Source organism: Jatrophihabitans sp. sgz311053 (assembly GCF_056135305.1).
Genome location: NZ_JBWAXP010000003.1, coordinates 168,913 through 223,915, shown reverse-complemented (window position 1 = coordinate 223,915; position 55,003 = coordinate 168,913). Strand labels below are relative to the sequence as shown.

Genomic DNA, 55,003 nt, shown 5'->3' with positions numbered 1-55,003 from the left:
AGCGGCTGGCCGTTGGCCGTCGTCTTGGTCGCGGCCTGGAATGCCTTCGCGTCGGTGATCTTCTTGGAGAAGTAGACGATGACCGGCATGCCGACGCCGTAGGTCACCCCGTCGCTGTTGATCGTGGTGATCTTCACGGCCTGCTTCGGTGCGGCGGTCGGCGAGGCCGAGGTCGACGCGGCACCTGCGGAGGTGGACTCCGAGGCGGCAGGAGCGGACCCGGTCTTGGTCACCGTCTTGTCCGGGCTGCTGCTACTGCCGGACGAGCAGGCGGTCACGGCGAGCGCGAGCACGGCCAGCAGCAGCACGACGAGGCGGCTCTTGCGCAGGGATATCAGCTTCGACACGCCGACCACGGTAGGTGACGACGGCAAACCTGCACCAATGGGCCGCTTCTTTTCACAGTTAGGCAACCCCGGCGGGATCTTCGGTCAGCCGGCGTCGCGAAGCCGCTGGCTGATGACCTGGGTCACACCGTCACCGCGCATCGTCACGCCGTAGAGCGCGTCGGCGATCTCCATCGTCCGCTTCTGGTGGGTGATCTGGATGATCTGGCTGGACTCCCGCAGCTGCGCGATGAGCTCGAGCAGGCGGCCCAGGTTGACGTCGTCGAGCGCCGCCTCGATCTCGTCCATGACGTAGAACGGGCTGGGGCGGGCGCGGAAGATCGCCACCAGCAGCGCCACCGCCACCAGCGAGCGCTCCCCGCCGGAGAGCAGCGAGAGTCGCTTCACCTTCTTGCCCGGCGGCCGGGCCTCGACATCGATGCCGGTGAGCAGCATGTCGTCGGGCTCGGTGAGCACGAGCCGCCCCTCCCCGCCGGGGAAGAGCGTGCCGAAGACGACCTGGAACTCGCGAGCGACATCGTGGTAAGCGGCCGTGAAGACCTCGAGGATGCGGTCGTCGACCTCCTTGACCACCGTCAGCAAGTCACGCCGCGTCGCCTTGAGGTCCTCCAGCTGGGTGGAGAGAAACTGGTGCCGTTCCTCCAGGGCGGCGAACTCCTCCAGCGCGAGCGGGTTCACCTTGCCCAGGAGCGCGAGATCCCGCTCGGCGCGGGCGGCCCGCTTCTCCTGCACCGCGCGGTCGTACGGGCCGGGCTGCGGGGCGGTGACCTGCTCGCCGCGCTCCTTGGCCTGCTCGTACTCGGCGACCTCGATCGCGCTCGGCGGGGCGGGCTGGTCGGGGCCGTACTCGGCGGCGAGCGTGTCGAGCTCGACGCCGTACTCGTCGGCCGCGCGCTGCTCCAGCTGCTCGACGCGCAGCCGCTGCTCGGCTCGCATGACCTCGTCGCGGTGGACGGCATCGGTGAGCCGCCCCAGCTCCTCGGCCAGCCGACGGACCGTGCCCCGGACCTCGGCGGCCTCGGCCTCCCGGGCGGCGCGGGACTGCTGGACGGCGTCCCGCTCGGCCGCGGCGGCGGTCACCGAGTCGGCGATCCTGGTCACGGCGGCCCGGGCGGCGTCGCGGACCTCACCGGCGATGACGGCACCCCGGGCCCGAGCCTCGCGGGCCTGCTGCCGGCGCTTGCGGGCGGCGCGCTCGATCTCGGCGGCACGGTGGAGCTGGTCGGCGCGGCCCTTCAGCGAGCGCACCCGCTCCTCGCCGGTGCGGACCTGCAGCCGCGCCTCCATCTCGCCCTGCCGCGCCTCGGTCACCTGTTCCTGCAGACCGTCGCGCTCGGCGGTGTCGGGCTCGGCCGGCTCGTCGGAGGCGGTCTCGGCGAGGCTGAGCCGCTCCTCCAGCTCGGCCAAGCCGCTGAGGTCCTTCTCCCGCCCCGCGTCCACCTTGGCGCGCGCCTCGTCCAAACGGGCCGCCTCGGCAGCGGCGGAACGGGCGACCTGCCCCAGCTGGGCGAGCCGCTCCGCGACCGCCGACAGCGCCGCGTCGGACTGGTGCAGCGCCTCCAGGGCCGCCTCGACCGCAGCCTTCTTCTCGGCCGCGTCGGCGCGCGCGGTGGCCAGCTCGGCGGAGAGCCGCTCGTGGCGGGTGGCGGCCTCGTCAGCCTTCTGCTTGGCCTCGTCGATGGCGGCGTTGATCTCGATCGTCGACGGACCGGAGGCCGAGCCACCCTGGACGAGCGCCCGCGAGTAGACGTCGCCCTCGCGCGTGACCACCGTGCGGATGGCGTCCGTCTCCAGGCAGGCGGCCACGAGACCGGGATCGTCGACGACGACGGCAGTGCCGAGCAGCCTCGTGATTGCGACGTCCAGGTCGGCCGGCACCTCGACCAGTGACAGGGCCAGGTGCGCGCCGTCGGGGCAGCGCAGGTCGGGGGCCGCCGCGCCCACGGCACCGGCGACCACGAAGCTCGCCCGCCCCGCGTCCTCGGCCTTGAGATGGGCCAGGCCGGCGTCCGCGTCGGCCAGGGTGCCCACCGTGACCGCGTCCGCCGCAGGCCCCAGGGCAGCCGCGATCGCGGCCTCGTAACCCGGCCGGACGGTCAAGGCATCGGCGAGCGTGCCGCGCACGCCGGGCAGCCGCTCCCCCGCCGTCAGCAGGACCTCGGTGCCGTCCTTGCGGGAGAGCCCGACCGCGAGGGCGTCGGCCCGTGCGGTCCACGTGGAGCGGTCCCGCTCGGCCTCCCGCTCAGCCGCGGCCAGCTCCCGGACCACCGCCTCGGCGGCATCGAGGGCGGCCACGGCGTCCTCGTGGCGCGCGTCCAGACCCAGTTCGCCGGCGTCCATCGCCCCGACCTCGTTCTGGACCGCCGCCAGCTGGACCTCGGCCTCGGCCGCACGGGTACGGGCGTCGGCGGCTGCAGCGGCGAGGCGTTCGCTCTCCTCACGCGCCGAGGTGACCCGGGTGCGCACGGCATTCACCTGCCCGGCGAGCCGGGCCAGGCCTTCCCGGCGATCGGCCACGGCGCGCACCGCCGCCACGACCGCCCGTTCGGCCTCGGTCAGCCGGCGCTCCAGGTCCTGCCGGTAGCCGACGACCTCGCTCAGCTCGGCGTGGGCGGCGTCGAGCTGCTGCTGAAGTTCGGACTCCTGCTCCCGCACCTTGGCCGCCTCGGCGTCCATGGCCTCCGGATCGCGCCCGGTGCGGCTGTCGTCCTCGGGCGCGGTGGCCAGATGCCGGGCTCGCTCGGTGGCCAGCGACGCCGTGCCGCGCAGCCGCTCGTCGAGGGTGGAGAGGCGATGGAAGGTCTCCTGCGCCCGCGCCAGCAGCGGCGCGTCGGCGGCCATGGCGGCGTCCAGCTCGGCCTCGCGGGCGCGCGCCTGCTGCAGCGCCGCCTCGACCTCGCTGCGCCGGGTGCGGATCGCCTCCTCGTCGGCGACCTCCCGCTCGATCGCGTCGCGCAGCGTCAGCAGGTCGTCGGCGAGCAGCCGCAGTCGCGAATCACGCAGCTCGGCCTGCACGCCCTGGGCCCGGCGGGCGATCTCGGCCTGCCGACCCAGCGGCTTGAGCTGCCGGCGCAGCTCGGTGGTGAGGTCGGTGATGCGGGTGAGGTTCGCCTGCATCGCGTCCAGCTTGCGGAGCGCCTTCTCCTTGCGCTTGCGGTGCTTGAGGACGCCGGCGGCCTCCTCGATGAAGCCGCGGCGATCCTCGGGACGGGCCTGCAGCACGGCGTCGAGCTGACCCTGGCCGACGATGACGTGCATCTCGCGGCCGATGCCGGAGTCCGAGAGCAGCTCCTGGATGTCGAGCAGCCGGGCGCTCTCACCGTTGATCTCGTACTCGCTGCTGCCCTCGCGGAACATCCGGCGGGTGATCGACACCTCGCTGAACTCGATGGGCAGCGCGCCGTCGTTGTTGTCGATGGTGAGGGTGACCTCGGCCCGGCCGAGCGGCGGCCGGCCGGAGGTCCCGGCGAAGATGACGTCCTCCATCTTGCCGCCGCGCAGCGCCTTGGCGCCCTGCTCGCCGAGGACCCAGGCGATGGCGTCGACGACGTTGCTCTTGCCCGAGCCGTTGGGGCCGACGACGGCGGTGATGCCGGGTTCGAAACGCAGCGTGGTCGCCGAGGCGAAGGACTTGAAGCCCCGCAGCGTCAGCGATTTCAGGTGCACTGCGTACTCAACACTCCCGGCTCGGGCAGGTCGGCGGCGTCGGCGGTGTCACCCGGAACGCGTGCCGCGGCGAAGGTCGGCGACGAACCTACCCTGTGCTCCCGCGAGGCGGGAGCCTGACGCCGAGGTTCGGGTGCTGCTCAGGCCAGGGCGGGCTCGGCCGTCTCGGCCAGGCGGTGCAGCTCGAGCTCGAGGGTCTCCTCGGAGCGGGCGCGGACAGTGTCCAGTTCGGCCTCGAGCTCGGCGACGCGACGGCGCAGCCGGGCCACCTCGTAGGCGAGGAGGTTCTCGTGCGATGGTCCGACGTGACCCAGGAGGGCGCGTGCCATGATGCGACCTTTCGATGTTCCCGCGTGGTGTCCGCCCGGATCCGGGCCGGGATTGCCGGCGCCGGACGGCCCGTGCGGACGTGGCCGATGGTGTGTGGACGCGGCGGGGGTGCGATCACTGCCGTGCAACACCGACTGGAAGAGCCGCGGCGGACTCTGCGATCAGTGGGCAGCACAGGGCACTGTCCCGTCTTGTCACTGAATGGTGACACCGGGCGGGTGGACGGGTCAACCTGACCGGCGCGCCGTCGTCAGCTGGTGCTGGTCAGTTCCGCGGCGGTCGCTGGCAGCGCGGGCACCAGAAGCTCGACCGGTTGGTGAAGACACTGCGCCGGATCGCGGTCCCACAGCGCGGACACGGCCTGCCCTCCCGCCCGTAGACGGCGAGCGACCGGTCGAAGTAGCCGCTCTGGCCGTTGACGTTGACGTAGAGGGCATCGAAGGAGGTCCCCCCGGCGCGGAGCGCGTCCGTCAGCACGGCGCGGACGTGTGCGAGCAGCTCGGTCACGACGGGGCGGGTCAGCGCCGACGAGCGTCGCTCGCCGTGCAGTCGGGCCCGCCACAGCGACTCGTCGGCGTAGATGTTGCCGATTCCCGAGATGAGCGTCTGGTCCAGCAGGGACCGCTTCAGGGCCGACTGCTTGCGGCGCAGCCGTGAGAAGAAGAGGTCGTCGTCGAACGCGGGATCCAACGGGTCGCGGGCGATGTGGACGATCTCGCCGGGCACCTGCTCGTCGGGACGGTCCGGCGCCGGGACGAGACGGTCCAGCATCACGCCGCCGAAGGTGCGCTGGTCGACGAAGCGCAGCTCCCGACCGCCGTCACTGAAGCTCAACCGGACGTGGAGGTGCTTCTCCTCCGGAGCGTCCGGGGGCTGGACGAGCAGCTGTCCGGACATGCCGAGGTGGGCGACGAGCGTCTCGTCGGTCGTCCCGGCCGGCGACTCCAGCGGCAGCCAGAGGTACTTGCCGCGCCGCGAGACGGCGGCGACCCGCATCCCCCGCAGCCGGGCGACGAGGTCGTCGGCACCGGGGAGGTGTCGCCGGACCGAGCGCGGATGGCGCACCTCGGCGGCAGCGATGGTCCGGCCGGCGACCCAGCGCTGCAGGCCGTCGCGGACCGTCTCGACCTCGGGCAGTTCGGGCACGCAATTACTCCGACGGGGACGGGCGGTGCTCAGGCGGAGGTGCGGGCGGAGAGGGCGCGCCAGGCCGTCTCGGCGGCGAGCTGCTCGGCTTCCTTCTTGCTGCGGCCGGTGGAGGCGTCGAAGAGCTCGCCGGCGACGTTGGCGCGCGCGGTGAAGACCTTCTCGTGGTCCGGGCCGGTCGAGCTCATGACGTACTCGGGGACGCCGAGGCCCTGCTCGGCGGTGAGCTCTTGCAGGCTGGTCTTCCAGTCCAGACCGGCGCCGGCGGCGGCCGCGGCCGCCATGACGGAGTCGAAGAGCTCGTGGATCACGCGGTCGGCCACCGCGAGGCCGAGGTCGACGTAGATCGCGCCGAAGACCGCCTCGAGGGTGTCGGCGAGGATGCTGGCCTTGTCCCGGCCGCCGGTCGACTCCTCGCCGCGGCCGAGCAGGATGTAGGCGCCCAGACCGCCGGCCTCGGAGCCGATGTCACGGGCGATGGCGGCCAGCGCCCGCATGTTCACGACCGAGGCGCGCAACTTGGCGAGCTTTCCCTCGGCCAGGTCGGGGTGCGCACGATAGAGCGTGTCGGTCACGACGATGCCGAGGACGGCGTCACCCAGGAACTCGAGCCGCTCGTTGTGCGGCAGCCCGCCGTTCTCGTAGGCGTAGGACCGGTGCGTCAGCGCGCGCCGAAGCAGCTCGGGGTCGAGATCGACCCCGAGCGCCGCCGCGAGTCCGGCCTGGTCGGCGGGCTCGCGACGCAACTCCGCTGCGCTGCTGCTCATCGCCGGCCCTGTCGGATCAGACCGACAGAACCTGCTTGCCCGCGTACTGGCCGCAGTTGGCGCACGCGGTGTGGGGCAGCTTGAGCTCGCCACACGCCCGGTTCGGGCACGGGACGAGCGTCGTGGCGGTGGTCTTCCACTGCGAACGGCGCGCCCGGGTGTTGCTGCGCGACATCTTCCGCTTCGGAACGGCCATGATCGTTACTCCTGATCCTCGGTGGTGCTGTCGGTCGTGCTGTCAGCGCTGGCGCTGGCCGAGCTGAAGGCGGTCAGGGCCGCCCACCTCGGGTCGATCGTGTCGTGCGTGTGCCCGGCGGGCAGATCGTCCAGGCGGCGTCCGCAGTCGGGGCACAACCCGGCACAGTCCGGCCGGCACAACGGCGTCCACGGCAAGGCGAGCACCACTGTGTCACGCACTACCGGTTCGACGTCGAGCAGCTCGCCGTCGGTCCGGTAGACCTCGTCCTCCTCGGTGGTGGAGTCAGTGGCGCTGTTCGTGTAGGCGAACAGCTCGCAGACATCCACCTCGAGCTCATCGGTGACCGGGTCGAGGCACCGCCCGCACTGGCCGGTGAGAGGCGCCGCGACCGTGCCCGTGACGAGCACGCCCTCGGTCACCGACTCGAGCCGGAGGTCCAGGTCGAGCGGAGCGCCTTGCGGCACCCCGATGACGTCCAGTCCGATCGCCGTAGGCGCGGGAACAGCACGCCGGTACTCGCGCAGGCTGCCGGGTCGGCGGCCCAACTCACGCAGGTCGAAGACGAACGGGCTGCGTGGGTTCGGGTGCGGTGTGATGTTCTCGGGCATACGACTTCGGTCTGGACGGGTTGAGGCCGTCGTCCAGACTAGCCGACGCGGCCCCGCAACTCGTAATCGTCAGGCAGAGCGCGCCGCGCGGCCCTGCTCGGGCGGGGTGACGGCCTCCGGCTCGCCGGCGGCGGACTCGGCGAAGACCCCGGCCCGGCGCTGCGCCAGCGCCACCCGCCCCTGCTCCGCGGTCTGCGCCGAGCGGTGCAGGACCGCCGACAGCTCGTCGAGCGTGCGCTCGGCGTAGTCCTCGGCGTCGGCGGTGAGCTTGGTGGCGTAGCGCTCCGCCTCGCTGCGGGCGCGGTGGGCGTAGCGGTCGGCGTCGGCGCAGACCTTGGCCTCGTACTGCTTCGCGTCGGCGGTGAGCTGCGCCTGGTAGCGCTCGGCGTCCTCCCGCAGGGCGGCGGCCGCCTGCGCGGCGGCCTGGTGCACGGTGGTGGAGGCGACGAGACGGGCGTGCTCCTCACGGCCGGCCCGGATCTCCTCGGCCGCCTTGCGGGCGGCCTCCTCGGTGACCTGCTCGGCCCGGTGAGCGGCGTCGGCCAGCACGGCATCGGCCTCGCGGACCGCCTGCTCGCGGGTGGCGGCGGCGCTCTCGTGGGCGTCCTGCAGCACCTTGTCGCGGCGGGCGATGACGGTCCGGGCCTCGTCCATCTCCGGCGGCATGACCTCGCGCAGCTCGTCGAGCATGTCGAGCAGGTGCTCGCGCGGCACGACGCACGACGACGACATCGGCAGGGCCCTGGCGGTTTCGACGACCTCGATCAGGTCGCTGAGCAGCGCGTCCGCTCGGCGCAGCGCTTCGTCGGTCATGACCGGGGCCTCCTGGTCGCCGTCGCGCTACCCCGTGGCTTGGGTGCGCTCCTTGAGTCGGTGCAGAACGCTGGCAGGCACGAGCGAGCTGACGTCGCCGCCCCACTTCGCGATCTCCTTCACCAGGCTAGAGGCCAGGAAGCTGTATTCCGGGTTGGTCGGCATGAACAGCGTGTCGACCCCCGCCAGACCGCGGTTCATCTGCGCCATCTGCAGCTCGTAGTCGAAGTCGCTGACCGCCCGCAGGCCCTTCACGATCACCGGGATGTCGTGGCCGCGGCAGTAGTCCACCACCAGCCCCTCGAAGGTGTCGATGGTGACGTTGCCGAACTCGGCCGTCACCTCCTCGAGCATCTCGCGGCGCTCGTCCACGTCGAAGAGCCCGGTCTTGGACTGGTTGACGAAGACGGCGACGACGACCTCGTCGTAGAGGCTGGCCGCCCGGCCGATGATGTCGATGTGACCGTTGGTGACCGGGTCGAACGAGCCCGGACACAGGGCGCGCCGCACGATGCCGGGACCGCCGTTCTCCTTGGGGTTCATCGGCGGCGACCGTACCAAAGCAGGGCCTCGCCGTAGCGCTTCTGCTGCCACCACGTGATGGATGTCAAGCCGCTCAGGGCGTCGCCGGCCGCACGTGACGACATCTCGAGGACGACGATGCCGTCCTGCGCCAGCCAACCGTCGGCGGCCCGCTCGGCGACAGCAGGCAGCTCGGCGTCCGCCTTGTCGTAGGGCGGGTCGGCGAAGATCAGGTCGAAGGGCTCCGCCGGCTCGCCGGTCAGGTAGCGGGTCACGGGCGAGACGACCACCTCGGCCCCCGGCAGGTCGACCGCGGCGACGTTGCTGCGCAGCACCCCGGCCGCCTTGCCGTGGGACTCGACGAGGACCGCTGTCGACGCTCCCCGCGACAGGGCCTCCAACCCCACCGCGCCGGTCCCGGCGTAGAGGTCGAGCACGCGGGCGTCGTCGAGCGGCAGCGTCGCGGCGAGCGTGTTGAAGAGCCCCTCCCGCGCCCGGTCCGATGTCGGCCGGGTACCGGCGTGCGGGACGGCCAGCCGCCGACCCTTGGCCACCCCGGCGATGATCCGGGTCATCCCTTCTCCAGGAACTGCGCCTGCTCGTCGTCGACCAGGACGGCAACGCGCGCGGCGAGCAGCGGATGCGCGGCCAGCGTGGGGTCGCCGGCGACGATCTCGGCGGCCTCGGCGCGGGCCTGCACGATCGTCTCCTCGTCCCGCAGCAGCGACAGCAGCCGCAGCTGGCGCCGCCGACCGGACTGCGCCGCGCCGAGGACGTCGCCCTCGCGGCGCTGCTCAACATCGAGGCGGGCGAGCTCGAAGCCGTCGGTGGTGCCGGCGACGGCGTCCAGCCGCTCACGGGCCGGGGTGCCGGCCGGCGAGTCGGTGACGAGCAGGCAGAGCCCCGCGTGTCCGCCACGCCCGACCCGGCCGCGCAGCTGGTGCAGCTGCGAGACACCGAAGCGGTCGGCGTCCAGGATCGCCATCACGGTGGCGTTGGGGACGTCGACACCGACCTCGATCACGGTCGTGGCCACCAGAACGTCGAGCTCCCCGGCGGCGAACCTCCGCATGACGCGGTCCTTCTCGTCGGGGTGCAGCTTGCCGTGCAGGACGCCCAGGCGCAGCCCGGACAGCGGACCCTCGGCCAGCATCGGGGCGACGTCGGCGACGGCGAGCGGGGGGCGGCGGCCGTCGGCGTGCTCGCCGTCGTCGGGTGCGTCGAGCTCGTCCTCGAACTCGGCCATGTCGGTGCCGATACGCGGACAGACGATGTAGGCCTGCCGGCCTTCGGCGACCTCCTCGCGGATGCGCTGCCAGCCCCGCTCGAGCCAGGCGGGCTTCTCCCCGGCGGGCACCACGGAGGTGGCGATGGGCGAGCGCCCGGCCGGCAGCTCCGACAGCGTCGAGGTCTCGAGGTCGCCGAAGACGGTCATGGCGACGGTGCGCGGAATGGGCGTGGCGGTCATGACGAGCACGTGCGGCGGGGTGGCGGCCTTCTCCCGCAGCGCGTCTCGCTGCTCGACGCCGAAGCGGTGCTGCTCGTCGACGACCACCAGCGCCAGGTCGGCGAACTGGACATGCTTCTGGATCAGGGCGTGGGTGCCGACGACGATGCCCGCGGCACCCGAGGCGGCCTCCAGCAGCGCGGCCTTGCGGGCCGGGGCGGAGAGCGACCCGGTGAGCAGCGTGACCCGCGTGGCCTCGTCGGCGCCGCCGAGCTGGCCGCCGCGGGCGAGTGGGCCGAGCATCGCCTCGATGGAGCGGGCGTGCTGCGCCGCGAGGACCTCGGTGGGGGCGAGCAGCGCCGCCTGTCCCCCGGTGTCCACGGCCTGCAGCATCGCCCGCAGGGCCACGATCGTCTTGCCGGAGCCGACCTCGCCCTGCAGCAGCCGGTGCATCGCACGGGTGCCGCCCAGTTCGGCGGCGAGCTCCTCGCCCACCTGCCGCTGGCCGGCCGTCAGCTCGAAGGGCAACCGGGCGTCGAAGGCAGCCAGCAGGCCGTCGTCGCGCCGCGGCCTCGGCGTCGCCGGATGCGCACCGGCCAGCCACCGGCGCTGCGCCAGCGCGAGCTGGACGCCGAGCGCCTCGTCCCAGACCAGCCGCTTCTTCGCCGCGCCCCAGTGGGCGTAGTCGTCCGGCTCGTGGATGGCCCGCAGCGCGGCGTCCAGCGAGAGCAGCCCGCGGCGCCGGCGGACCTCCGCGTCGACCGGGTCAGGGACGGGGTCGAGCACGAGCAGTGCCTGGTGCACCGCGTTGCTGATCACCCAGGTCCGGACGTGGTTGGTGGCCGGGTACACGGGGATCAGGCGGCCGGCGTAGACGTCCGCGGCGGTGTCGTCGAGCTCGTCGCCGGCCAGCAGCATGTACTCGGGGTGCACGAGCTGCCGGGTGCCGCGGAACTCGCCCACCTTCCCCGAGAAGAGCCCGCGCTTGCCCGGCACCAGCGACTTCGCGCGGAACTGCGCCTTGCCGAAGTAGACGAGCTGCAGCGAGCTCTTGCCGTCGCTGACGACGACCTCCAGGCGCTGCCCCCGCCCGGGCGCCCCCCGGACCGTCGCGCTGCGCACCTCGGCGACCACGGTGACCTCGTCGTCCACGCGCAGGGCGCCGATGTCGGTGAGCTCGCCGCGCTCGGCCAGCCGCCGGGGATAGTGCGCGAGCAGATCGCCGACGGTGGCCATGTCGAAGGCCTTGGCCAGCGCGTCGGCGGTGCGCCCGCCGACGACCTCACCCAGCCGGCTGTCCAGGGTCACCATCACTCGGCTCCGATGATGACCGGGTGGTCGGGCTGGCCCCCGGCGTAGACGGTGACGTCGGTGAGCGGCGCCCGGCCGCGGATGTGGGCCTCGAGCAGCTCGCCGGCCCGGCGGGGCGCACCGCCGCCGACGACGATGGTCATGAGCTCGGCGCCGACACCGAGCAGCCGGTCCACCAGACCGAAGGCCACCGCCAGCATCCCGCGCCCGATCTCGACGACCTCGCCGTCGATGAGCCCCAGGACGTCGCCGGGCTGGCAGACGCCGACGGCGGTGAGCGCCCGCTCGGCCGCGACGGTCAGCTCGGCGACCCGGGTTGCGGCGGCAGCCTCGGCCATGGCGACCACGTCGTCGTCGAAGGGGCGGCCAGCGTCGTGGACGGCGATGGCGGCCAGCCCCTGCACCGGCGACCGGGTGGCGACGACGGCGATGCGGAGCCCCTCTGCGCGGGCTCGTCGCGCGGCCGTCTCGGCCACGCCGGTGACCAGCGAGGCGTTCGGCAGCAGCACGATCTCGCGCGCGCCGGTCGCCCGGATCGCCGCCAGCACGTCCTCGGCCGTGAGGGTCGCCCCGTCGGCCGGGGTGGGGGCGTGGACGCCCTCGGCCTGGAAGAGGTGCGCCAGCCCCGCGCCGGGGGCCACCGCCACCACTGCCGTCCCCTCCGGCCGGTCTGCCGCGGCACGCTCGGCGGCCCGTTGCTGCTCGGCGAAGCTCACGACCTCGATCTCGTGCACCCGGCCGCGGACAATGCCGGCCTCGATGGCGGCGCCGACGTCGTCGACATGCACGTGCACCTTGCAGGTGTCGGCGGTCACCGGCACCACGGCGACCGAGTCGCCGAGCAGGGCCAGCGCGTGGCGCAGCCCCGCCACGTCGACCGGCTGTTCGCCGCGCGCGGCGGCGAGCAGGTACTGCACCTCGTAGGCGAAGGTGGCGTCCGCCCCGTCGTGCCGGGCGCCCGGGGCCGGCGAGGCGGGCCCGGCCGCGGTCCCGGCCCCGGTCTCGGGGACGGCCTCGGCCTCGGTCTCGGTCTCGGTCTCGGGGACGGTCGGGGGGATGCCGTCCGAGTCGGACGCGCCGCTCACCACCGCCGAGAGCGCCTCGAGGAGCACGACCAGTCCCCGTCCGCCGGCGTCGACGACGCCGTGACGAGCGAGCTCCGGCAGCTGCGCGGTCGTCCCGCGCAGCGCGGCACGGGCAGCGTCGACCACGGCCGCCGCCAGCCGGGCCAGCGACTCCCCGGCCTCGCGAGCGGCCAGCGCCGCGTCGGCGGCCGCGTCGGCGACGGTGAGCAGGGTCCCCTCCACCGGGCTGACCACGGCCTCGCGGGCGAGGTCGGCACCCGCCCGGAGACCGGCGGCGAGCTGGGTCGATCCGACGGCCACGGCGCCGGCGGCAGCCTGCGCCAGGCCGCGCAGCAGCTGGGAGGCCAGGAAGCCGGAGTTGCCCACCGCGGCGCGCGCGGCGCCGCCGGCGAGCGCGGCGAGGGCGTCGGCCGCGGTGGCCGAGTCGGGGAGCCCGCGCAGCTCGTCGTCCGCGGCGCGGACGGTGGCGAGCAGGTTGCTGCCGGTATCACCGTCCGGGACCGGGAAGACGTTGAGGGCGTCGATCTCCGGCCGGTGATCGGCCAGGCGCCTCACGGCGACGGCGCTCCAGCGACGCACGGCAGCGGTGTCGAGCGCATCGAGCACCGTCACTGCCGTCGTCACCCCGCTACCGCCCCGAGAAGTCCGCGCTCTGCGCTGCAGAGACCGCCCGGCCGCACGATACTGGTCGGGGCCGACGCCGGTTTGGTCCCGCCGTCGCGCACCCGTTAGACTCGCACGGTTGCCTCGCGCCGGTCGTGCTGTTCCGACCGCCGGGCAGTCGTCCGGGAGCACCCGGACACCATCAGGTCCGTTCTGTTCAGAGGAGTTCCACGTGGCCAGCGTCTGCGATGTCTGCGGCAAGGGTCCGGGTTTCGGCATGTCCGTGTCCCACTCGCACCGCCGCACCCCCCGCCGGTGGAACCCGAACGTGCAGACCGTGCGCGCCCAGGTCGCGCCCGGCACCGTTCGCCGTGTCAACGTCTGCACCTCCTGCCTCAAGGCCGGCAAGGTCACCCGCGGCTGATCGCCGCCCCACCTGCTTCACCGCTTCGAGCCCGTCTCGCCGTCGCGAGGCGGGCTCGTCGTCTTCGCTGCCGACTCGTCTTCCCTGCCGACCGCCTGGTCAGGTAGCGAGGGTCTTGGCGTAGAAGAGCGCGTCGCCGTGGCAGGCGTAGTGGCCGAACGGCTCGCTGGGCGTGTACCCCTCGGCCAGGTAGAGCGCGATGGCCGCGTGCTGCTCCGGTCCGGTGTTGAGCACCAGCCGACGGACCCCCGCCTCGCCCGCCGAGCGCTCGGCGGCGGCGAGCATCCGACGCGCCAGCCCGCGCCGCTGCGCCCGCGGGACGACGTACATCCGCTTGATCTCCGCGGTGGTGCCGTCACCGTCGAGACGCCGCCAGCCCCCCATCGCCACCGGCTCCCCGTCGAGCAGGCCCACGAAGAGGGCCCCGTTCGGAGCGACGAACTCGTCGTCGACGACGACGGCCTCGTCCGGCCCGCCGTACATCTCGACGTAGACCTGCTGGACCTCGGCGACCATCCGCTGGACGTCGGCGTCGGCGTAGCGCCGAGGTTGAATCTCGAACTTCACGCGACCACGGTAGCCAGCGGCCTCAGCGGAAATGCTCGTGGCCGCCCTGCGGCCAGCGGCGACCGTCCACCCGGACGTCCGGCTCCCCCACCGCCTCGCTGACGGTGCCGACGACCCGCCACGGGTCGGGCAGGTCGGTGCCCCGCGGGAAGGTGGCGGCGAGGGGGTAGTCGTCGCCGCCGGTGAGCACCCACACCATCGGATCGACGTTGAGCGCGGCGCCCACCTCGGCGAGCTTGGCCGGGGCGGTGAGGGCGTCCCCGCTGAGCTCGATGCGCACGCCGCTGGCCCGGGCGACGTGGCCGAGATCCGCGACCAGCCCGTCGCTGACGTCGGTCATCGCCGTGGCGCCCATGGCCGCCGCACGCGGCCCCTCGAAGTAGGGCGGCTCGGGACGCCGGTGGGCGCTGACGACCGAGACCGGCGACCGGAAGCCACGGGCGAGCACGGCGAAGCCGGCGGCGGCCCAGCCGAGCCGTCCGGCCACGGCCACGAGGTCACCGGGCTTTGCACCGCCCAGCGTCACCGGCTCGTGGTCGTCGAGGTCACCCAGGGCGGTGAGCGCGAGGCTCACGTTGTCGGCGGCGGTGACGTCGCCGCCGACGATGGCGGCGTCCACCTGCGCGCACTCGGCGCGCAGGCCGGTCATGACCCCGTCCACCCAGGCGAGGTCCAGGTCGGCGGGGGCGGCGAAGGCGACGAGCAGCGCCGTCGGCGAGGCACCCATCGCGGCGATGTCGCTGAAGGCCCGGGCCGCCGCCTTGTGGCCGACGTCCTCGCCGGTGGACCAGTCGCGACGGAAGTGCCGGTTCTCCACCAGCATGTCGGTGGAGGCCACGACCCGGCCGTCCGGCGTCGCCACCACCGCGGCGTCGTCACCGGGTCCGACGATCGTGGAGGCGACCGGCTCGAGACCCGCGGTCACCCGGGCGATGACGCCGAACTCCCCTGCCTCGCCGACGGTGCGGGCGGCTGCGGGCGGGCCGGACGGCGGGGAGTCGGGCACGAGGCTGGGTGGTCCTTCCGGGTACGGGCGCCGAAGAGCGCCTCGGGTACGTTCTACCGGTCCGTTCGTCTCGACGAGGAGGCGACGCGCCGCGGTGCCGATCGCCGCGCGCGACCAGCACGCCCGTGCCCGGCCGCGCCCCCGACGAGGTCGGCACAGAGCGTGTCACACGGACACCGACCGAGAGCGAGGCATCCCGCGATGGCCGTCAGCGCCTACATCCTGATCCAGACCGAGGTGGGCAAGGCTGCCGCCGTCGCCGCGCAGATCGGCGCGCTGCCGGGCGTCACCTCCGCCGAGGACGTCACCGGCCCCTACGACGTCATCGTCCGCGCCGAGGCGGAGACGGTCGACGAGCTGGGCAAGCTGGTGGTCTCGAACGTGCAGTCGGTCGAGGGCATCACCCGGACGCTAACCTGCCCCGTCGTCAACCTGTAGGCGGTTCCCGATCGACCGCCATGTGCGCCGCGCGGCGCTGATCGCGACCGGCGTCACCGTTCCGCTCGTCGTCGTCGTCGCCTTCGGGCTGGGCGCCCTCACCGGCGACAGCGACCCCTCCTCCACGGCGCCGACCGCGCCCACCAGCGGCGCCATCACCGCCTCGGCGCCGCCGCGGGCCGATGTCGATGCCGCTCCCTGCGCCAAGGTGCTGGCGCAGCTGCCGGTCAACCTGGGGCGACTCGCGCCGCGCGTCGTGCGCACGAAGCCCGACACCCCGTTCGTCGTCGCCTGGGGCAGTCCGCCGGTGGTCCTGCGCTGCGGTGAGACCAGACCGAAGCAGCTCTCCCCCGGCTCGGCGGAGACGCTGCAGAACGCCGGCTCGGTCGCCGGCCCGTACTTTGTCGTCACCAGCAAGGACGGCGAGAACGTCTGGACCTCGGTGGACCGCGCCGCCTACGTCTCGGTGACGATCCCGTCGCAGTACCAGGGCGGCGACATCATGCCGCCGCTCGGTGCCGCCATCGCCAAGGCCCTCCCGGCGGTCTGCAGCACCCTGGACACCGCGCCGGTCGAGAAGCTCTGCACCCGGCGCAAGTAGCCGATCAGTAGCCGGGGCCGCCCTCGACGCGCCGCCGGGCGGCGTTGTCGGCGGCCCGGGTGAAGGCGCCGATGATCCCCTGCACGGCGAGCGGGCGCATCCGGCCGAGGATCTCGACGACCTGCTCGTCGGTGATCTCGCCGCGCTGGTACGGCCCCCAGATCTGGCGGGCGAAGAGTTCGGTCAGCCCCTCCGCGACCGCGGTGGCGTGCTCGTCGATGATCGCGGCGGACTCGTCGAGGACGGCGCGCGGGACCGGCAGCGTCAGCACGTCCAGGGCGTGGCCCAGCGACTGCGTCGAGACGCGGAAGGTGTCGGTGTCCTGCCGTTCCACAGCCCCGACCGAGACGAGGAACTCCAGCTGCTCGTCGTCGATGCGTCGTCCGGCGCGTCGCTCCAACGCGGCGCGGTCCAGGACCTCGACCTCGTCGGGCAGCCAGGGCGCCAGCACGGCCGCCTGCACCGCGTACTCGGCGGGTTCGGCGTCGTGCGGGATGCGCTGCAGCACGCGGTTGATGGCGGCCAGGGTGTAGCCGTGGTCCTGCAGCGTGCGGATGAGGTCCAGCCGCAGCCGGTGCCGGGCGTCGTAGTAGGCGATGCGGCCGCGTCGCTCCGGCGGTGGCAGCAGGCCCTCGGTGGCGTAGAAACGCACCGTGCGCACGGTCAGACCGGTGCGCGCGGCCAGTTCGTCGACGGTGAGTTCACCCTCGGCGGCGGCGGGCGCACCCGGCGAGGATCCGGTTGCGGCGCCGGTCATGGCCGGTGACTGTAGACGCACGGGTTCCTCTCACCACACATACTGGAACTTGCCAACTGTGACAGTAATACTGACACCGATTCTCGAACCACTCCCCTCGAAGGACGGAACACGGTCATGACCGAAGCATTCGTCTATGACGCGCTGCGCACCCCGCGCGGTCGCGGCAAGGCAACCGGATCCCTGCACGGCACCAAGCCCGTGTCGCTCGTCGTGGGCCTGCTGGAGGAGGCGCGCAAGCGCAACCCCGGCCTGGACCCCGCCAACGTCGAGGACGTCATCCTCGGCTGTGTCTCGCCGGTCGGCGAGCAGGGTGCTGACATCGCCCGCACCGCAGCGCTCGTCGCCGGCTACGAGACCTCGGGCCCCGGCTTCCAGCTCAACCGCTTCTGCGCCTCCGGCCTCGAGGCCGTGAACGTCGCGGCGCAGAAGGTCCGCTCCGGCTGGGAGGACCTGATCTTCGCCGGCGGCGTCGAGGCGATGTCGCGGGTGCCGATGGGCTCCGACGGTGGCGCCTGGGCCCAGGACCCCGAGACCGCGTACCAGACCAGCTTCATCCCGCAGGGCATCAGCGCCGACCTGATCGCCACCATCGAGGGCTTCAGCCGCACCGACGTCGACACCTACGCCGCTGAGTCGCAGGACCGTGCCGCGAAGGCCATCGCCAACGGCAACTTCGACAAGTCGATCGTCCCGGTCGTGGACATCAACGGCACCGTGATCCTCGATCACGACGAGTTCCCCCGTGCCGGCACCACCGTCGAGTCGCTGGCCGGCCTCAAGCCGTCCTTCGCCGGTCTCGCCGAGATGGGCGGCTTCGACTCCGTCGCGCTGCAGAAGTACCACTGGGTGGAGAAGATCGACCACGTCCACACGCCGGGCAACAGCTCGGGCATCGTCGACGGCGCCGGTCTGGTCGTCATCGGCTCGGAGAAGGGCGGCGAGGCCAACGGCCTCACCCCGCGGGCGCGCATCGTCTCCGTCGGTGTCGTCGGCTCCGAGCCGACGATCATGCTCACCGGCCCCACCCCGGCCGCCGAGAAGGCGCTGGCCAAGGCGGGCCTCACCGTCGACGACATCGACCTCTGGGAGCTCAACGAGGCCTTCGCGGCCGTCGTCATGAAGTTCATGAAGGACCTCAAGGTGCCGCACGAGAAGATGAACGTGAACGGCGGCGCCATCGCCCTGGGGCACCCGCTCGGTGCCACCGGCGCGATGATCCTCGGCACGCTGATCGACGAGCTCGAGGCGCGTGACCTCCGGTACGGCCTGGCCACGCTCTGCATCGGCGGCGGCATGGGCGTTGCGACGATCGTGGAGCGGGTGTCCTGATGGCCGACGTCATTCGTTACGACAAGGACGCGGACGGCATCGTCACGCTGACCCTGGACGACCCGGCGCAGCGCGCCAACACCATGAACGACGACTTCCGGCAGTCGCTGGCCGACGTCGTGGACAAGCTGGAGTCCGAGGACGGCCTCACCGGCGTCATCGTCACCTCGGCGAAGGACACCTTCTTCGCCGGTGGCGACCTGCGCCAGCTGATTCAGGTCACCGACGAGAACGCCGCCGAGTTCGCGCAGGGCGTCGCCAAGGTCAAGAGCGACTTCCGTCGCCTGGAGAAGCTCGGCAAGCCCACCGTGGCCGCCCTCAACGGCGCGGCGCTCGGCGGCGGTCTCGAGATCGCGCTCGCCTGCAACCGGCGCATCGCCCTGGACAACCCCAAGGCGCAGTTCGGCCTGCCCGAGGTCACCCTCGGCCTGCTCCCCGGTGCCGGCGGCGTCACCCGCGTCATCCGGCTGCTCGGCGTCTTCGACGGCCTGATGAAGGTCCTGGTCCAGGGCACGCGCTACAAGGTCGCGCAGGCCAAGGAGATCGGCCTCATCGACGACATCGCGTCCTCGCCCGAGGAGTTGATCTCCAAGGCCCGTGAGTGGATCAAGGCCAACCCGGAGACCACCCAGCCGTGGGACGCCAAGGGTTACCGCATGCCCGGTGGCCTGCCGCTCAGCCCGAAGCTCGGCGGCATGCTGCCGGCCATTCCCGGCAACCTCAAGAAGCAGCTCAAGGGCGCGCCGATGCCCGCCCCGCACCACATCGCCTGCGCCGCGGTCGAGGGTGCGACGGTGGACTTCGATACCGCCCTGGCCATCGAGGGCCGCTACTTCGTGAACCTTGCCAAGGGCCAGGTCGCGAAGAACATGATCCAGGCGTTCTGGTTCGACCTGAACTCCATCAACGGCGGCGGCTCGCGGCCGGACGGCTACGAGAAGCGGCTGCCCACCAAGGTCGCCGTCCTCGGCGCCGGCATGATGGGTGCGGGCATCGCCTACGTCACCGCTCGCAACGGTGTGGACGTCGTCCTGAAGGACATCTCGATCGAGGCGGCTGAGAAGGGCAAGGCCTACTCGCAGAAGATCCTCGACAAGGCGGTCTCCCGCGGCAAGATGACGCAGGAGAAGGCCGACGAGGTCCTCGCCCGCATCACCCCGACCGCGGACTACGCCGACCTGGCCGGCACCGACCTCGTCGTCGAGGCCGTCTTCGAGAAGGTCTCCCTCAAGCACGAGGTCTTCGCCGAGGTGGAGAAGGTCGTCAACGACGACGCGCTGCTGGGGTCCAACACCTCCACGCTGCCCATCACCGGCCTGGCCGAGGGCGTGGCCCGGAAGAAGGACTTCATCGGGCTGCACTTCTTCAGCCCCGTGGACAAGATGCCGCTGCTGGAGATCATCCGCGGTGAGGAGACCTCGGACGAGGCCCTGGCCCGCGCGCTGGACTACGCCGCGCTGATCAAGAAGACCCCGATCGTGGTCAACGACAGCCGGGGCTTCTTCACCTCGCGCGTCATCGGCACCTTCGTCAACGAAGCCGTCGCGATGCTGGGCGAGGGCGTGCACCCGCAGTCCATCGAGCAGGCGACGACGCAGGCCGGGTACCCGGTCGGCGCGCTGCAGCTGGCCGACGAGCTGAACCTCGAGCTGTTCCTCAAGATCCGCAACGAGACCCGCGAGGGTCTGGGCGACGCCTACGTGCGCCACCCCGCCGAGGACATCGTCGAGAAGATGGTCGAGCTCGGCCGGCCGGGCCGTCTCAAGGGCGCCGGGTTCTTCGACTACGACGAGAACGGCAAGCGCACCGGCCTCTGGCCGGGACTGGCCGAGCACTTCCCGGTCAAGGGCAACCCGGCCGACGTGGACATCCACGAGCTGGGTGAGCGCATGCTCGTCATCGAGGCCATCGAGACGGCGCGTTGCGTCGACGAGGGGGTGCTCATCACCACCGCCGACGCCAACATCGGCTCGATCATGGGCATCGGCTTCCCGCCGTGGACCGGTGGCGTCCTGCAGTACATCAACGGCTACGAGGGCTCGACGGGTCACGGCATCGCCGCCTTCGTCGAGCGCGCCGAGCAGTTCGCCAAGGAGTTCGGCGACCGCTTCGCTCCGAACCAGCTGCTGAAGGACAAGGCCGAGAAGAACGAGAAGTTCTGACCGTCCCCCGTCCGATCACCAGTTGATCACTGGCCAGCGCTGACTGCGCCGGCTAGCACTGGCTGATCACCCGCCGATCCGCACGAACCACCGCCGAGTGGTCGATTCCAGCCCCGAGCGGTCGCAGAACCTGCGACCACTCGGCTGCGGAATCGACCACTCGGCGCGTTAACCGAAAGGTGCCACCATGCCCGGACCGCTCGACGGCGTCCGTGTTCTGGAACTGCCCGCCATCGGTCCGGTGCCGCTGGCCGGAATGCTGCTGGCCGACCTCGGTGCCGAGGTGATCCGCATCGACCGGCTCGCCGGCGGCGGCGACCTCGGCTCGATCATGACCGCCACCGCGATGGGACGCGGCCGGCGCTCGCTCGGCCTGGACCTCCGCAAGCCCGGCGCCGCCGAGGTGGTGCTGCGGCTGGCCGAGTCGGTGGACGTCCTCGTCGAGGGGTTCCGTCCCGGTGTGGCCGAGCGGCTGGGGATCGGGCCGGACGAGGTCCTGGCGCGCAACCCCAAGCTGGTCTACGGCCGGATGACCGGCTGGGGCCAGCACGGCCCGCTTGCGCCGACAGCGGGTCACGACATCACCTACCTCGCCGTCACCGGACTGCTGCACGGCATCGGCTCCGCCGACGGGCCTCCGGTCCCGCCGATCAACTACGTCGCCGACTTCGGCGGCGGCTCGATGTTCCTGGTCACCGGGGTGCTCGCCGGCGTGCTGCACGCCCGGACGTCCGGTGAAGGGCAGGTCGTGGACGTCGCCATGACCGAGGGCGCCGCCTACCTCGGCACGATGACCCGCACGATGGTGGGCCTGGGCGCCTGGCAGGACCGCCGCGGCGCGAACCTGCTCGACGGCGGCTCCCCCAACTACGGCTGCTACGAGACCGCGGACGGCAAGTGGGTCGCCGTGGGCGCATTGGAGCCGCAGTTCTGGGCCGCGCTGGTCACCACGCTCGGCCGCGAGGTCGAGGGGACGCCCGGTCCCTACGACCCGAAGCAGTGGCGGGCCTGCCGCGAATGGCTCACCGAGGCGTTCAAGGCCAAGACCCGCGACGAGTGGGCCGCGATGTTCGAGCCGTTGGACGCCTGCGTCGCCCCCGTCCTCACCCTCGCCGAGGCGCTGGAGCACCCGCACAACGTGGCCCGCGGGACCTACACCGAGGTCAAGGGCGCACACGTACCCGGCCCCGCGCCGAAGTTCTCGAAGACGCCCGGCGAGGTCGGCAGCGTCCCCGACACCGGCGCGGACAGCGCCGCCCTGCTCGCCGAGCTGGGCCTGGGTGAGGACGAGCTGGCCCGGCTGCGCGAGGCCGGCGCCATCGCCTGACGGCCCCGTCCACCCCCCCATCGGTTTTGGCGGGCTGACTTGATATGCCAAGTTAGCCCGCCAAAACCGGGTAACCCGAGGGGCATGGACTACCGCCTCGAACTGATGTGCGTGCCGGTCAGCGATGTCGACGCGGCCAAGGCGTTCTACGTCGACAAGATCGGCTTCACCGCCGACCACGACGAGCGGGTCAGCGACGAGCTGCGCTTCGTCCAGCTGACGCCACCGGGCTCGGGCTGCTCGATCTGCATCGGCGAGGGACTCACCACCATGGCGCCGGGCTCACTCGAGGGACTGCAACTGGTGGTCTCCGACGCGGCCGCCGCGCACGCCGAGCTCAGCGCGCGCGGCGCCCCCGTCACCGACATCGAGGAGCTGCCGTGGGGTCGCTTCATCCACTTCCAGGACCCCGACGGCAACTCCTGGAACATCCAGGAGGTGCGCCCGGCCGGGTCGGTCAGCTGAAGCTGGCAGGCTTGCGCGCGGTGTAGAGCCAGCGCGTGAAGAACGCCGACAGGTCCCGATGCGAGATCATCTCGGCGAGGGCCACGAACTGCGCCGTCGAGGCGTTGCCGTAGCGGTGCTGCGCGACCCACGTGCGCAGCAGCCGGAAGAACGTGGCGTTGCCCAGCTTGTGCCGCAGCACGGCCAGCGTCATCCCGCCGCGGTTGTAGACGGCGGCGCTGAACATGGTGTCGCGGCGGGGCTCGGCGATGCGCTGCTTCCAGAACCGGTCCGAAGCCGGCACCCGGTCGTAGGCCCGCTTGAAGCCGGAGTAGGTGCTCGCGCCGCCGGTGTGCTCGCTCCAGTAAGCCGCCGCGAAGGTGGCGAAGCCCTCGTTGAGCCAGATGTCGCGCCACTGCTTCACCGAGACCGCGTCGCCGAACCACTGGTGGGACAGCTCGTGGGCGATCGTCCCCACGTCCACCACCGAGCCGTAGAGCGGCCGGGTCTGCGTCTCCAGCGAGAAGCCCACGTTGGGCAGGTCGTCGATGATCGCGCCGGTGGAGGTGAAGGGGTACTTCCCGAAGGTTCTGGACCAGAAGTCGGTGATCCGGTTGGTGTCGGCGAAGAACCTCGCCGCCCGCGCCTTCGCCGCCAGCGTGGTGTCGACGGCCATGGTGGACGGGATACCGCCCTTGGTCCTGCCGTGTCGGAAGCTCCACCGGCCGATGTCGATGGTCGCCAGGTAGGTCGCCATCGGCTTCGTCTCGTCGTACACGTAACGGGTGCCCGCGGCGACGCTCGTCTGCCTGCGCAGCTTGCCGTTGGCGATGACCTGCGTGCCCCGCGGGACCGTCACCCGGAACGTGTAGGAGGCCTTGTCGCTCGGATGGTCGCTGGAGGGGAACCAGGTGTGGGCCGCGTTCGGCTCGTCGCCGACGAAGGCGCCGTCCTTGGTGTACTGCCACCCGTAGTCGGCGCCGAAGACGATCGGCGAGCCGGTGATCGTCCGCGGCGAGCCGTCGTAACGGACCGCCACTGTGAAGCGTCGTGCCTTCGGCAGCCCGTGCCTCGGCGTGATGACCAGCTCCCCCGCGGCGCGGCTGAAGCGGGCCGCGGTGCCGTTGACACGGACGCTGCGGACGGTCATGCCGGCGAGGTCGAGGTCGAAGCGCGACAGGTTCTGCGTCGCCTTGGCGCGCAGGGTGGCCACCCCGGACAGCCGCCGCCGGCTCGGGACGTAGCCGAGGTCGAGGTCGTAGTGCTCGATGTTGAAGCCGCCGTTGACGAGCTTGGGGAAGTAGGGATCCCCCACGCCGGCGGCGCCCGGCGTGAAACGCGGACGCGCCGCGTCGGCCGGCGTACCGGCAGGGACCCCCGCCGCGGCGAGGAGGGCGACGCAGAGTGCCGCGCCGGCGCTGGTGCCGGCGAGACGGCCGAGGCGACTCACATGTGCTCCTTCGACGATTGTCAGCTTCGGCACACATTCGTCGGAATCGCCGCAAAGATCAAGCTCGCCTCCCGTCCGTAAGCTGCGGGACGTGACACCGCTCGCGCACGTGACGGCGACCCGCTACGTGACCCCGTTGCGGGAAGGCGGCTCACTGCCCGGCCTGATGGAGGCCGACGACCTCGGCATCTACGTCGTGAAGTTCGTCGGAGCCGGGCAGGGACGCAAGGCCCTCGTCGCCGAGGTGATCGTCGGCGAGCTCGCACGCGCGCTCGGGCTGCCGGTGCCGCGGCTCGTCACGGTCCAGCTGGACGCGACGTTGGCGGCCAACGAGCCGGACGAGGAGGTCCAGGATCTGCTGCGGGCGAGCCCCGGCCGCAACCTCGGCGTGGACTTCCTCCCCGGCGCGCTGGACCTCGACGCCAGCGCGGTGGTGCCGGCCGACCTCGCCGGAGCGGTGGTGTGGTTCGACGCCCTCACCGGCAACGTGGACCGCTCGTGGCGCAACCCCAACATGCTGCTCTGGCACGGCACGCCCTACCTCATCGACCACGGCGCGGCGCTCACCTTCCACCACCGGTGGTCCTCGGCCGAGGCCGCCGCCACCCGCCCGTACGACGCCGCCGACCATGCGCTGCGCAACAACCGTCCCGACGTGGTCGCCGCCGACGCGGTGCTGGCACCGCGGTTGGACCGTGACGTGCTGTCGGCGGTGACCGCCCTGGTCCCGGACGAGTGGCTGCTCGACGAGCCCGGTTTCGCCTCCCCGCAGGCGGTCCGGGCCGCCTACGTCGACGTGCTGGCAGCACGGCTCGCCGCCCGCGACAGCTGGCTCCCCGGTGTGATCGAGGCGCTGGCATGAGGGTGCCCTTCGAATACGCCGTGATCCGGGCGGTGCCCCGGGTCGAGCGCGACGAGTTCGTCAACGCCGGCGTGATCGTCTACTGCCCGGAGCGGTCGTACCTGCGGGCCAAGGTCCATCTCGACGCTCATCGGCTGCGGGCACTGGACCCCGACGCAGCCGTCGAGGCCATCGACGCCGCGCTGCAGCGGCTGGCCGGCACCTGCGAGGGCGCCGGTCCCGGCGGTGAGGAGAAGCTGGGACGGCGCTTCCGCTGGCTCACCGCGCCTCGCTCGACCGTGGTGCAGCCGGGCCCGGTCCACACCGGGCTCACCGACGACCCCGACGCCGACGCCGATCGGCTGCTGCGGACGCTGGTGATCAGGTGACGTCGGGTCAGGCCCCCCGCCGCAGCGCGGCGGCGACGAGGCGGTCCACCAGCTCGGGGTAGTCCACCCCGGTGGCCGCCCACATCCGCGGGAAGAGCGAGATCGGGGTGAAGCCGGGCATCGTGTTGACCTCGTTGACGACGACACGCCCCTCGGCGGTGACGAAGAAGTCCACCCGGGCCAACCCCGTGCAGTCCAGGGCGGTGAAGGCGCGGCAGGCGGCGTCTCGGACGGCGGCGATGAGCTCGTCGTCCACCCGGGCCGGGATGTCGAAGTCGCAGGCGTCGTCGAGGTACTTGGCCTCGAAGTCGTACCAGTCGTGTCCCGGCCGCAGCCGGATCTCGGCCGGCACGCTTGCCCGCGGCAGCCCGTCCTCGAACTCCAGGACGCCGCACTCGATCTCGCGACCGCTGACGGCGGCCTCCACCAGCACCTTGTCGTCGTGGCTGAAGGCGAGCTCGACGGCCTCGTCCAGCTCGCTCCAGTCCGCGACGCGGGTGATGCCGACGCTCGACCCGGCGCGGGCGGGCTTGACGAAGACCGGCAGCCCCAGCGGCTCCAGGTCCACGGCCGACCACGGCCGGCCCCGTCGCAGCACCGCGAACTCGCCGACGTCGAGACCAGCGGCGCGGAGCAGGATCTTGGTGAACTCCTTGTCCATCCCGGCGGCGCTGGCGAAGACACCCGGCCCCACGTACGGGACCCCGGTCATCTCGAGCAGCCCCTGGATGGTGCCGTCCTCGCCGAAGCGACCGTGCAGGACGGGGAAGACGACGTCGACCGACGCCAGCGTCTGCGTCGCGTGGCCGGCGTCGAGCGTGACGACCTCGGACGAGGCCGGGGCCAGCACCACGGCGGTGCCGTCCTCGACCTGCGGCAGCGTGCGGCCGGCGATGGCCAGCGACTCCGGCGAGGCGTCGGTCAGCACCCACTGCCCGGCCTGCGTGATGCCGATCGGGACGATGTCATAGCGCCCAGGGTCCAGCGCGTTGAGGACACTGCCGGCCGAGACGACCGAGATGCCGTGCTCGCTGCTGCGGCCGCCGTAGATCACCGCGATGCGGATGCGCTTGCTCACGGCTGACGACCCTACGGGTCGACGCTTCAGCTTTCGGACTTCATCGAGCGCGACATGAGCAAGTCCACCATCTGCCGGGGCGCCAGGCCGCGGAAGCAGACCGCCTCGACCGCGGCGGTGATGGGGACCTCGATGTCGTGGCGGCGGGCGAGCTCCAACACGGAGCGGCACGACTTCACGCCCTCGGCGACCTGGCCGTGGGTCGCGTCCTGCGCCTCGTCGAGGCTGTCACCCTGGCCGAGCCGCTCGCCGAAGCTCCGGTTCCGCGACAGCGGTGAGTTGCAGGTGGCGACCAGGTCACCGAGTCCGGCCAGCCCGGCGAAGGTGAGCGGGTCGGCGCCCAGGGCCTCGCCCAGACGCGCCGTCTCTGCCAGGCCGCGGGTGATGATGGAGGCGAGCGAGTTGTCCCCGAAGCCCAGCCCCTGGCCGATGCCGCAGGCCAGCGCGATGACGTTCTTGACTGCTCCGCCGAGCTCGCAACCGACGACGTCGGTGTTGGTGTACGGGCGGAAGTACGGCGTCCGGCACGCCGCCTGCACCGCCTCGGCCCGTGCCTCGTCGGCGCAGGCGACGACGGTCGCGGTCGGCTGTCGCTGCGCGATCTCGAGTGCGAGGTTCGGTCCGCTGACGACGGCGATGCGCTCGGCGGCGACACCGGCCACCTCGGCGATGACCTCGCTCATCCGCTTGGTCGTGCCGAGCTCGACACCCTTCATCAGGCTCACGACGGTGGCGTCCGGGGCGAGCAGCGGCGCCCACTGCTCCAGGTTGGCCCGCAGCGTCTGCGACGGGATGGCGATGGCGACCAGCTCGGCCCCCGCCAGCGCGGCGGCAGCGTCGTGCGTGGCCCGGAGTTCGGCCGGCAGCTCGACCCCGGCCAGGTAGTCCTCGTTGTGGTGCGTCCGCGTGATCCGGGCGGCGAGCTCCTCACGCCGGGCCCAGAGCATGACGTCGTTGCCGGCCTCGACGAGCACCTTGGCGAAGGCCGTGCCCCAGTTGCCGGCGCCCAGGACGACGGCGCGGGTCACGCCGCGTCGCCGGGGTGCTCGCCGACCCTCGTCCAGCGGTAGAGCTGCCCGTCCGGCTCGGGGACCCCCCGCAGCTCGGCGACATCGGCACGGAGCCGGTTCATGATGACGTCGGTGATCTCCCGCAGCACGGCGGGACCGCTGCCGCGTCCCGCGAACTGCGACAGGTCGATCGGCTCGCCGACGGAGATGACGTGGCGCGGACGCGGGAAGAGCTTGACCTTCTTGTGGTAGAGGTCGACCTGCTGCTGGACGCCCCACTGCGCGACGGGGACGACGGGGACGTCGGGGACCAGGGTTGCCAGCCGTGCGGCCCCCGTCTTGCCGGCCATCGGCCAGCCCGCCGGATCACGCGTCACCGTCCCCTCGGGGTGCAGCACGATGACCTTGCCCTCGCGCAGCGCCTCGACGGCGGCAGCCAGCGACTGCCGCGCGTCGGTCGTGCCGCGGCGGACCGGGATGTGCCCCATGATGCGCATGCCCCAGCCGACGGCGGGGACGCCGAAGATGGACTCCTTGGCCAGGAACCGCGGCACCCGGCCGGCGTCGAGGACGAACTTCGCCACGAGGAACGGGTCGACGTGCGACACGTGATTGGTCACGATGATCATCGGCCCGGTCTCGGCCAGCCGGTCGGCCTTGCGATACGTCAGCCGGAACAGACCGGAGACCGGGTAATAGAGCACGAGCCAGACGAAACGCCACCCCGGCCCCATCGGCTCGCCATGTCCCCACCTACGCCGCTTATGGAGCCTCGCCACTACCTGGATCTCCCTCGTGTCCCACTGTCCCGGTCGCGCGATGACAGCTCCCGCGCCGTGCAGTCTGCCGTATGGCCGTCCGTAAGCTCGTAACCATGCGCTGGACTGTGGTCATCCCGGTCAAGTCGCTCACCGCCGCGAAGTCCCGATTGGCCTCGGCTAGCCCGGACGCGGCAGCGCACCGCGCGCTGGTCGAGGCCCTGCGCAGCGACACCATCGCCGCCGCTCGGGCCGCCGCCGGGGTGGCGCGGATCCTGCTCGTCCTGGACACCGGGGACGGCAGCCAAGCCTCCGCGCTGGCCGTCGTGCCGGACCATCTCGTCCAGCGTCGCCCCGGCCTCAACGGCGCGCTGCTCGACGGCGCCGAGCACTCGGCCCGCAGCTGGCCGGCCGACGGCGTGGCCCTGCTCGTCGGCGACCTCCCCGCGCTGCAACCGAGCGACCTGGCCGACGCTCTGGTCGAGGCCGGCAGTGTGGCGGGCCCGGCCTTCGTGCCGGACGCCGACGGCGTCGGAACCACCATGCTGGCGGGACATCCCGGCGTCGCCCTGGAGCCTCGCTTCGGTCCGGAGTCGGCGCGACGGCACGGCGAGATCGCCACCGCGCTGCCGGCCGGGGCGGGGCTGCGCCGGGACGTCGACACCCCGGACGACCTCGAGACGGCAGCGGCCGAGCTCGGCGTCGGCCCGGCGACGACGGCGCTGCTCGCGAGCCGAGTGTCGGCTCCGGCCGTTCACCTTGGGTTGGGATGATCGGCGCATGAGTTCCGAGAGCGCAGTGGCGTCGCTGGATCCGTCCGACGCCGTTCCCGAGGGCGACATGGTGGCCGAGGTGACGCACGTCGAGGACCTCCCCGACGACCGCTTCAGCAACCGCGAGCTCTCCTGGCTGGCCTTCAACGCGCGGGTGCTCGCACTCGCCGAGGACGTCGAGCAGCCGCTGCTGGAGCGGCTCAAGTTCCTCGCCATCTTCGCCAGCAACCTCGACGAGTTCTACATGGTGCGAGTCGCCGGGCTGAAGCGTCGCGCCGACATGGGACTGCAGGTGCAGTCGGCCGACGGCCTCTCCCCGCGCAAGGTGCTCGCCACCCTCGCCGAGCGCACCCGCGAGCTCGTCACCCGGCACGCGCTCTGCTTCCGCGACGACATCACCCCGCGGCTGGAGGCCGAGGGCATCCACGTGCGCCGCTGGGACGACCTGGACGACGAGGAGCGGGGGCGGCTGGCCGAGTACTTCCGCGCGAAGGTCTTCCCGGTGCTGACGCCGCTGGCCGTCGACCCGTCCCACCCCTTCCCCTACATCTCGGGGCTGTCGCTGAACCTGGCCGTGATCGTCCGCGACCCGAACGAGGACGTGCAGCGCTTCGCGCGGGTCAAGGTGCCCAACAACGTCCCGCGCTTCGTCGTCGTGTCGCAGAGCGCGGTCGAGGCCGAGTACCTGCCGCTCGAGGACCTCATCGCCGCCCACCTGTCCCTGCTCTTCCCCGGCATGGAGGTCGTGGAGCACCACGTCTTCCGGGTGACCCGCAACGCCGACGTCGAGGTCGAGGAGGACCGCGACGAGGACCTGCTGCAGGCCCTCGAGCGGGAACTGGTCCGCCGCCGGTTCGGCCCCGCCGTCCGGCTGGAGGTCACCGACGACATCGACGACGAGGTCGTGGACCTGCTCGCCAGCGAGATCGACGTCGACCGCGACGACGTCATCCGGGTACCGGGGCTGCTGGACCTGAGCTCGCTGCACCAGATCGCCGACATCGACCGGCCCGCGCTGAAGGAGCGCCCGTTCGTCCCCACCACGAACCCGCGCTTCGCCGAGGGCGAGACGCCGAAGTCGGTCTTCGCCACGCTGCGCGACGGTGACGTGCTGGTGCACCACCCCTACGAGTCGTTCGCGACCAGCACGCAGCGCTTCATCGAGCAGGCCGCCGCCGATCCGCGGGTGCTGGCCATCAAGCAAACGCTGTACCGCACCTCGGGTGACTCCCCTATCGTCGACGCGCTCATCGACGCCGCCGAGGCCGGCAAGCAGGTCGTGGCGCTGGTGGAGATCAAGGCCCGCTTCGACGAGCAGGCCAACATCAAGTGGGCCAGGGCGCTGGAGCGGGCCGGCTGCCATGTCGTCTACGGCTTCGTCGGGCTGAAGACCCACTGCAAGACGGCGCTGGTGGTCCGGCAGGAGGGCAACCAGATCAAGCGGTACGCGCACGTCGGCACCGGCAACTACCACCCGAAGACCGCGCGGATGTACGAGGACCTGGGCCTGTTCACCGCCGACGAGGCGATCTGCGCCGACCTCACCGACCTCTTCAACGTCCTCACCGGGTACTCCCGGCAGACCGACTACCGGTCGCTGCTGGTCGCCCCGCAGGGAATTCGCGCAGGACTGATCGAACGCATCGAGCGCGAGATCGAGTTCGCGCGGCAGGGCCGACCGGCGCTGATCCGCTTCAAGACCAACCACCTCGTGGACGAGCAGACCATCGACGCGCTCTATCGGGCGTCGCAGGCCGGCGTCCGGATCGAGCTGCTGGTCCGGACGTTCTGCACCATCCGTGCCGGCGTGCCGGGGCTGTCGGAGAACATCCGCTGCCGCTCCATCCTGGGCCGCTTCCTCGAGCACTCCCGGGTGTACTACTTCGGCGGGGACGGCGAACCGGAGTACTGGATGGGGTCGGCCGACCTCATGCACCGCAACCTCGACCGGCGCGTCGAGGTGCTGGTCCAGGTGTCGGACCGCAACGCCCGCGCGCACCTGCAGACCACCCTGGACTCGGCCTTCGAAGCCGACACCGCGGCATGGGACCTGCAGGCCGACGGCACCTGGGCGCAGTCCGGCGGCGCGCGCAACGACTACCAGGAGCTGCTGATGAAGCGGCTCGCCGACCGCGGCGAGTAGCGGTGGCGGCAACGATCCGTGCAGCCGGGGGGATCGTCTGGCGCAGGCGGGACGGCGTCGGCGGCTCCATCGAGATCGCCGTCGTGCACCGTTCGCGCTACGACGACTGGTCACTGCCCAAGGGCAAGCTCGACAACGGCGAGTCCGAGCTCGCCGCCGCGGTCCGCGAGGTGGCCGAGGAGATCGGTGCCACCGTCGCCGTCTCGCGGCGGCTGCGTCGCATCGGCTACACCGTCGGTGACGCCCCCAAGACGGTGTCGTTCTGGCTGATGCGTTACCTCGCCGGCGACTTCGTGGCCTCCGACGAGGTGGACGAGATGCGGTGGCTGGAGCCCGCCGCGGCGGCCGAGCTGCTCAGCTACGACATCGAGCGGGACGTCCTCGCCGAGGCCATCTCGCTGCCCGTGCCGGATGCCGTCGTGGTCCTGGTGCGGCATGCCAAGGCGGGCAGGCGCAGCGAGTGGCACGGCGACGACAACGACCGGCCGCTGGAACGTGCCGGCGTCGAGCAGGCAGAGCGCCTGGTCACCTTCCTCGGCCGCTTCGGCCGGCCCGACGCGATCGTCTCGGCCTCACCGCTGCGATGCGTGCAGACGGTGGCGCCGTTCGCCGAGTCCCTCGGCACGAGTGTCGCGGTGGCGGCGGCATTCTCCGACGAGGACTACGAGCTCGCCCCCGACGCTGCGCGTCGCTCGCTGCTCGATCTTGCCCGCCCCGGCACGGTGAGCGTGGTGAGCAGCCAGGGCACCACCATCCCCGGCCTGGTGAAGACGCTGGCGCCGTGGACATCGGACGGCAGCACCAAGAAGGGTGCGGCCTGGGTCTTCACCCTCGTCGACGATGAGGTTGTCAGCGCCGACTACTACGGTCACGCCGCTCGGGGCTGACCCGGTCTCCCGATTCGGGAGTGCCGATCCCGCTGAGCGGGACCAGCGCTCCCCGATTGGCCAGGAGACGAGAATGGGGCGCCCGGCCGTAGCCGGACGCCCCACCCGATGCTGCTCTCAGCTCTTCTTGGCGGGTGCCTTCTTGGCGGGTGCCTTCTTGGCGGGTGCCTTCTTGGCGGGCGCCTTCTTGGCCGGCGCCTTCTTGGCCGGCGCCTTCTTGGCCGGCGCCTTCTTGGCCGGGGCCGTCTTGGCTGCGGCCTTGCTGGCGGCCTTCTTCGCCGGGGCGGTCGCCGTGGTGGCGGCCTTCTTCGCGGCCTTCTTGGCCGGAGCCGTCGACTTCGTCGCGGTGGTGGCGGCCTTCTTCGCGGCCTTCTTGGCCGGAGCCGTCGACTTCGTCGCGGTGGTGGCGGCCTTCTTCGCCGCCTTCTTGGCCGGAGCCGTCGACTTCGCCGCCGTGGTGGCCGCCTTCTTCGCCGCCTTCTTCGCCGGAGCCGTCGACTTCGCCGCCGTGGCAGCGGCCTTCTTCGCGGCCTTCGCCGGAGCCTTCTTCGCGGCCACCTTCTTCACGGCCTTCGCTGCGGCTGCGGCCGGCTTCTCCGACGGCAGGACGCTGCCGGCCACCGACTTCGTGGCAGGACCGCTCGTCTTGGCGGGGAGCTTCTTGGCCGCCGTCTTCTTGGCCGCCTTGCGAGCTGCCTTCGCCGGCGCCGATCCGCGGACCGCAGCCACGATGGTGGCCGGAGCCTCGCGCACCGCCTCGACGGCATCCTGCACGACGGTGGTGGCACGGTCCTGCGCCTCCTGCAGCGCGGACTGCGCGTCCTTCACCACGGACGCGGCACGCGACGGCGCCTCGCGGGCCGACTCGTAGGCCTTGGCCACCGCGGCCTGGGTGCGCTCGGAACGCTCGCGAAGGATCTCGCTCGCACCACCGGCGACCTGGCGGAACTCGCTGCCGGGCCGGAAGGCCGGTACGCGCGAAGCAGCCACGCTCACCTGCTGACCGGTCGCGGGGTTGCGCGCGGTACGGGCGGCGCGGTCGCGCCGCTCGAAGACGCCGAAGCCGGTGATGGCGACCTTCTCGCCCGTCGCGATAGCGGCGTACACGCTGTCGATCACCGCATCGAGAGCAGCGGCGGCACGCTTCTTGTCACCGTCGAGACGCTCAGCGAGCATGTCGACGAATTGAGCCTTGTTTGGCACCTAGTCCTCCCGGGACCGATCGCTCGACCAAGGGATGGTCGCTTCGTCAGTCACGCTAGGCCGTTCGGTGCCCGTGAACAACGCAGAAGGCCTGTGTCGCAGGCCTTTCTGCAGAAGATCACCCCAAGATCACGCCGAAACGGCCGGCAACCACGGCTTGCGGCCGTCCTCGTAGGCCCTGACGGCGTCGACGTGCTTGAGGGTGAGACCGATGTCGTCGAGGCCTTCCAGCAGCCGCCAGCGGGAGTAGTCGTCCAGCTCGAAGTCGTGCACCTCGCCGGCCCAACGCACCTGCCGCTCGACCAGGTCGACGGTGACCTCGGTGCCGGGATCGGTCTCGATGTCGTCCCAGAGCCGCTGCACGATCTTCTCCGCGAGCTGGACGGTCAGCAGTCCGGCTTTGAGCGAGTTCCCGCGAAAGATGTCGGCGAAGCGCGGCGAGATGACCACCCTGAAGCCGTAGTCGGTGAGCGCCCAGACCGCGTGCTCGCGGGAGCTGCCGGTGCCGAAGTCGGGACCGGCGACCAGGATGGTCGCACCGTCGAAGCGCGACTGATTGAGCACGAAGTCGGGCTCGTTGGCGCGCCACGCCTGGAAGAGACCGTCCTCGAACCCGGTGCGGGTGACCCGCTTGAGGTAGACGGCCGGGATGATCTGGTCGGTGTCGACGTTGCTGCGGCGCAACGGGACGGCGGTGCCGGTGTGGGTGGTGAACTTGTCCATCGGTGCGCTCCTTACAGGTCGGCCGGGCTGGCGAGGTGGCCGGTGACGGCCGTGGCGGCGGCGACGAGCGGCGAGACCAGGTGGGTCCGGCCGCCCTTGCCCTGCCGTCCTTCGAAGTTGCGGTTGGAGGTCGAGGCGCTCCGCTCGCCGGGGGCGAGCTGGTCGGGGTTCATGCCCAGGCACATCGAGCAGCCGGCCTGCCGCCAGTCGGCACCGGCCGCGACGAAGACCTTGTCCAGGCCTTCGGCCTCGGCCTGCTTGCGGACCCGCATCGAGCCGGGCACGACGAGCACCCGGACGCCGTCGGCGACCTTGCGCCCCTCCAGGATCTGCGCGGCGGCGCGCAAATCCTCGATGCGGCCGTTGGTGCAAGAGCCCACGAAGACGGTGTCGACCTTGATGTCGCGCAGCGGCGTCCCGGCCTCGAGACCCATGTAGGCCAACGCCTTCTCGGCCGCCACGCGGTCGCTCTCGTCGGCGAAGTCGGCCGGGTCGGGGACGGCGGCCGACAGCGGCGCGCCCTGCCCCGGGTTGGTCCCCCACGTGACGAACGGCGTGATGTCGGCGGCGTCGAGGACGACCTCGGCGTCGAACTCGGCGTCGTCGTCGGTCCGCAGGCTCTTCCAGTACTCGACGGCGGCATCCCACTGCTCGCCCTTGGGAGCGTGGTCGCGGCCCTTCACGTAGGCGAAGGTGGTCTCGTCCGGCGCGATCATGCCGCAGCGCGCGCCCCACTCGATGCTCATGTTGCAGACCGTCATGCGGCCCTCCATGGTCATCGCCTCGAAGGCGGTGCCGCGGTACTCGACCATGTAGCCCTGACCGCCACCGGTGCCGGTCTTGGCGATGACGGCGAGGATGACGTCCTTGGGGGTGACCCCGTCGGCGAGCTCGCCGTTGACGGTGACGGCCATGGTCTTCGGGCGGTCCAGGGGCAGCGTCTGCGTCGCGAGCACGTGCTCGACCTGGCTGGTGCCGATACCGAAGGCGATCGAGCCGAAGGCGCCGTGCGTTGACGTGTGCGAGTCGCCGCAGACCATGGTCATGCCGGGCTGGGTGATGCCGAGCTGCGGGCCGACCACGTGGACGATGCCCTGCTCATCGTGGCCCATGGGGTAGATGCGGACGCCGAACTCCTCACAGTTGCGGCGCAGCGTCTCGATCTGGGTGCGGCTGACCTCGTCCTTGATGGACTGCGTGCCGACGAGCGGCAGCGTGTAGTCGGTCGGGGTGTTGTGGTCCTCGGTGGCGAGCGTGAGGTCCGGGCGGTGCACCGGCCGGCCGGCCAGGCGCAGTCCGTCGAAGGCCTGCGGGCTGGTCACCTCGTGGATGAGGTGCATGTCGATGTAGAGCAGGTCCGGCTCACCGGCGGCCGAGCGCACGACGTGGCTGTCCCACAATTTCTCCGCGAGCGTCTTGCCCATCAGATCCTCCGCTGCTTGCGTCTCATTTTCTGAGACAATAGTATCGCTGTATGGGACAGCCTAGCAGCGACGGCGCTCGGCACAACCGTGACGGCGAGAGCGGGATCGGTGTCGTCGACAAGACGGTGGCCATCCTCGCCGCCGTCGCCGCCGCGCCGCGCGCGCTGGCCGACCTGGTCGAGACGACCAGGCTTCCCCGCGCCACCGCCCACCGCCTCGCCGTCGCGCTCGAGGTGCACCGGCTGCTCGGGCGTGACCCCGAGGGACGCTTCGTCCTCGGTTCCCGGGTGGGCGAGTTCGCCGCCGCCCTGCCCGATCCCGTCGTCTCGGCCGCCGGGCCGGTGCTCGCCTGGCTGCGCGACGAGTGCGGTGAGAGCACGCAGCTGTACCGCCGTGACGGTGCCGAGCGCATCTGCGTGGCCGCCGCCGAACGCAGCCACGGGTTGCGGACCACGGTCCCGGTGGGGAGTCGGCTACCACTGACCGCAGGCTCCGGGGCACAGGTGCTCTGCGCCTGGTCGGATCCGGGCAGCGTCACCGAGCTGCTGGCGCGGGCGGAGTTCCCGCCCCGCTCACTGGCCGAGGTGCGACGCCGCGGCTGGGCGCAGTCGGTCGGGCAGCGGGAGGCGGGCGTCGCCTCGGTCTCTGCCCCGGTGCTCTCTCCCGAGGGCGAGCTGCTCGGTGCCCTCTCGGTCTCCGGTCCGATCGAGCGACTGGGGCGCTCCCCCGGCCAACGGCTCGGTCCGCTGCTGCTCGCCGGCGCCCGTCGGATCACGCAGTCCCTCGCCGCCTGATCCCCCGCGCTCCCGTCCGCGCGCTCCCCTCCCCCCGCTCCCGTCCCAGCACCCCCGTCCCCAGCACCCCCGTCCCCAGCACCCCCGTCCCCAGCACCCCTGCGCCGCTCGGTGCCGAGTGGTCGATCTTTCTGGCCAGTGGTCACCCCTGATGCGACCACTGGGTGCGGGAATCGACCACTCGGCAACGAGCGACGGCCGCCATCCCGACCCAGCCTGCAATCAGGCAGCGGAACGAGTCCGTGAACGGGGAGCGTGACGTCGCGGCGCGCGACCTCTCAGCAGGTCAGGACGCCGCGCTCGAACCTCGCGCCGGATCTCGGCGGTGATCTGCCACGGCCGACCGAAGACCTCGGCCGGCCCATAGGACAAGACGACCCAGCCTTCTTCGCGCAGATCGAAGGCACGAGTCAGGTCGCGCCGCAGGCGCTGCGGCGTGCCGTGATCCTCGCCCTGGTACTCCAGCGCGATCTTCGCTGCGCCCAGCGACAGATCAGGCTCGGCGAGCCAGCCACCCTCGTCCCGGTGAACCGGAACGTTGACCTCGAAGCGAGGGAGATCCACCGCAGCGGTGGCCACGCGGAGGTGGCTCTCCGGGCGCGACCGAGACCGAGCATCCACCAGGCCGAGGGCCTCTCGAGCACGACGCACCCCGCGATGTCCCGACCTCGCGCGGACCACCTCGGCCAACGCGGCCCTGGTGCCACCCGAGCGGAGCGCACTGTCGCCGGCGGCGACGAGAGCGGGCAGCGTCAGCACGGCTGCAAGGTCGAACCAGGTGACAGCAAGCGACGTGACAGCGATGCCGCTCACCCACGTTCGCTCCCCGTCCTGCAACTGGCGCCGATGCGCGATGACGTCGCACCGGCGACTTCGGATCATGCGTCGTCCGAACTCTCCCGGCGTCGCCACCGCGACGTGGATCTCCGCGCCGATCGCCGGCAGCCAGAGCCCGTGCACCCTCGCCGCGGTGAGGCCGCAGATGACGGACTGCTGATCGCAGACGGCCAGCGCGGCAACGCAGTCGTGATGCAGCTTGGTATCGCCCTCGAGCGGGGTCACGGAATGGAGACTGCACGCTCCGGGACGTCGGCACGCTCGGATCGCTCGGTGCTGTGGACAGGTCCGAGTTGTCCACAGCTGCGTCCATCGGCATTTGCGCTGGACGCCGCCGTCTGCCTGTGCGCCGAGTGGTCGATTTCCGGGGTGAGTGGTCGCCCGCGCGGTGACCACTCATCTCGGAAATCGACCACTCGGCGCTACAGGTGGGGTTAGCGCGCTATACAAGGGGGCCAGCGCGCAACAGGGGGCCGGCGCGGAACGGAGGCCCCACCGCGGGACGGAGCGGGCTACCAGTTCGTCGCGACGTAGGTGGTCTCGAGGTACTCGTCGATGCCCTCGAAACCACCCTCCCGGCCCAGCCCGGACTGCTTGACGCCGCCGAAGGGGGCGGCGGGGTCGCTGACCAGGCCGCGGTTGAGGCCGATCATCCCGACCTCGAGACGCTCGCTGATGCGAAGCCCGCGGGCGAGGTCGCGGGTGTAGACGTAGCCGGTGAGGCCCATCTCGGTCGAGTTGGCCAGCGCGACGGCGTCGTCGTCGTCGGTGACGGTGATGATCGAGGCCACCGGTCCGAAGACCTCGTCGGTCGCGACGGGGGCGTCACGGGGCACGTCGCTGAGGACGGTCGCCTCGTAGAAGAAGCCGGGACGCTCCGGGGCGTTGCCGCCGAGCGCGACCCGCGCCCCGGCCGCGACGCTGCGCGCGACCTTGTCGGCGATGCCGTCGCGCTGCTTGGCGTTGATCATCGGACCGAGCTTGGTCTCCTCGGCCGTGCCGGGGCCGAGCGTCAGCTCGGACATCTTCGCGACGAGCTTCGCCTCGAACTCCGCGGCGACGGACTCGGCGACGATGAAGCGGTTGGCGGCGGTACAGGCCTGACCGCCGTTGCGCATCTTCGCCAGCATGGCACCCTCGATGGCCAGATCCAGGTCGGCGTCGTCCAGGACCAGGAACGGCGCGTTGCCACCCAGCTCCATGGAGGAGTCGATGATCTTGCCGGCCGCCTGCTTGAGCAGCAGCGACCCGACGCCGGTGGAGCCGGTGAAGGAGAGCTTGCGGACGCGGTCGTCGTTCAGCGCGGTCTCGACAGCGGGACCCGGCACGTCGGTGGTGATGACGTTGACCACCCCGGCCGGGACGCCGGCGTCGGTGAGCAGTTTGCCCAGGGCCAGCGCCGTCAGCGGGGTGTCCTCGGCCGGCTTGAGGACGACCGAGCACCCCGCGGCAAGCGCCGGGCCGAGCTTGCGCGTCGCCATCGCCGCCGGGAAGTTCCACGGTGTCAGCAGCAGCGCGACACCGAAGGGCTTGCGGAACGTGACGATGCGGTTGGCGCCCGAGGGCGCCAGCCGTACCTCGCCACCGACGCGCACGGCCTCCTCGGCGTACCAGCGGAAGAACTCGGCGGCGTAGGTCACCTCGCCGCGAGCGTCGGTGAGGGACTTGCCCATCTCCAGCGACATGAGGAACGCCAGCTCCTCGCTCCGCTCGATCATCAGCTCGAACGCCTTGCGCAGCACCTCACTGCGCTGCCGGGGTGCCGTCGCCGCCCAGCCCGGCTGGGCGGCGGCCGCGGCGTCGATGGCGGCGGTGACGTCACCACTGCCCGCCTTGGCGACCGCGGCGATCACCTCACCGGTGGAGGGGTCGACGACGTCGAAGGTGCCCTCCGACCCGTCGCGCCACTCGCCGTCGATGAAGAGCTGCGTGGGTGTTCCCTGCGGCAGTGCCTGGGCCATGGTGCGATGCCACCTTCTTCTCGCTGGATCCGACGTCTGAGTCTGTCGTGCCCGCCGGACGTCGATGGCGAAACCCCACCAACCGGACGCCGCATTCCCGGGCTTGCCAACGAGTGAACAGTCGTTCACTGTGTAGTGGAGCGACGAGCAGAGGAGACGGCGTGCGCGGCGACGAGATGCGGGACACCGGGGTGCTGGTCGGCACCACGCTGGACGAGATCACCGAGACGGCCCGCGAGATGCACGGCGCCATCGCCACCCGCCTCTTCGGTCTCGCCGGCCGACCGGGGGCCGCCGTCAAACTGGCCCACGACGGCATCGCCGCCCTCGCCTACGGCGGCACGCGCCTCGGCGTGCGCTACCTGCCCCGCGCCGCCGGGCTCGTCGCCGGCGCCCTGCAGGATCCCGCCGCCGACTCCGTCCACGATCATCCCGGCGGCCGCGCCGCCTTCGGCGCCGTCGGCGGCGTCCTGGGGCATCGGATGGCCGAGGAGTCGGCGGCTGTCGCACCGCAGATGCGGCTGCGGCTCGGTAACGGACCACTGCGCCGGGTGCCGGCCAACGTCGGGCACGACGCCCGCGAACGGACGGTCAGCGATCGGCTCGTCGTCTTCGTCCACGGTCTCTGCGAGACCGACCGCTGCTGGTCCTACGCCGCCGAGAAGCGCTGGGGCGACCGCGAGGCCACCTACGGCTCCAAGCTGCAGGACGACGACGGCTGGACGCCGCTCTACCTGAACTTCAACACCGGCCTGCACATCTCGGCGAACGGTCTGGAGCTGGCCGAGCAGCTCGAGCAGCTCGTCGCGCACTGGCCGACACCGGTCCGCGACCTCGCCATCGTCGGCCATTCGCTCGGCGGTCTGGTCGCGCGCAGTGCCGCCAACCAGGCCGACGGCCTCGGCCACCAGTGGGTGCGTCGACTGCGACACATCGTCGGGCTCGGCACCCCGCACCTCGGCGCGCCGTTGGAGCGATTGGCGAACTGGGGCACGCACCGGCTCGCCCGACTGCCCGAGACCCGGCCGTTGGCCGACCTCATCAACCAGCGCAGCGTCGGTATCAAGGATCTGCGTCACGGGGCCCTGGTCGAGGCGGACTGGCTGGACTTCGACCCGGACGACGCGACGGACAACTGCACCCCGGCCGTGCTCGTCCCCGGCGTCGAGTACTCGATGGTCTCGGCAACGCTGTCGCGCGAACCGGAGGGGATCTTCGCCATGGACCTGCTCGTCCAGCACGGCAGCGCCCACGGCGTCGGGACCATTCGCTCCATCCCCTTCGCCCCCGACCGCGCCCACACCATCGGTGGCGGCAAGCACCACTTCGACCTGCTGGCCGACGCGACGGTCTACGCCAAGCTCCGCAGCTGGCTCGCCGAGAGCACGCAGGGCACGAGCCCGGGTCGGCAGCTCATCAAGCGGAGCCGACGCCGGGCGAGCTGAGCTCGGACGCGGCTGCATGACTCGGGGTCGGATGCGGTAGGACAAGGCACGAGAGATCCCGTCCCGAGAGGAAGCGCTCGTGAGCCGCAACCCGTACGACGACCTGCCCGAGGTCCCCACCTTCGAGCTGACCAGTGCCGACATCGCCGAGGGGCAGCCGCTGGCCAACCCGCAGGTCTCCGGCGTCATGGGGGCCGGCGGGGAGGACGTCTCGCCGCAGCTGTCCTGGTCCGGGGCGCCCGAGGGCACCAAGAGCTACGCCGTCACCGTCTACGACCCCGACGCCCCGACGGCCAGCGGCTTCTGGCACTGGGCGGTCTTCAACATCCCCGCCTCGGTCACCGAGCTGCCGACCAACGCAGCCAAGGACGGCCTGCCCGACGGTGCCGTCCAGCTGAAGAACGACGGCGGGTTCGCCGGGTACGTCGGCGCGGCGCCGCCGCCCGGTCACGGTCGGCACCACTATTACGTGGTCGTCCACGCCGTGGACGTCGAGAGCCTGGACGTTCCTGCCGAGGGCTCCAACGCCTTCCTCGGCTTCAACCTCTTCAGCCACACACTGGGCCGGGCCACGATCGTCGCGACATACGAGGTCTCCGCATGAGCCAGCAGGTCAAGGGCGTCATCGCCCGCAGCAAGGGCGCCCCGGTCGAGGTCGTCACCGTCGTCGTTCCCGACCCCGGTCCGGGCGAGGCACTGGTGAAGATCGACGCCTGCGGCGTCTGCCACACCGATCTGCACTACCGCGAGGGCGGCATCAACGACGACTTCCCGTTCCTGCTCGGCCACGAGGCGGCGGGGACGGTCGAGGCCGTCGGTGACGGCGTCACCGACGTGGCGCCCGGGGACTTCGTGATCCTCAACTGGCGGGCGGTCTGCGGCGAGTGTCGGGCCTGCAAGCGTGGCGAGCCGCAGTACTGCTTCGCCACCCACAACGCCACCCAGAAGATGACGTTGGAGGACGGCACCGAGCTCTCCCCCGCCCTCGGCATCGGCGCCTTCATCGAGAAGACGCTGGTGGCAGCCGGCCAGTGCACCAAGGTCGATCCCGCCGCGCCGGCCACCGCTGCCGGTCTGCTCGGCTGCGGTGTCATGGCCGGCGTCGGGGCGGCGGTCAACACCGGTGCCATCAAGCGCGGGCAGAGCATCGCGGTCATCGGCTGCGGTGGCGTCGGCATGGCCGCCATCGCCGGGGCCCGCATCGTCGGTGCTGCCAAGATCATCGCCGTCGACGTGGACGACCGGAAGCTGGAGCAGGCCAAGGAGTTCGGCGCCACCCACACCATCAACACCAAGGGGCTGGATCAGGACGCGGCGGTCAAGGCCATCCAGGACGTCACCGACGGCTTCGGCGCCGATGTCGTCGTGGAGGCGGTGGGGCGTCCCGAGACGTACAAGCAGGCGTTCTACGCCCGTGACCTCGCCGGGACCGTCGTCCTCGTCGGCGTGCCGAACCCCGAGATGACCCTCGAGCTGCCGCTCATCGATGTCTTTGGCCGGGGTGGCGCGTTGAAGTCGTCCTGGTACGGCGACTGCCTGCCCTCGCGCGACTTCCCGATGCTGGTCGACCTCTTCCTGCAGGGCCGCTTCCCGCTGGACAAGTTCGTCACCGAGACCATCGGCATCGACGACATCGAGGCCGCCTTCGAGAAGATGCACGGCGGCGACGTGCTGCGTTCGGTGGTCGAACTGTGAGCGCCCACGGAGTGCGGATCGACCGTGCCGTCACCAGCGGGACCTTCTCGCTGGACGGCGGCACCTGGGACGTCGACAACAACGTCTGGGTGATCGGCAACGACGAGCTCTGCCTCGTCATCGACGCGCCGCACGAGCTGGGCCCGATCGCCGAGGTCATCGGCGACCGGACGGTGGGCGCGATCCTCTGCACCCACGCCCACGACGACCACGTCACCGTGGCCGGGGAACTCTCCGACCGCTACGCCGCCCCCATCTACCTGCACCCGGCCGACGAGGTGCTGTGGCGGATGACCTACCCGGAGCTCGGCTTCGAACCGCTGAGCGACGGCCAGACCTTCCCTATCGGCGAGCTCCAGGTCCAGACGCTGCACACACCTGGACACTCGCCCGGCGCAGTCAGCTACTACGCCCCGGATCTCAGCGCGGTCTTCACCGGCGACACGCTCTTCCAGGGCGGCCCCGGCGCGACCGGTCGCTCCTACTCCGACTTCGACACCATCGTCGACTCCATCCGGAGCCGACTGCTGACGCTGCCGGAGGAGACCGACGTCCACACCGGACACGGTCCGGACACGACGATCGGTGTCGAGAAGGCGGCCTCGGCGGGCTGGACGAAGCCGACCTGATCGACACTCGCGCAGGATTCGGCTTGACATCGACGGCGCCGATTGTGCGCGTCATTCGTGACAAAGGCCCCCAAACGCCCGGAGTTCCCGCACCGCAATGCGGGTCGAGCACCCCTGGCTCTTCCATGCTGGCTACTGTGAAGCCCATGGAAGAGAAGGCACAGTTCACCCTTGCACTCGACGACCAACTGTGCTTTGCGCTCTATGCCGCCAGCCGGGCGATGACTGCTCGCTACCGTCCGATTCTCGACGAGCTCGACCTGACCTACCCGCAGTACCTCGTCATGCTGGTGCTCTGGGACGACGGCACCTCCACCGTCAGCCAGCTCGGCCACAAGCTTCGGCTCGACTCGGGCACCCTCTCCCCGCTGCTCAAGCGCCTGGAGACCCGCGGCCTCATCACCCGCACCCGGCGGACCGACGACGAGCGCTCGGTGGACGTACAGCTCACTACCGAAGGAACCGCGCTCCGGGACAAGGCAGCGACGGTGCCGCCGCAGATCGGCGGCCTGCTCGGCGACCTGGACCACGTCAAGCTGCGCACCGAGCTCCGCGAACTCGAGGCTCTGCTCCACGACGCCTGAGGTCGACGCCCCGGCTCGGACGCTGGATCGCGAGCGGCGTCACCGGGGATACCCGTTGGGCGCAATACAGTCCCGGGTACGGTCGGAACGGGCGCCTTCGTCCCGGAGGCGCATCACTGTGCTTGGAGAGGATGTAGCAATGCCCACCCGTACCGCGCGCACCGCTTGGAACGGCGGACTTCAGGACGGTTCCGGTCAGGTCGAGCTCACGAGCTCGAAGGTCGGCACCTACGACGTGTCGTTCCCGAAGCGGGCGGCCGACGACGCCGGGGGCACCACCAGCCCCGAGGAGCTCATCGCAGCCGCCCACTCGTCGTGCTACGCCATGCAGCTCTCGGCACTGCTCGCCGAGGCCGGTGGCACCCCGCAGTCCCTCGACGTGACGGCCGACGTCTCGCTCGGGCCGGACCCCGCGGGTGGGTTCCGGCTCACCGGCATCAAGCTCACCGTCCGTGGCGAGGTCGAGGGCCTCGACGCTGACGGTTTCGCCAAGGCCGCCGACGCCGCCAAGGCGGGCTGCCCCGTCAGCAAGGCGCTCACCGGGGTCGAGATCACCCTCGACGCCGCCCTCGAGGACTGACCTCCGGGGTACCTGCCACAGCCTGCTCGGCCGACGCCGGGTGGTCGACCACGTCGACCACCCGGCGTCGACGTCTCAGTGCTTGGCGTGTGCGGTCTGCTCGTGCTGCGCCGCTCGGAGCGCCGCCGCGGCCCGGCGCTGCTCCCGGGCCCAGACGACACCGCAGCCGAAGGCGGCAGGACCGGTTGCCGTGACCGCGACCCGCGCGACGTAGTCGGCGGCGAGGACGCAGTCCTGATGGTCGCCGAGGCTCGTCTGCAGCGACTTGGCGTGCCGCTCCACCCCGGCCCCGTGCTTGCCTGCCGCGTCTCCGGCGAAGGAGGCGACGTAGCGGGCCCGCTTGGCCGCCTTGCGGGCCCCGTGCAGCTTGCGCGCCGATCCGCCTGCACGCGCGAGCCGCTTGTCCAGATCCTTGGCCGCCGCCTTGACGTAGCGGGCGAGGTGCTTCTCGGGCGCGGCAGCGGCATCGGTCAGCGGCGGTGCCGCGCACCACGCATCCAGGGTGCGCAGCAGTGCGAGATACCGACGCCCGGCGAGCGTCGTGGTGAGAGCGGCTGTCGCGCGCTCCCGGTCGGCCTCGAGCGTCGCGGTGAGCAGCTCGCCGGCCGGGACCAGATCGACCTCGGCCCGCTCCCCCAGGCTGAGCAGCGAGCCGGCGAGGTGGGCCTGCAGCACCTCCAGGTCGCGCACCGCCCCCAGGCTTGCCGACAGCCACCGCAATTCGGCGTCGAAGGTGGCCGTCGCCTCGGCATCGGCCACGTTCACCACCCGCAGCGCGCTGCGGATGCGCCGGATGGCGACCCGGAAGGCATGCACGGTGTCCTCGCCGCGGCGCAGGCCGAGGTCGGCCCGGACCACCGCCGCGCGCTGCGTGCGCAGGTAGGAGACCAGCGCGTCGCCGACCGTGCCCGGCTGCGCCGCCGGGGGTGCCGTGTCGACGGCGTCGGCATCAGCACCGGCCGCGGCTGCCGTCACCGGAACCACCACGGTGGACCGGGTGCGGCGCTCGGCGGCGTCGGACTTGACGAGCCGTCGCGTGACGGCGTCGAGGAAGGGCCCTTCCCAACCGGCGACCTCCACGTGCCGGTGCGGCTGCTCCGGCGTGGCCGCGGGGGTGACGACGACCTCGGTGACGACGACCTCGGTGACGGTGCCGCGTTCGACACCGTCGGCATCGAGGATGCGGTGGATCGTCCGCTCCACCCGCGCCCGGCCCGCGGCGCGCAGTGCCGCGCCGCGCCGGATGCCGAGCAGCAGGTCCCGGACTGCGGCCGGTACGCCGCGGCCGGCGGCGGCGTACTCGCTGCTCTGGCCGTCGATGCGCAGCGACCAGGGTGCCTCGGCACCGGTGCCGCGCTGCAGCGTCACCCCCGCGCCGTCGAGGTGCAGCGCCGCCGTGTCGAAGGCGGTGACGGTGTCGACCCGATGGTCAGTCTCGATGCGGCCGTCCGGGCCCAGGACCTTCTTGCCGAGCGCCGGGAGCTCCCAGCCGGCAGGGACGTCGAAGACGCGCGGTCCGTGTGCCGCAGCCTCGCCGATATTGCTCATCTCTGCTCGAACACCTCGTCTGTGGCCGTGGCGCACGGGCCGGACCCGTGCCGGGGTCTGCCAGTCTAGGGAGGCTGGCTGTACGCCGCGCGTCACCGTCGGGACACCGGACGACACGCGTCATGCTCTACGTTGAGCGAGATGTCCACGCGAGCTGATCGACTGGTGCTGGCCGTCGGCGCGTCGGGCGACGCCGGCGCCGTCTTCGCCGCGCTCTCGGCGGGGTACACGGTCCACGCCGAGCCGGCGACGACGCTGCGCTGGACCTGGCTCGACACCGCCGACTGGCGGCTGCACCGGGCGGGGATCGCCCTGCGCGAGGAGCGGCACGGGCGGCGCCGCGAGCTGGTGGTCGAGGGCAGCCGGCTCACCGGGGCACCGACAGGGACGACGTCGCTGAGCGCCCCGGTCAGCGGCCTGTCCTGGCCCTCCCGGTTGGACCGGCTCGGCGCCTCCCCGGTCCGCGAGGCGATCGCCCCGGCGGTCGGCGTACGGGCACTGCTCCCCGTCGCCGAGGTCGAGACCCGCCGGATCCTGCTCCGGCTGATGGACGAGGTGGGCAAGACCCGGGTCCGGGTGTCGGTCGACCAGCAACGGCTGCTGCTGCCCCGCAAGGCCGCGTTGCCGCTGCACGTCGCCGTCCGGCCGCTGCGGGGCTACGACCGCGATGCGCGACGCTGCGTCGAACTGCTCGCCGAGGCGATGGGCGCCGAGACGACCGCACTCTCGCCCACCGACGCCGCGCTGGCGGCGGCCGGGCGCCTCCCCGCCGGCCTCGCCGGGGAGCGGACGCCGCTGTCGCCGCGCGACCCGGCTGTCTGGCCGGTGGCCCGGGCACTGCTCGATCACGTCGCGGTGGTCGACGACGCCCGCGACGGTGCCCTGGCCGACCTCGACACCGAGTTCCTGCGCGAGCTGCGGGCGGCGATCCGCTCGACCCGGGCGCTGCTGGGCGTCGCCGGTCACCTGCTCACCGGCCGCTCCGCGGTCCGCGTCGAGCGGGACCTCACCTGGCTGGAGGAACAGACGGCACCGCTGCGCGCGGTGGACATCGCGCTGCTCGAGCTCGCCGGGGACGGCGGCACCGACCTCGCCGGGCTGGTAGAGACGGATCTCGACCCGCTGCGCGACGAGCTGCGCCGGCGCCGCCGCACCGAGCTGCGACGCATGCGCGCGACGCTGCGGGCACCCCGCGCACCGGCCGCCTTCACCACCTGGCGGCGCGATCTCACCAGCATGGCCGGGGCCGACGTCATCGGACCCTCGGCGGGCGAGGCGGCGGTGAGCCTGACCCGCTCGGCCTACGAGGCGGCACAGGCGGCCGACGACGAGACCTTCCCGCTCCGGCTGGCCTCGCTCAGCGAGGTGCTGACGGCCTTCGCGCCGATCCACCCGGACGGCCGCGGAGCGTCGCTGCGCCGGGAGCTCGACGAGCTACGCGAGCTGCTGCGGCTGCGCGACGGCGCCCGCATCGTCAGTACCGAACTGGCCGCGGCCGCGCGATCGGGCTCACGGACCGCAGCGGGGCTGCCGGTGCCGACGCTGCTCGCTGCCGGGGCGGTGATCGACCGCGCCGGCCGGCTCGCCCGCGAGTGGGACGACCGGGTGGCCGCCGCTCGCGCGGAGCTCTCCTCCAAGCGGGGACACCGCCGGCTCGAGGAGCTCGTCGCGTGAGGATCGCCGCCACGTACAACATCAAGGGGGGCGTCGGGAAGACGTCCACCGCGGTGAACCTCGCCTACGAGGGGGCCGGACGCGGGCTGCGCACCCTGCTGTGGGATCTCGACGCCCAGGGCGCGGCGACCTACATCCTGCGCGTGGACGCCCGGGTCAAGGGCGGCGGCCGACGCGTCGTCCGCGAGACGCGGCCGCTGGCCGATGCCATCAAGGGCAGCGACTACGACGGCCTGGACGTCCTGCCCGCCGACTTCACCTACCGGCACCTGGATCTACTCCTCGACGAAGCCAAGAAGCCCACGAAGCGGCTGGCCCGGCTGCTGGAGCCATTGGCCGACGAGTTCGACCTGGTGCTGCTCGACTGCCCGCCGAGCATGTCGCTGCTGAGCGAGAACGTGCTGCGTGCCGCGGACACCGTGCTCGTGCCGCTCATCCCCACGACGCTCTCCATCCGCACCCTGGACCAGCTCGGCGACTTCCTCACCGAGATCCCCGAGCCCCACCCCCGGCTCGTCGGCTTCTTCTCCATGGTGGACGCGCGCAAGCGGCTGCACCGTGACGTCGTCGCCGAGCTGCCGGCCCGGCGCCCCGACCTCGCCCGCACCGCCATCCCCGCGCTCTCGGTGGTCGAGCAGATGGCGCAGCGCCGGGAGCCGGTGGCCGCGTTCGCGCCGCGCAGTGCCGCCGCCCGGCGCTACCGCGAGCTCTGGGACGAAGTCTTCGGCGGCACCCCGTGACCGGCCGCTCCTTCGCCGAGGTCACCGACCTGCAGGCTGCCGGCGAGGGCTTCACCGCCGTCGTCGACCCGGCCTGGACCATCGGCGGCAAGCCGAACGGCGGCTACCTGCTGGCATTGCTCGGCCGCGCGGCGGTGAGCGTCGGGCCGCACGAGCACGTCCTCACCGCCAGCGCGCAGTACCTCCGTTCGCCCGATCCCGGTCCGGTGCAGATCACCGCGGAGGTGCTGCGCGCCGGCCGGTCCGCCAGCCAACTGCGGGCCCGGCTGTCGCAGGACGGCAGCCCCTGTGTCGAGGCCCTCGTCACCACCACCCGGCTCGGCGACACCGAGCCCTACTGGGCCGACGGGGTGCCGCAGCTGCCCGACGCCGACCCGGCGCGGGCGATCCGGGTGCCGGGCGTGAACCCGGCGGGCATCCCCGTGCCGATCATGGACCAGGTCGATCTGCGCCTGGACCGCGAGACGCTGGGCTTCGGCCGTGGTGAGCCGAGCGGTCGCGGCGAGCTCCGGGGTTGGCTGACGCTCGCCGACGGCGAGGACTTCGACAGCGTCTCGCTGCTCTACGCCGTGGACGCCTTCCCACCCGCCACCTTCGAGATCGAGCTCACCGGCTGGGTCCCCACCCTCGAGCTGACGGCCTACATCCGCGCCCGACCCGCGCCCGGCCCGCTGCGCGTGCTGCAGCGGGCCCACCTCGTCGACGGCCAGCGGGTCGACGAGACGTGCTGGGTGTGGGACTCGCGCGGCCGCGTCGTGGCACATGCCGTCCAGCTGGCCGGGATCCGGCTGGGCGAGCCCGGCTGAGCCCGTCCGGCTGCCCGTCTGGCCGCTGTCCTGCGGTGCAGCGGATCCGTGGGAACGTCGTCGTCGCGAGACGTCCCGTTGTCGGCGCATCTGGGCACAATGGTCGCGTGAAGCTGCCCGAGGTCCGTCTCCCCGAGGTGCGCCTGCTCAACGCGGGACGCGTCTGGTGGCAGCGCAGCCTCGGCGGCCGCGGCTACGCCCGGATGCGGGAGCTGGACCTCGACACCCACGCCCTGGCCTTCAGCGCGCAGCAGGTGCTCTGCACCGCTCCGCTGGTGGTCGCCATCTCGGCGATCCTCGACCGCTTCACCGGTCGCAATGTCAGCTTCGTCATCGCCCGCTTCTTCGGCCTCGGCCCGGAAGCCACCAGCGCGGTCGGCTCGCTGTTCAGCCACTCCTCGCGGCGGATGAGCCTGTCGGAGCTGGTGGTGGGCCTGGTCATCGCGGTGCTCTTCGCCACCAGCGTCGCCACCGTGCAGCAACGCGCCTTCGAGCTGATCTGGACGGTGCCCCGGGTCATCAGCACGCGCAGCTATCTGCGCCAGCTCGCCTACGTCCCGGCACTGGCCGTCTTCATCGCCATGCTGCTCGCCGCCGGCCGTCTGGTCCGCAGCGTCGACAGCGCCGTCCCCTACGTCGGCCTCGTGGCGGTGCTGGTGCTGCAGGCACTGATCGTCTTCGGCTTCATCTGGTGGACGCAGCACTGGCTGCTCGGTGGCCGGGTGGCGTGGCGTGCCCTCATGCCGGGAGCCCTCGTCGTCGCGGTCCTCACCGTCATCACCGTCCGGTTGTCCCGGCTGATCATGGACGGCCAGATCACCTGGCAAGTGGAGGCTTACGGCCTGGTCGGGGTGGTCTTCGTGATGTCGGTCTGGCTCGGCATCTTCAGCGCCGTGATCTTCTTCGGCATTCTCGCCGGCGCAGTGTGGGTCGAGCGCGACAGCGACCCGGCGCAGGCCGAGGCGGGCCGGGAGCTCCGTGACTCACCGCTCACCACGACCGGGCTGGTGTCGGCCGCGCAGGCCATGGACGCCATCCCCGAACGGCCGCAGCACGTCAACTGAGGACGCCGATGGCCCGGCCCCCGCGGGGACCGGGCCATCGTGACTGCCGGGTTGGGACCTCAGCTGTGCTGCTCGATGTACTCGTCGGCGTCCTTGTCGGCGCCGTCGATGCCGGCCCCGGCCTGGTGCCGGGCGTAGAACTGCAGCCACTTCATCCCGAGCTCGTGGCGCAGCTCCAGCGTCGCGCTCTTGATGAAGTCGGGCATGGCCTCGCGCTCCTCCTCGTCGAGGTGCTCGCCGTTCTCGCTGCGGGCCTTGAAGACGGCGGAGAACCACTCCTCGCTGCCGACCTCGTGCCGGTCGGCTTCGCGGACGGCGTCCCGGATCTCGTTGTGATCGGTGATGGCGTCCTCGGTCTCGTCGACCGGATCGCCCTCGGGGTTGCCGGGGTCCTGCTCACCACCGTGCCGGAGCAGCGCGGGGTAGAAGACGGTCTCCTCCGCCTCGGCGTGGGTGTCCAGGCGCTTTCCGAGGACCTCCCAGATCGCGGCGAGCTCGTCGGGGGTCTTGGCGTCGTCCAGGCGGAAGAACTGGCGGCGCAGCCAGTCGTGATCGGCGTAGATGAGTTCGATGATGTCGGCCATGACGGGGCTGTACCCGTGAGCTGGCGGTGACCAACCGCTCGTGAGGGTGAGGGTGCCCGCGGCCGGGGGTATCTCGGCGGGGTGAGTGACGACAAGCCGGCCGCCGATCCCGCGCTCGACGCGACCCCGCCGCGGCGCGTCCTGGTCGCCGGCGCCACCGGATTCGTGGGACAGGCGCTGGTCCCGGCACTGCAGGACGAGGGGTACGCGGTCCGCGCCATGACCCGCCGTCCCGAGGACTACGACGGGCCGGCGACGGCGATCGGCGGTGACGTGGCCGACCTCTCCTCGCTGGTGGCGGCGATGCGGGACTGCGACGTCGCCTACTACCTGGTGCACTCGCTGGACCACGGCGACTTCGCCCGGCGCGACGCCGCGGCGGCCGAGAACTTCGGGACGGCCGCGGCCCGCGCCGGCGTCCGGCGCATCGTCTATCTCGGTGGCCTCGGCGACGAGTCCGACGACCTCTCGCCGCACCTGCGCAGCCGCCAGGAGGTCGAGCAGCGGCTGGCCACCGGCGGTGTTCCGGTGACGGCGCTGCGTGCCGGCCTGGTCATCGGCCACGGCAGCGCGTCCTGGGAGATCGTCCGCAACATGGTCGAGAAGGTGCCCGTTCTCGCGGTGCCCCGATGGGCGCTGACGCGGACACAGCCGATCGCGCTCGCCGACGCCGTCCGCTATCTCGTCGGCGTCATCGCCGGCGAGCTGCTCGACGACCCCGCCTCCCACGTCTACGAGATCGGTGGCGCGGAGGTGCTGCGCTACGTCGACGTGATGAGCCGGGTCAGCGCCATCGAGGGTCGCGCGACCATCATCGTTCCCGTCCCCGTGCCGTGGATCTTCCCCGCCGCCCAGCTGGCCACCCTGATCGCCTCGCAGGCGTTGCCGCTGCTGACCGGCGTCGACTCGCGCACCATCCGGACGCTGCTGGAGTCGATGCGCAACGAGGTCGTGGTCCGCGACGACACGATCCGCTCCGTGGTGCCGTTCGAGCCGATGGACTACGACGGCGCAGTCCTCGCCGCACTCGCCGTCCGGGCCCGGCTGCGGCGGGCGAAGGTGTCCCACGTGGCCTGAGCGGCCCGCGCAATATCGCCGCGCACCACGGCTACGGCTACCGCGTCAACGCGCCCCGGCCGATGGGTGGGTCGGCCGGGGCGCTGTCGAAACGCGTCCGTTCCGGCACCTCCGACCCTAGGAGCCCGGACGCCCCGGGACAACCACCCGGGACAACCACCCGGGCCAGCCGGGCCAGCCGGGCACTTGTCGCACAGCGGGCTGTGGACGACCGGCCCCACCCCATCCGCTCGCGCTACCGTGACCGGCGTGGTGGCACCGGCAGGGGCGCAGACGCGCCGGCGACTCACCTCGACCGATGTCTTCTGCCTGGTCCTCTTCGCCGCCGTGCTGGCGCGCTTCGCGCTGCCGTCGGTGTGGGCGGAGCCGGCCGTCCAGGCGTGGACCACCGTCTTCGCCGCGATCTGCATCCAGGCCTCGCCCTACCTCGTGCTGGGCGTGGCCGTCTCGACGGCCATCGCCGTCTTCGTCCCGCCGGGCTTCTTCGCCCGGGTGCTGCCGAGGCGGCCGGCCCTCGCCGTCCCGGTGGCCGGCCTCGCCGGCATGGCGCTGCCCGGCTGCGAGTGCGGCTCGGTCCCGGTGGCGGCCTCGCTCATGCGTCGCGGCGTCGCGGCCGCGCCGGCGGTGGCGTTCCTGCTCGCGGCCCCGGCCATCAATCCGGTGGTGCTGGTGGCCACGGCGGTGGCCTTCCCCGGCCGCCCCGAGATGGTCCTCGCGCGCTTCGTCGCGTCGCTGCTCACCGCGGTCGTCGTCGGTTGGGTGTGGCTGCGTCTCGGGCGCCTCCCGCCGCTGCCCCGCCGTTTCGACCTGCCGGCCGCGATGTCGCGCCGCGAGCGGGTGCGGGTGACGGCCGCTCACGACCTCGCGCAGTCGCTGGGCCTGCTCGTCGTCGGCGCAGCCGCCGCGGCCACCGTCAACGTCGTGGTGCCGTCGTCCTGGCTGGACGGGCTCGCCGGTCACGCTGTCGCCGGCGTGGTCGCCCTCGCGGCCCTCGCGGTCATCGTCGCGGTCTGCTCGGAGGCCGACGCCTTCATCGCCGCCTCCTTCGCCCGCTTCTCCCCCACCGCGCAGCTGGCCTTCATGGCCGTCGGCCCCGCGGTGGACGTCAAGCTGATCGCCATGCAGGTCGGCACCTTCGGCCGGCGCATGGCGGTGCGGCTCGCGCCGTTGAGCTTCGTCGTGGCGGTCGGCTCGGCCGCCCTCGTCGGGTGGTGGCTGCTGTGAGCACCCGGACCCAGTCGCTGCTGCTCCTTCTCTTCGGTGCCGCACTGCTGCGGCTCGGCACCAGCGATCTGCTGCTGCGCTTCGTCAAGATGAGCGCCCGGCCATGGGTCGTCGTGGCCGGCGTCGTGATGCTCGTGCTGGCCGTCTGGTCGCTGGTCGCCGACGCCCGCCACGGCGCCGCGCACGACGAGGCGGCCGCCCCGGTGGACGAGCACGGTCACGGCGCGGCCTCGCGCGCCTCCTGGCTGATCGTCGCGCCGGTCGTCGCCGTGCTCGTCATCGGCCCGCCCGCACTCGGCCGCTACACCGTCGAGCAGCGCCAGCCGGTCATGCCGATCGCGGTCGACTACGACTTCCCGCGGCTGCCGTCCCGCGACCCGGTGTCGATGAAGATGTTCGACTTCGCGCTGCGGGCCGCGAGCAAGGGGCGATCCTCCATCGCCGAGCGCACCGTCCGGCTCACCGGCTTCGTGGCGGGCCGGGCCGACGGCGGTTTCGTCCTCGCCCGCCTGGTCATCTCCTGCTGCGCCGCCGACGCCTCCCCGGTCACCGTCCGGGTACGGACCGACGAGGCGGCACCGGCAGACGACAGCTGGGTCCGGGTGACCGGTCGCTACGCCGGGCAGGACGACCGAGACGTCGACGTCCCCATCCTGGCCGCGACGCGTGTGGAGCGCATCGCGGCGCCGGCCGAGCCCTACGACTGAGCCCTACGACTGAGCCGTACCACTGAGCCGCCTCAGGCGGCGCCGAGCTGCCGCAGCGCCGGCGGCAACCGGGCCAGGTCCGGAGCGTCGTCGCGGATCCATGCTGCCAGCTCGGCGTCTCGGCCGGGGAGCTCGGCCAGGGCGAGCCCGACCGGACGGCCGTCCCAGCGCACGCCGCCGCGCCCGTCGGCCGACCCCGGCCCGACGGCGACGACGCAGCCGTGATGGCACGGGCCGAGACACCCTGTGGAGAGCAGCACGGCCCCCGGCCGGTGCCGGACCGCCGCCCGCAGCCGCCCGCCCGCCGGACCGGCGGTGCCGGCCGACGGGTCGTGCAGCTCCCGCAGCGCCCGGCATCGCGGTCCGGCGCAGGCGGCCACCACCAGCAGCCGGCCGGTACCAGCGTCAGTCACGCTCGCGCCGGCCGTAACGCCGGTTGAACTTCTCGACCCGGCCGGCCGTGTCGACCACGCGGCGCGAGCCCGTCCAGAACGGGTGACTGACGCTGGAGACGTCGACCGTCACCAGCGGGTAGGTGTTGCCGTCCTCCCACTCGATGCTCCGGTCACTCGTGCGCGTCGAGCGGGTGAGGAAGCCACGGCCCGCGCCGGTGTCCCAGAAGACGACCGGCCGGTACTCGGGGTGGATGTCGGGTCTCATGCCGCGCCTTTCTCGTCGGTGGCCGGACGCCACTCGGGGAACGGGTCCTCCAGCCGCGCCCACGCGGCGGGGCCGGCGGCGAGCTCGGTGTCGGTGAGCAGGCAGCCGTCCAGGACCGCCGTCATGCGCTCGGCGTCCAGTGCTTCTCCCAGGAAGGAGACCCGGTTGCGCCGCGGACCCGCCGGCCAGGGCCCGGCCGGTCCGAGCACCAGGCAGTCGCCGGCGCTGTACCAGTGGACGACCGAGTCCGGATGCGTCGCGACCCAGAGGTGGCCGGTGCTGCGGATGACGCCGTCGGCGAGCTGGTCCAACGCCTCGCGCAGCCGACCGGGGTGCAGCGGACGGCCGCGGGTGTCCCAGTGCACCAGGATGAGGTCGCCGCTGACCGCCGGCAGCTGCAGCCGGGTGTCCAGCAGGCCACGCTCGCCGAAGAGGCCGCGTGCCGCGGCGTCGTAGGATCCGGTCGCCACGAGCGCGGCCGCCGGGACGTCGAGGGTGGTCTGCGGGAAGAGCCGCACCGCATCGGGGCAGAGTGTCGCGAGCGCGGCGTGCTCGGTAATGGTGAGCTCATCGCCCACGGCGCCGGGCAGCAGCAGCACGGACGCCTCGTCCAGGCCGGCGGCCAGGACCATGGCAGCCGAGCGCTCGTCGGTGGGCGCCACCGCGATGCCCCGCGCCGCGACATCGGCGTCGCCGCAGAGGTCGTCGAGCCAACCGGCGTGGATCACCAGGCCCACGGTGTCGATGACGGCGGTGCCGGTGAGCTCGGCGGCCAGCGCCTGCACAGCCGCGTCGGTCTCCACGCCGGGGTGCAGGTGCGCGACCACGGCGTCGTAACGACCGGTCCGGGCCAGCCGCCGGACAGCACGCACCACGGCCTCGCGCATGGCGCAGGAGAGGCAGCCGTGCTTCAGCTCGACGATCTGCTCGGTGCAGCGGCCGTCGCTGTCGGTGACCCGGCTCTGCACCCAGCCGAGCTCGGCGGTGAAGGGATCCACCCAGATGACGGCGAGCCGCGGCGTGGTGAGCAGCAGGCCGGCGGCGACGTCGGCGACGGCGTCGCGGTCCAGGCCGGCCAGGACGGTGAGCGGGATCGGCGGGGTCACCAGCTCGCCTTCCGGATGCCGGGCAGCTCGCCGGCGTGCGCCATCTCGCGGAAGCGGATCCGCGAGATGCCGAATCGGCTGAGGTGGCCGCGGGGTCGGCCGTCGATGGCGTCGCGGTTGCGCAGTCGGGTGGCCGACGCGTCCCGCGGCTGGCGCGAGAGCTCGGCGCGGGCCGCGGTCCGCTCGGCGGTGGAGGCGCTCGCGTCGCTGATGATCTGCTTCAGCTCCGCGCGTCGCTCGCGGTAACGCGCCACGATCACCCGTCGCTGCCGGTCCCGCGCGAGCTTGCTCTTCTTCGCCATCTCAGCGCTCCTCTCGGAAGTCGACGTGCCGACGCACGACCGGGTCGTACTTGCGGACCACGAGACGGTCGGGGTCGTTGCGGCGGTTCTTCCGGGTCACGTAGGTGTAGCCGGTGCCGGCCGTGCTCTTGAGGCGGATGACGGGGCGGATGTCGGTGGCCTTGGCCATCAGAACCTCACCCCGTCAGCCCGCAGGCGGGCGACGACGGACTCGATGCCGCGCTTGTCGACCGTCCGCATCGCCTTGGCAGTGAGCCGCAGCCGGACGAACCGGTTCTCCGACGGCAGCCAGTACCGCTTGGTCTGCACGTTGGGATCGAAACGTCGCGAGGTGCGCCGGTGCGAGTGCGATACCGCCTTGCCGAAGCTCGGCTGCGCGCCGGTGACGTCGCATCGTCGGGACAT

Annotated in this window: 58 protein-coding genes (1 of these 58 cut by a window edge); 26 read left to right on the top strand and 32 right to left on the bottom strand. The window is 72.2% G+C overall.

All coding sequences use genetic code 11. The features are described 5' to 3' along the window. The 12 genes from AC0NZQ_RS19035 to AC0NZQ_RS18980 all read right to left on the bottom strand — a co-directional run. On the bottom strand, positions 1 to 347 hold the beginning of the coding sequence (locus tag AC0NZQ_RS19035; protein ID WP_474531655.1) for a L,D-transpeptidase. The gene continues 643 nt to the left of window position 1, outside the view; only the first 347 of its 990 coding nucleotides appear in the window; it begins with the start codon at positions 345 to 347; its stop codon lies beyond the left edge, outside the window. 84 nt (positions 348 to 431) lie between these two features. Further along, positions 432 to 4,013, bottom strand: a complete 3,582-nt coding sequence (gene smc, locus AC0NZQ_RS19030) for a chromosome segregation protein SMC (RefSeq protein ID WP_474531654.1) — start codon at positions 4,011 to 4,013, stop codon at positions 432 to 434. A 140-nt stretch (positions 4,014 to 4,153) separates the two neighbouring features. Beyond that, positions 4,154 to 4,342: a hypothetical protein gene (locus AC0NZQ_RS19025; protein WP_474531652.1), complete on the bottom strand. Its 189-nt coding sequence runs from the start codon at positions 4,340 to 4,342 to the stop codon at positions 4,154 to 4,156. Between the two features lie 265 nt (positions 4,343 to 4,607). Further along, positions 4,608 to 5,489, bottom strand: coding sequence for a bifunctional DNA-formamidopyrimidine glycosylase/DNA-(apurinic or apyrimidinic site) lyase (gene mutM, locus AC0NZQ_RS19020; RefSeq protein WP_474531651.1), 882 nt, complete (start codon positions 5,487 to 5,489; stop codon positions 4,608 to 4,610). 29 nt (positions 5,490 to 5,518) lie between these two features. After that, positions 5,519 to 6,256 carry a ribonuclease III gene (gene rnc / locus AC0NZQ_RS19015; protein ID WP_474531650.1) on the bottom strand — a complete coding sequence of 246 codons (738 nt, stop codon included), beginning with the start codon at positions 6,254 to 6,256 and terminating at the stop codon, positions 5,519 to 5,521. Between the two features lie 16 nt (positions 6,257 to 6,272). Next, entirely contained in the window at positions 6,273 to 6,452 is a 180-nt protein-coding gene (gene rpmF, locus AC0NZQ_RS19010; protein ID WP_474531649.1) for a 50S ribosomal protein L32, read from the bottom strand. 5 nt (positions 6,453 to 6,457) lie between these two features. Continuing rightward, the gene (locus tag AC0NZQ_RS19005; RefSeq protein WP_474531648.1) at positions 6,458 to 7,063 is read right to left on the bottom strand and encodes a YceD family protein; all 606 of its coding nucleotides are present in this window, start codon (positions 7,061 to 7,063) and stop codon (positions 6,458 to 6,460) included. A gap of 69 nt (positions 7,064 to 7,132) precedes the next feature. Next, positions 7,133 to 7,876, bottom strand: coding sequence for a hypothetical protein (locus AC0NZQ_RS19000; protein ID WP_474531647.1), 744 nt, complete (start codon positions 7,874 to 7,876; stop codon positions 7,133 to 7,135). A gap of 27 nt (positions 7,877 to 7,903) precedes the next feature. Then, the gene (gene coaD, locus AC0NZQ_RS18995) at positions 7,904 to 8,386 is read right to left on the bottom strand and encodes a pantetheine-phosphate adenylyltransferase (RefSeq protein ID WP_474532029.1); all 483 of its coding nucleotides are present in this window, start codon (positions 8,384 to 8,386) and stop codon (positions 7,904 to 7,906) included. A gap of 29 nt (positions 8,387 to 8,415) precedes the next feature. After that, entirely contained in the window at positions 8,416 to 8,973 is a 558-nt protein-coding gene (gene rsmD, locus AC0NZQ_RS18990; protein WP_474531646.1) for a 16S rRNA (guanine(966)-N(2))-methyltransferase RsmD, read from the bottom strand. Continuing rightward, the gene (gene recG, locus AC0NZQ_RS18985; RefSeq protein WP_474531645.1) at positions 8,970 to 11,156 is read right to left on the bottom strand and encodes an ATP-dependent DNA helicase RecG; all 2,187 of its coding nucleotides are present in this window, start codon (positions 11,154 to 11,156) and stop codon (positions 8,970 to 8,972) included. Before recG ends, rsmD begins: the two co-directional genes overlap by 4 nt. Further along, positions 11,156 to 12,847, bottom strand: coding sequence for a DAK2 domain-containing protein (locus AC0NZQ_RS18980; RefSeq protein ID WP_474532028.1), 1,692 nt, complete (start codon positions 12,845 to 12,847; stop codon positions 11,156 to 11,158). The genes recG and AC0NZQ_RS18980 overlap by 1 nt, the downstream gene beginning before the upstream one ends. 229 nt (positions 12,848 to 13,076) lie before the next feature. Here AC0NZQ_RS18980 and rpmB (AC0NZQ_RS18975) point away from each other — a divergent pair, with 229 nt between their 5' ends. Beyond that, the gene (gene rpmB / locus AC0NZQ_RS18975) at positions 13,077 to 13,268 is read left to right on the top strand and encodes a 50S ribosomal protein L28 (protein WP_474531644.1); all 192 of its coding nucleotides are present in this window, start codon (positions 13,077 to 13,079) and stop codon (positions 13,266 to 13,268) included. 99 nt (positions 13,269 to 13,367) lie between these two features. Here rpmB (AC0NZQ_RS18975) and AC0NZQ_RS18970 read toward each other — a convergent pair whose 3' ends face one another. Together AC0NZQ_RS18970 and AC0NZQ_RS18965 are read right to left on the bottom strand one after the other, a co-directional pair. Further along, positions 13,368 to 13,835, bottom strand: a complete 468-nt coding sequence (locus AC0NZQ_RS18970) for a GNAT family N-acetyltransferase (protein WP_474531643.1) — start codon at positions 13,833 to 13,835, stop codon at positions 13,368 to 13,370. Between the two features lie 22 nt (positions 13,836 to 13,857). Further along, positions 13,858 to 14,841, bottom strand: coding sequence for a thiamine-phosphate kinase (locus tag AC0NZQ_RS18965; RefSeq protein WP_474531642.1), 984 nt, complete (start codon positions 14,839 to 14,841; stop codon positions 13,858 to 13,860). Positions 14,842 to 15,042: 201 nt separating this feature from the next. Here AC0NZQ_RS18965 and AC0NZQ_RS18960 point away from each other — a divergent pair, with 201 nt between their 5' ends. Then, entirely contained in the window at positions 15,043 to 15,279 is a 237-nt protein-coding gene (locus AC0NZQ_RS18960) for an Lrp/AsnC ligand binding domain-containing protein (protein WP_474531640.1), read from the top strand. Between the two features lie 22 nt (positions 15,280 to 15,301). Next, a complete protein-coding gene (locus AC0NZQ_RS18955) occupies positions 15,302 to 15,880 on the top strand; it encodes a DUF3515 domain-containing protein (protein ID WP_474531639.1) in 579 nt (192 codons plus the stop codon). A 4-nt stretch (positions 15,881 to 15,884) separates the two neighbouring features. Here the strand turns inward: AC0NZQ_RS18955 and AC0NZQ_RS18950 are convergent, their stop codons facing one another. Further along, complete coding sequence (locus tag AC0NZQ_RS18950) at positions 15,885 to 16,637, bottom strand: MerR family transcriptional regulator (RefSeq protein WP_474531638.1); 753 nt, start codon at positions 16,635 to 16,637, stop codon at positions 15,885 to 15,887. Positions 16,638 to 16,754: 117 nt separating this feature from the next. Between AC0NZQ_RS18950 and AC0NZQ_RS18945 the strand changes: the two genes are divergently transcribed. The 4 genes from AC0NZQ_RS18945 to AC0NZQ_RS18930 all read left to right on the top strand — a co-directional run bounded on the left by AC0NZQ_RS18945 (position 16,755) and on the right by AC0NZQ_RS18930 (position 21,923). Then, positions 16,755 to 17,969 (top strand): acetyl-CoA C-acetyltransferase, encoded by a 1,215-nt coding sequence (locus AC0NZQ_RS18945; RefSeq protein ID WP_474531637.1) that lies wholly within the window; start codon positions 16,755 to 16,757, stop codon positions 17,967 to 17,969. Next, entirely contained in the window at positions 17,966 to 20,131 is a 2,166-nt protein-coding gene (locus tag AC0NZQ_RS18940; protein WP_474532027.1) for a 3-hydroxyacyl-CoA dehydrogenase NAD-binding domain-containing protein, read from the top strand. The genes AC0NZQ_RS18945 and AC0NZQ_RS18940 overlap by 4 nt, the downstream gene beginning before the upstream one ends. A gap of 187 nt (positions 20,132 to 20,318) precedes the next feature. Then, on the top strand, positions 20,319 to 21,458 hold the full coding sequence (locus tag AC0NZQ_RS18935; protein ID WP_474531636.1) for a CaiB/BaiF CoA transferase family protein: 1,140 nt from the start codon (positions 20,319 to 20,321) through the stop codon (positions 21,456 to 21,458). A gap of 84 nt (positions 21,459 to 21,542) precedes the next feature. After that, positions 21,543 to 21,923, top strand: a complete 381-nt coding sequence (locus AC0NZQ_RS18930) for a glyoxalase superfamily protein (RefSeq protein ID WP_474531635.1) — start codon at positions 21,543 to 21,545, stop codon at positions 21,921 to 21,923. Here AC0NZQ_RS18930 and AC0NZQ_RS18925 read toward each other — a convergent pair. Beyond that, positions 21,916 to 23,352 carry a M1 family metallopeptidase gene (locus AC0NZQ_RS18925; protein WP_474531634.1) on the bottom strand — a complete coding sequence of 479 codons (1,437 nt, stop codon included), beginning with the start codon at positions 23,350 to 23,352 and terminating at the stop codon, positions 21,916 to 21,918. The genes AC0NZQ_RS18930 and AC0NZQ_RS18925 overlap by 8 nt on opposite strands. A gap of 91 nt (positions 23,353 to 23,443) precedes the next feature. On the opposite strand from AC0NZQ_RS18925, the gene AC0NZQ_RS18920 reads away from it, so the two are divergent. Beyond that, positions 23,444 to 24,214 (top strand): HipA family kinase, encoded by a 771-nt coding sequence (locus tag AC0NZQ_RS18920; protein ID WP_474531633.1) that lies wholly within the window; start codon positions 23,444 to 23,446, stop codon positions 24,212 to 24,214. Beyond that, positions 24,211 to 24,582, top strand: coding sequence for a DUF3037 domain-containing protein (locus AC0NZQ_RS18915; RefSeq protein ID WP_474531631.1), 372 nt, complete (start codon positions 24,211 to 24,213; stop codon positions 24,580 to 24,582). Before AC0NZQ_RS18920 ends, AC0NZQ_RS18915 begins: the two co-directional genes overlap by 4 nt. A gap of 7 nt (positions 24,583 to 24,589) precedes the next feature. Here the strand turns inward: AC0NZQ_RS18915 and AC0NZQ_RS18910 are convergent, their stop codons facing one another. Genes AC0NZQ_RS18910 through AC0NZQ_RS18900 form a run of 3 tightly spaced genes read right to left on the bottom strand, consistent with a single transcriptional unit; the run spans position 24,590 to position 27,374 of the window. Further along, positions 24,590 to 25,660 (bottom strand): D-alanine--D-alanine ligase family protein, encoded by a 1,071-nt coding sequence (locus AC0NZQ_RS18910; protein ID WP_474531630.1) that lies wholly within the window; start codon positions 25,658 to 25,660, stop codon positions 24,590 to 24,592. Between the two features lie 26 nt (positions 25,661 to 25,686). After that, a complete protein-coding gene (locus AC0NZQ_RS18905) occupies positions 25,687 to 26,688 on the bottom strand; it encodes an NAD(P)H-dependent glycerol-3-phosphate dehydrogenase (RefSeq protein ID WP_474531629.1) in 1,002 nt (333 codons plus the stop codon). Then, positions 26,685 to 27,374 (bottom strand): lysophospholipid acyltransferase family protein, encoded by a 690-nt coding sequence (locus AC0NZQ_RS18900; RefSeq protein ID WP_474531628.1) that lies wholly within the window; start codon positions 27,372 to 27,374, stop codon positions 26,685 to 26,687. The genes AC0NZQ_RS18905 and AC0NZQ_RS18900 overlap by 4 nt, the downstream gene beginning before the upstream one ends. A 170-nt stretch (positions 27,375 to 27,544) precedes the next feature. Between AC0NZQ_RS18900 and cofC the strand changes: the two genes are divergently transcribed. Genes cofC through AC0NZQ_RS18885 form a run of 3 tightly spaced genes read left to right on the top strand, consistent with a single transcriptional unit; the run spans position 27,545 to position 31,231 of the window. Beyond that, positions 27,545 to 28,201 (top strand): 2-phospho-L-lactate guanylyltransferase, encoded by a 657-nt coding sequence (cofC, locus tag AC0NZQ_RS18895; protein ID WP_474531627.1) that lies wholly within the window; start codon positions 27,545 to 27,547, stop codon positions 28,199 to 28,201. Between the two features lie 7 nt (positions 28,202 to 28,208). Beyond that, positions 28,209 to 30,344, top strand: a complete 2,136-nt coding sequence (locus AC0NZQ_RS18890) for an RNA degradosome polyphosphate kinase (RefSeq protein WP_474531626.1) — start codon at positions 28,209 to 28,211, stop codon at positions 30,342 to 30,344. A 2-nt stretch (positions 30,345 to 30,346) separates the two neighbouring features. Then, positions 30,347 to 31,231 (top strand): NUDIX hydrolase, encoded by an 885-nt coding sequence (locus AC0NZQ_RS18885; RefSeq protein WP_474531625.1) that lies wholly within the window; start codon positions 30,347 to 30,349, stop codon positions 31,229 to 31,231. A gap of 117 nt (positions 31,232 to 31,348) precedes the next feature. Here AC0NZQ_RS18885 and AC0NZQ_RS18880 read toward each other — a convergent pair whose 3' ends face one another. The 3 genes from AC0NZQ_RS18880 to leuC all read right to left on the bottom strand — a co-directional run bounded on the left by AC0NZQ_RS18880 (position 31,349) and on the right by leuC (position 34,581). Continuing rightward, complete coding sequence (locus tag AC0NZQ_RS18880) at positions 31,349 to 32,434, bottom strand: HU family DNA-binding protein (RefSeq protein WP_474531624.1); 1,086 nt, start codon at positions 32,432 to 32,434, stop codon at positions 31,349 to 31,351. A gap of 129 nt (positions 32,435 to 32,563) precedes the next feature. Further along, on the bottom strand, positions 32,564 to 33,157 hold the full coding sequence (leuD, locus tag AC0NZQ_RS18875; protein WP_474531623.1) for a 3-isopropylmalate dehydratase small subunit: 594 nt from the start codon (positions 33,155 to 33,157) through the stop codon (positions 32,564 to 32,566). Between the two features lie 11 nt (positions 33,158 to 33,168). Then, the gene (gene leuC, locus AC0NZQ_RS18870) at positions 33,169 to 34,581 is read right to left on the bottom strand and encodes a 3-isopropylmalate dehydratase large subunit (RefSeq protein WP_474531622.1); all 1,413 of its coding nucleotides are present in this window, start codon (positions 34,579 to 34,581) and stop codon (positions 33,169 to 33,171) included. A gap of 50 nt (positions 34,582 to 34,631) precedes the next feature. On the opposite strand from leuC, the gene AC0NZQ_RS18865 reads away from it, so the two are divergent. After that, entirely contained in the window at positions 34,632 to 35,375 is a 744-nt protein-coding gene (locus tag AC0NZQ_RS18865) for an IclR family transcriptional regulator (protein ID WP_474531621.1), read from the top strand. A 222-nt stretch (positions 35,376 to 35,597) separates the two neighbouring features. Here AC0NZQ_RS18865 and AC0NZQ_RS18860 read toward each other — a convergent pair whose 3' ends face one another. Continuing rightward, on the bottom strand, positions 35,598 to 36,437 hold the full coding sequence (locus AC0NZQ_RS18860; RefSeq protein WP_474531620.1) for a hypothetical protein: 840 nt from the start codon (positions 36,435 to 36,437) through the stop codon (positions 35,598 to 35,600). Between the two features lie 287 nt (positions 36,438 to 36,724). Beyond that, positions 36,725 to 38,173, bottom strand: a complete 1,449-nt coding sequence (locus tag AC0NZQ_RS18855; protein WP_474531619.1) for an NAD-dependent succinate-semialdehyde dehydrogenase — start codon at positions 38,171 to 38,173, stop codon at positions 36,725 to 36,727. A 161-nt stretch (positions 38,174 to 38,334) separates the two neighbouring features. Here AC0NZQ_RS18855 and AC0NZQ_RS18850 point away from each other — a divergent pair, with 161 nt between their 5' ends. The 6 genes from AC0NZQ_RS18850 (at position 38,335) to AC0NZQ_RS18825 (ending at position 43,106) form a co-directional block, all read left to right on the top strand. Continuing rightward, positions 38,335 to 39,618 (top strand): PGAP1-like alpha/beta domain-containing protein, encoded by a 1,284-nt coding sequence (locus AC0NZQ_RS18850; RefSeq protein ID WP_474531618.1) that lies wholly within the window; start codon positions 38,335 to 38,337, stop codon positions 39,616 to 39,618. Between the two features lie 79 nt (positions 39,619 to 39,697). Further along, complete coding sequence (locus AC0NZQ_RS18845) at positions 39,698 to 40,222, top strand: YbhB/YbcL family Raf kinase inhibitor-like protein (RefSeq protein ID WP_474531617.1); 525 nt, start codon at positions 39,698 to 39,700, stop codon at positions 40,220 to 40,222. Continuing rightward, positions 40,219 to 41,313 (top strand): S-(hydroxymethyl)mycothiol dehydrogenase, encoded by a 1,095-nt coding sequence (locus tag AC0NZQ_RS18840; RefSeq protein ID WP_474531616.1) that lies wholly within the window; start codon positions 40,219 to 40,221, stop codon positions 41,311 to 41,313. Before AC0NZQ_RS18845 ends, AC0NZQ_RS18840 begins: the two co-directional genes overlap by 4 nt. After that, a complete protein-coding gene (locus AC0NZQ_RS18835; RefSeq protein ID WP_474531615.1) occupies positions 41,310 to 41,942 on the top strand; it encodes an MBL fold metallo-hydrolase in 633 nt (210 codons plus the stop codon). Before AC0NZQ_RS18840 ends, AC0NZQ_RS18835 begins: the two co-directional genes overlap by 4 nt. Before the next feature lie 146 nt (positions 41,943 to 42,088). Continuing rightward, a complete protein-coding gene (locus tag AC0NZQ_RS18830) occupies positions 42,089 to 42,526 on the top strand; it encodes a MarR family winged helix-turn-helix transcriptional regulator (RefSeq protein WP_474531614.1) in 438 nt (145 codons plus the stop codon). A gap of 139 nt (positions 42,527 to 42,665) precedes the next feature. Beyond that, entirely contained in the window at positions 42,666 to 43,106 is a 441-nt protein-coding gene (locus AC0NZQ_RS18825; RefSeq protein ID WP_474531613.1) for an OsmC family peroxiredoxin, read from the top strand. A gap of 75 nt (positions 43,107 to 43,181) precedes the next feature. On the opposite strand, the gene AC0NZQ_RS18820 is transcribed toward AC0NZQ_RS18825, so the two are convergent. Then, a complete protein-coding gene (locus tag AC0NZQ_RS18820; RefSeq protein ID WP_474531612.1) occupies positions 43,182 to 44,654 on the bottom strand; it encodes a CHAD domain-containing protein in 1,473 nt (490 codons plus the stop codon). 141 nt (positions 44,655 to 44,795) lie between these two features. Between AC0NZQ_RS18820 and AC0NZQ_RS18815 the strand changes: the two genes are divergently transcribed. From AC0NZQ_RS18815 to AC0NZQ_RS18800, 4 genes are all read left to right on the top strand, one after another. After that, complete coding sequence (locus tag AC0NZQ_RS18815) at positions 44,796 to 46,328, top strand: CHAD domain-containing protein (protein WP_474531611.1); 1,533 nt, start codon at positions 44,796 to 44,798, stop codon at positions 46,326 to 46,328. After that, positions 46,325 to 47,068 carry a ParA family protein gene (locus tag AC0NZQ_RS18810; protein ID WP_474531610.1) on the top strand — a complete coding sequence of 248 codons (744 nt, stop codon included), beginning with the start codon at positions 46,325 to 46,327 and terminating at the stop codon, positions 47,066 to 47,068. The genes AC0NZQ_RS18815 and AC0NZQ_RS18810 overlap by 4 nt, the downstream gene beginning before the upstream one ends. Continuing rightward, positions 47,065 to 47,874, top strand: coding sequence for a thioesterase family protein (locus AC0NZQ_RS18805; protein WP_474531609.1), 810 nt, complete (start codon positions 47,065 to 47,067; stop codon positions 47,872 to 47,874). The genes AC0NZQ_RS18810 and AC0NZQ_RS18805 overlap by 4 nt, the downstream gene beginning before the upstream one ends. A 107-nt stretch (positions 47,875 to 47,981) precedes the next feature. Next, positions 47,982 to 48,938, top strand: coding sequence for a hypothetical protein (locus AC0NZQ_RS18800; protein WP_474531608.1), 957 nt, complete (start codon positions 47,982 to 47,984; stop codon positions 48,936 to 48,938). 59 nt (positions 48,939 to 48,997) lie between these two features. Here AC0NZQ_RS18800 and AC0NZQ_RS18795 read toward each other — a convergent pair whose 3' ends face one another. Next, positions 48,998 to 49,522: a hemerythrin domain-containing protein gene (locus AC0NZQ_RS18795; RefSeq protein ID WP_474531607.1), complete on the bottom strand. Its 525-nt coding sequence runs from the start codon at positions 49,520 to 49,522 to the stop codon at positions 48,998 to 49,000. A gap of 81 nt (positions 49,523 to 49,603) precedes the next feature. On the opposite strand from AC0NZQ_RS18795, the gene AC0NZQ_RS18790 reads away from it, so the two are divergent. The 3 genes from AC0NZQ_RS18790 (at position 49,604) to AC0NZQ_RS18780 (ending at position 52,530) form a co-directional block, all read left to right on the top strand. Further along, on the top strand, positions 49,604 to 50,599 hold the full coding sequence (locus AC0NZQ_RS18790) for an NAD(P)H-binding protein (protein WP_474531606.1): 996 nt from the start codon (positions 49,604 to 49,606) through the stop codon (positions 50,597 to 50,599). 249 nt (positions 50,600 to 50,848) lie between these two features. Continuing rightward, a complete protein-coding gene (locus tag AC0NZQ_RS18785) occupies positions 50,849 to 51,823 on the top strand; it encodes a permease (protein ID WP_474531605.1) in 975 nt (324 codons plus the stop codon). After that, positions 51,820 to 52,530 (top strand): TIGR03943 family putative permease subunit, encoded by a 711-nt coding sequence (locus AC0NZQ_RS18780; RefSeq protein WP_474531604.1) that lies wholly within the window; start codon positions 51,820 to 51,822, stop codon positions 52,528 to 52,530. Before AC0NZQ_RS18785 ends, AC0NZQ_RS18780 begins: the two co-directional genes overlap by 4 nt. Before the next feature lie 32 nt (positions 52,531 to 52,562). On the opposite strand, the gene AC0NZQ_RS18775 is transcribed toward AC0NZQ_RS18780, so the two are convergent. From AC0NZQ_RS18775 to rpmB (AC0NZQ_RS18750), 6 genes are read right to left on the bottom strand one after another with little or no spacing between them, the layout of a single operon-like run. Then, positions 52,563 to 52,943 (bottom strand): hypothetical protein, encoded by a 381-nt coding sequence (locus AC0NZQ_RS18775; protein ID WP_474531603.1) that lies wholly within the window; start codon positions 52,941 to 52,943, stop codon positions 52,563 to 52,565. Next, positions 52,936 to 53,190 (bottom strand): type B 50S ribosomal protein L31, encoded by a 255-nt coding sequence (locus tag AC0NZQ_RS18770; RefSeq protein ID WP_474531602.1) that lies wholly within the window; start codon positions 53,188 to 53,190, stop codon positions 52,936 to 52,938. The genes AC0NZQ_RS18775 and AC0NZQ_RS18770 overlap by 8 nt, the downstream gene beginning before the upstream one ends. Beyond that, positions 53,187 to 54,296: a GTP-binding protein gene (locus tag AC0NZQ_RS18765; protein WP_474531601.1), complete on the bottom strand. Its 1,110-nt coding sequence runs from the start codon at positions 54,294 to 54,296 to the stop codon at positions 53,187 to 53,189. Before AC0NZQ_RS18765 ends, AC0NZQ_RS18770 begins: the two co-directional genes overlap by 4 nt. Then, a complete protein-coding gene (gene rpsN, locus AC0NZQ_RS18760; protein ID WP_474531600.1) occupies positions 54,293 to 54,598 on the bottom strand; it encodes a 30S ribosomal protein S14 in 306 nt (101 codons plus the stop codon). The genes AC0NZQ_RS18765 and rpsN overlap by 4 nt, the downstream gene beginning before the upstream one ends. Before the next feature lies 1 nt (position 54,599). Beyond that, complete coding sequence (rpmG, locus tag AC0NZQ_RS18755) at positions 54,600 to 54,767, bottom strand: 50S ribosomal protein L33 (protein WP_474531599.1); 168 nt, start codon at positions 54,765 to 54,767, stop codon at positions 54,600 to 54,602. Beyond that, positions 54,767 to 55,003 carry a 50S ribosomal protein L28 gene (gene rpmB / locus AC0NZQ_RS18750; RefSeq protein ID WP_474531598.1) on the bottom strand — a complete coding sequence of 79 codons (237 nt, stop codon included), beginning with the start codon at positions 55,001 to 55,003 and terminating at the stop codon, positions 54,767 to 54,769. Before rpmB (AC0NZQ_RS18750) ends, rpmG begins: the two co-directional genes overlap by 1 nt.

Bases quoted from the DNA above. Each gene is read 5' to 3' on its own strand.
- AC0NZQ_RS18945 (WP_474531637.1), top strand. From the start codon at position 16,755: ATGACCGAAGCATTCGTCTATGACGCGCTGCGCACCCCGCGCGGTCGC.
- AC0NZQ_RS18915 (WP_474531631.1), top strand. From the start codon at position 24,211: ATGAGGGTGCCCTTCGAATACGCCGTGATCCGGGCGGTGCCCCGGGTC.
- AC0NZQ_RS18840 (WP_474531616.1), top strand. From the start codon at position 40,219: ATGAGCCAGCAGGTCAAGGGCGTCATCGCCCGCAGCAAGGGCGCCCCG.
- AC0NZQ_RS19005 (WP_474531648.1), bottom strand. From the start codon at position 7,063: ATGCCCGAGAACATCACACCGCACCCGAACCCACGCAGCCCGTTCGTC.
- AC0NZQ_RS18815 (WP_474531611.1), top strand. From the start codon at position 44,796: ATGTCCACGCGAGCTGATCGACTGGTGCTGGCCGTCGGCGCGTCGGGC.
- AC0NZQ_RS18795 (WP_474531607.1), bottom strand. From the start codon at position 49,522: ATGGCCGACATCATCGAACTCATCTACGCCGATCACGACTGGCTGCGC.
- AC0NZQ_RS19025 (WP_474531652.1), bottom strand. From the start codon at position 4,342: ATGGCACGCGCCCTCCTGGGTCACGTCGGACCATCGCACGAGAACCTC.
- AC0NZQ_RS18820 (WP_474531612.1), bottom strand. From the start codon at position 44,654: ATGAGCAATATCGGCGAGGCTGCGGCACACGGACCGCGCGTCTTCGAC.
- AC0NZQ_RS18770 (WP_474531602.1), bottom strand. From the start codon at position 53,190: ATGAGACCCGACATCCACCCCGAGTACCGGCCGGTCGTCTTCTGGGAC.
- AC0NZQ_RS18935 (WP_474531636.1), top strand. From the start codon at position 20,319: ATGCCCGGACCGCTCGACGGCGTCCGTGTTCTGGAACTGCCCGCCATC.
- AC0NZQ_RS18865 (WP_474531621.1), top strand. From the start codon at position 34,632: ATGGGACAGCCTAGCAGCGACGGCGCTCGGCACAACCGTGACGGCGAG.
- AC0NZQ_RS18825 (WP_474531613.1), top strand. From the start codon at position 42,666: ATGCCCACCCGTACCGCGCGCACCGCTTGGAACGGCGGACTTCAGGAC.
- rpsN (WP_474531600.1), bottom strand. From the start codon at position 54,598: ATGGCGAAGAAGAGCAAGCTCGCGCGGGACCGGCAGCGACGGGTGATC.
- AC0NZQ_RS18960 (WP_474531640.1), top strand. From the start codon at position 15,043: ATGGCCGTCAGCGCCTACATCCTGATCCAGACCGAGGTGGGCAAGGCT.
- leuC (WP_474531622.1), bottom strand. From the start codon at position 34,581: ATGGGCAAGACGCTCGCGGAGAAATTGTGGGACAGCCACGTCGTGCGC.
- AC0NZQ_RS19000 (WP_474531647.1), bottom strand. From the start codon at position 7,876: ATGACCGACGAAGCGCTGCGCCGAGCGGACGCGCTGCTCAGCGACCTG.
- rpmB (WP_474531598.1), bottom strand. From the start codon at position 55,003: ATGTCCCGACGATGCGACGTCACCGGCGCGCAGCCGAGCTTCGGCAAG.
- leuD (WP_474531623.1), bottom strand. From the start codon at position 33,157: ATGGACAAGTTCACCACCCACACCGGCACCGCCGTCCCGTTGCGCCGC.
- rpmG (WP_474531599.1), bottom strand. From the start codon at position 54,767: ATGGCCAAGGCCACCGACATCCGCCCCGTCATCCGCCTCAAGAGCACG.
- rnc (WP_474531650.1), bottom strand. From the start codon at position 6,256: ATGAGCAGCAGCGCAGCGGAGTTGCGTCGCGAGCCCGCCGACCAGGCC.
- AC0NZQ_RS18855 (WP_474531619.1), bottom strand. From the start codon at position 38,173: ATGGCCCAGGCACTGCCGCAGGGAACACCCACGCAGCTCTTCATCGAC.
- cofC (WP_474531627.1), top strand. From the start codon at position 27,545: ATGCGCTGGACTGTGGTCATCCCGGTCAAGTCGCTCACCGCCGCGAAG.
- AC0NZQ_RS18930 (WP_474531635.1), top strand. From the start codon at position 21,543: ATGGACTACCGCCTCGAACTGATGTGCGTGCCGGTCAGCGATGTCGAC.
- AC0NZQ_RS18890 (WP_474531626.1), top strand. From the start codon at position 28,209: ATGAGTTCCGAGAGCGCAGTGGCGTCGCTGGATCCGTCCGACGCCGTT.
- AC0NZQ_RS18830 (WP_474531614.1), top strand. From the start codon at position 42,089: ATGGAAGAGAAGGCACAGTTCACCCTTGCACTCGACGACCAACTGTGC.
- rpmF (WP_474531649.1), bottom strand. From the start codon at position 6,452: ATGGCCGTTCCGAAGCGGAAGATGTCGCGCAGCAACACCCGGGCGCGC.
- rsmD (WP_474531646.1), bottom strand. From the start codon at position 8,973: ATGACCCGGATCATCGCCGGGGTGGCCAAGGGTCGGCGGCTGGCCGTC.
- recG (WP_474531645.1), bottom strand. From the start codon at position 11,156: ATGGTGACCCTGGACAGCCGGCTGGGTGAGGTCGTCGGCGGGCGCACC.
- AC0NZQ_RS18950 (WP_474531638.1), bottom strand. From the start codon at position 16,637: ATGACCGGCGCCGCAACCGGATCCTCGCCGGGTGCGCCCGCCGCCGCC.